This window comes from Hyphomonas oceanitis SCH89 (assembly GCF_000685295.1).
GTDB classification, from domain to species: domain Bacteria; phylum Pseudomonadota; class Alphaproteobacteria; order Caulobacterales; family Hyphomonadaceae; genus Hyphomonas; species Hyphomonas oceanitis.
This window is the reverse complement of sequence record NZ_ARYL01000011.1, coordinates 54,115-106,726: the sequence shown is the minus strand read 5'-3', so window position 1 is coordinate 106,726 and position 52,612 is coordinate 54,115. Positions and strand designations below refer to the sequence as shown.

General features: G+C 62.0%; 66 protein-coding genes and 1 riboswitch (1 of these 67 cut by a window edge). Of the genes, 38 read left to right on the top strand and 28 right to left on the bottom strand.

The window, feature by feature from the left end; genetic code table 11:
- The 4 genes from HOC_RS09040 to HOC_RS09025 all read left to right on the top strand — a co-directional run.
- Window positions 1-84, top strand: the 3' end of a protein-coding gene (locus HOC_RS09040) for a helix-turn-helix domain-containing protein (protein ID WP_035537713.1). Its footprint begins 156 nt before the window's first position; only the last 84 of its 240 coding nucleotides appear in the window; the start codon falls outside the window, past its left edge; it ends in the stop codon at window positions 82-84.
- 50 nt (window positions 85-134) lie between these two features.
- The gene (locus tag HOC_RS09035) at window positions 135-626 is read left to right on the top strand and encodes a CreA family protein (RefSeq protein ID WP_035537712.1); all 492 of its coding nucleotides are present in this window, start codon (window positions 135-137) and stop codon (window positions 624-626) included.
- Between the two features lie 78 nt (window positions 627-704).
- A complete protein-coding gene (locus HOC_RS09030) occupies window positions 705-1,493 on the top strand; it encodes a DODA-type extradiol aromatic ring-opening family dioxygenase (RefSeq protein ID WP_035537762.1) in 789 nt (262 codons plus the stop codon).
- A gap of 68 nt (window positions 1,494-1,561) precedes the next feature.
- Window positions 1,562-2,005, top strand: coding sequence for a group III truncated hemoglobin (locus HOC_RS09025; RefSeq protein WP_035537709.1), 444 nt, complete (start codon window positions 1,562-1,564; stop codon window positions 2,003-2,005).
- Here HOC_RS09025 and rph read toward each other — a convergent pair.
- Window positions 2,002-2,727 (bottom strand): ribonuclease PH, encoded by a 726-nt coding sequence (gene rph, locus HOC_RS09020; protein ID WP_035537707.1) that lies wholly within the window; start codon window positions 2,725-2,727, stop codon window positions 2,002-2,004. The two genes, HOC_RS09025 and rph, sit on opposite strands and share 4 nt — an antisense overlap.
- Before the next feature lie 91 nt (window positions 2,728-2,818).
- Between rph and HOC_RS09015 the strand changes: the two genes are divergently transcribed.
- The 4 genes from HOC_RS09015 (at window position 2,819) to HOC_RS09000 (ending at window position 6,928) form a co-directional block, all read left to right on the top strand.
- On the top strand, window positions 2,819-4,489 hold the full coding sequence (locus tag HOC_RS09015) for a formate--tetrahydrofolate ligase (protein ID WP_035537706.1): 1,671 nt from the start codon (window positions 2,819-2,821) through the stop codon (window positions 4,487-4,489).
- 91 nt (window positions 4,490-4,580) lie between these two features.
- Window positions 4,581-5,669, top strand: coding sequence for a heat-inducible transcriptional repressor HrcA (gene hrcA / locus HOC_RS09010; protein ID WP_051624678.1), 1,089 nt, complete (start codon window positions 4,581-4,583; stop codon window positions 5,667-5,669).
- Entirely contained in the window at window positions 5,669-6,301 is a 633-nt protein-coding gene (locus HOC_RS09005; RefSeq protein WP_035537704.1) for a nucleotide exchange factor GrpE, read from the top strand. Before hrcA ends, HOC_RS09005 begins: the two co-directional genes overlap by 1 nt.
- Before the next feature lie 60 nt (window positions 6,302-6,361).
- Window positions 6,362-6,928, top strand: coding sequence for a hypothetical protein (locus HOC_RS09000; RefSeq protein ID WP_035537703.1), 567 nt, complete (start codon window positions 6,362-6,364; stop codon window positions 6,926-6,928).
- Here the strand turns inward: HOC_RS09000 and HOC_RS21170 are convergent.
- The 3 genes from HOC_RS21170 to HOC_RS08985 form a co-directional block, all read right to left on the bottom strand.
- Window positions 6,903-7,745: an NHL repeat-containing protein gene (locus HOC_RS21170; protein ID WP_051624677.1), complete on the bottom strand. Its 843-nt coding sequence runs from the start codon at window positions 7,743-7,745 to the stop codon at window positions 6,903-6,905. The genes HOC_RS09000 and HOC_RS21170 overlap by 26 nt on opposite strands.
- Before the next feature lie 94 nt (window positions 7,746-7,839).
- Window positions 7,840-8,694 carry a protein phosphatase 2C domain-containing protein gene (locus tag HOC_RS08990; protein ID WP_084146229.1) on the bottom strand — a complete coding sequence of 285 codons (855 nt, stop codon included), beginning with the start codon at window positions 8,692-8,694 and terminating at the stop codon, window positions 7,840-7,842.
- Window positions 8,669-9,760: an aldo/keto reductase gene (locus HOC_RS08985; protein WP_035537698.1), complete on the bottom strand. Its 1,092-nt coding sequence runs from the start codon at window positions 9,758-9,760 to the stop codon at window positions 8,669-8,671. Before HOC_RS08985 ends, HOC_RS08990 begins: the two co-directional genes overlap by 26 nt.
- A gap of 346 nt (window positions 9,761-10,106) precedes the next feature.
- Here HOC_RS08985 and dnaK point away from each other — a divergent pair, with 346 nt between their 5' ends.
- Window positions 10,107-12,011, top strand: a complete 1,905-nt coding sequence (dnaK, locus tag HOC_RS08980; protein ID WP_035537695.1) for a molecular chaperone DnaK — start codon at window positions 10,107-10,109, stop codon at window positions 12,009-12,011.
- Between the two features lie 57 nt (window positions 12,012-12,068).
- Here dnaK and HOC_RS21165 read toward each other — a convergent pair whose 3' ends face one another.
- From HOC_RS21165 to HOC_RS08965, 3 genes are all read right to left on the bottom strand, one after another.
- Window positions 12,069-12,392, bottom strand: a complete 324-nt coding sequence (locus HOC_RS21165; protein ID WP_051624676.1) for a PilZ domain-containing protein — start codon at window positions 12,390-12,392, stop codon at window positions 12,069-12,071.
- Window positions 12,393-12,457: 65 nt separating this feature from the next.
- Entirely contained in the window at window positions 12,458-12,751 is a 294-nt protein-coding gene (locus HOC_RS08970) for a PilZ domain-containing protein (RefSeq protein ID WP_051624675.1), read from the bottom strand.
- Between the two features lie 112 nt (window positions 12,752-12,863).
- Window positions 12,864-13,856 carry an NADPH:quinone oxidoreductase family protein gene (locus HOC_RS08965; RefSeq protein WP_035537692.1) on the bottom strand — a complete coding sequence of 331 codons (993 nt, stop codon included), beginning with the start codon at window positions 13,854-13,856 and terminating at the stop codon, window positions 12,864-12,866.
- Between the two features lie 90 nt (window positions 13,857-13,946).
- Here HOC_RS08965 and HOC_RS08960 point away from each other — a divergent pair, with 90 nt between their 5' ends.
- From HOC_RS08960 to HOC_RS08950, 3 genes are read left to right on the top strand one after another with little or no spacing between them, the layout of a single operon-like run.
- Complete coding sequence (locus tag HOC_RS08960; RefSeq protein WP_035537690.1) at window positions 13,947-14,819, top strand: isoaspartyl peptidase/L-asparaginase family protein; 873 nt, start codon at window positions 13,947-13,949, stop codon at window positions 14,817-14,819.
- Between the two features lie 26 nt (window positions 14,820-14,845).
- Window positions 14,846-15,136, top strand: coding sequence for a hypothetical protein (locus tag HOC_RS08955; RefSeq protein ID WP_035537688.1), 291 nt, complete (start codon window positions 14,846-14,848; stop codon window positions 15,134-15,136).
- Window position 15,137: 1 nt separating this feature from the next.
- Complete coding sequence (locus tag HOC_RS08950; RefSeq protein ID WP_051624674.1) at window positions 15,138-15,650, top strand: RNA methyltransferase; 513 nt, start codon at window positions 15,138-15,140, stop codon at window positions 15,648-15,650.
- Here the strand turns inward: HOC_RS08950 and HOC_RS08945 are convergent, their stop codons facing one another.
- Both HOC_RS08945 and HOC_RS08940 read right to left on the bottom strand, forming a co-directional pair.
- Window positions 15,651-16,307, bottom strand: coding sequence for a ChrR family anti-sigma-E factor (locus tag HOC_RS08945; RefSeq protein WP_035537686.1), 657 nt, complete (start codon window positions 16,305-16,307; stop codon window positions 15,651-15,653). It abuts the gene before it with no gap.
- A 30-nt stretch (window positions 16,308-16,337) separates the two neighbouring features.
- A complete protein-coding gene (locus tag HOC_RS08940; protein WP_241766954.1) occupies window positions 16,338-16,919 on the bottom strand; it encodes a sigma-70 family RNA polymerase sigma factor in 582 nt (193 codons plus the stop codon).
- 249 nt (window positions 16,920-17,168) lie between these two features.
- On the opposite strand from HOC_RS08940, the gene HOC_RS08935 reads away from it, so the two are divergent.
- Window positions 17,169-17,609 (top strand): invasion associated locus B family protein, encoded by a 441-nt coding sequence (locus HOC_RS08935; RefSeq protein WP_156950434.1) that lies wholly within the window; start codon window positions 17,169-17,171, stop codon window positions 17,607-17,609.
- Here HOC_RS08935 and HOC_RS08930 read toward each other — a convergent pair.
- Window positions 17,606-18,256 (bottom strand): 1-acyl-sn-glycerol-3-phosphate acyltransferase, encoded by a 651-nt coding sequence (locus HOC_RS08930; protein ID WP_084146228.1) that lies wholly within the window; start codon window positions 18,254-18,256, stop codon window positions 17,606-17,608. The two genes, HOC_RS08935 and HOC_RS08930, sit on opposite strands and share 4 nt — an antisense overlap.
- Before the next feature lie 112 nt (window positions 18,257-18,368).
- Window positions 18,369-19,004, bottom strand: a complete 636-nt coding sequence (locus HOC_RS22815; protein WP_199285880.1) for a YiaD family glycine zipper/OmpA-like lipoprotein — start codon at window positions 19,002-19,004, stop codon at window positions 18,369-18,371.
- A gap of 184 nt (window positions 19,005-19,188) precedes the next feature.
- On the opposite strand from HOC_RS22815, the gene rlmN reads away from it, so the two are divergent.
- Window positions 19,189-20,358, top strand: a complete 1,170-nt coding sequence (gene rlmN, locus HOC_RS08920) for a dual-specificity RNA methyltransferase RlmN (RefSeq protein ID WP_035537682.1) — start codon at window positions 19,189-19,191, stop codon at window positions 20,356-20,358.
- 22 nt (window positions 20,359-20,380) lie between these two features.
- Window positions 20,381-20,788 carry a GFA family protein gene (locus tag HOC_RS21760; RefSeq protein WP_084146227.1) on the top strand — a complete coding sequence of 136 codons (408 nt, stop codon included), beginning with the start codon at window positions 20,381-20,383 and terminating at the stop codon, window positions 20,786-20,788.
- A 7-nt stretch (window positions 20,789-20,795) separates the two neighbouring features.
- On the opposite strand, the gene HOC_RS08915 is transcribed toward HOC_RS21760, so the two are convergent.
- Complete coding sequence (locus HOC_RS08915; protein WP_206741554.1) at window positions 20,796-22,145, bottom strand: serine hydrolase domain-containing protein; 1,350 nt, start codon at window positions 22,143-22,145, stop codon at window positions 20,796-20,798.
- A gap of 11 nt (window positions 22,146-22,156) precedes the next feature.
- Here HOC_RS08915 and HOC_RS08910 point away from each other — a divergent pair, with 11 nt between their 5' ends.
- Together HOC_RS08910 and HOC_RS08905 are read left to right on the top strand one after the other, a co-directional pair.
- Window positions 22,157-22,729 carry a histidine phosphatase family protein gene (locus HOC_RS08910; RefSeq protein WP_035537676.1) on the top strand — a complete coding sequence of 191 codons (573 nt, stop codon included), beginning with the start codon at window positions 22,157-22,159 and terminating at the stop codon, window positions 22,727-22,729.
- Window positions 22,730-22,803: 74 nt separating this feature from the next.
- Window positions 22,804-23,178 carry a hypothetical protein gene (locus HOC_RS08905; protein WP_035537674.1) on the top strand — a complete coding sequence of 125 codons (375 nt, stop codon included), beginning with the start codon at window positions 22,804-22,806 and terminating at the stop codon, window positions 23,176-23,178.
- Between the two features lie 10 nt (window positions 23,179-23,188).
- On the opposite strand, the gene HOC_RS08900 is transcribed toward HOC_RS08905, so the two are convergent.
- Complete coding sequence (locus HOC_RS08900; protein WP_035537671.1) at window positions 23,189-23,368, bottom strand: hypothetical protein; 180 nt, start codon at window positions 23,366-23,368, stop codon at window positions 23,189-23,191.
- A 162-nt stretch (window positions 23,369-23,530) separates the two neighbouring features.
- Here HOC_RS08900 and HOC_RS08895 point away from each other — a divergent pair, with 162 nt between their 5' ends.
- The 6 genes from HOC_RS08895 to HOC_RS08870 all read left to right on the top strand — a co-directional run bounded on the left by HOC_RS08895 (window position 23,531) and on the right by HOC_RS08870 (window position 27,579).
- A complete protein-coding gene (locus tag HOC_RS08895) occupies window positions 23,531-24,307 on the top strand; it encodes a phosphodiester glycosidase family protein (protein WP_084146226.1) in 777 nt (258 codons plus the stop codon).
- Window positions 24,308-24,366: 59 nt separating this feature from the next.
- Complete coding sequence (locus HOC_RS08890) at window positions 24,367-24,747, top strand: DUF2065 family protein (protein WP_035537669.1); 381 nt, start codon at window positions 24,367-24,369, stop codon at window positions 24,745-24,747.
- Between the two features lie 6 nt (window positions 24,748-24,753).
- On the top strand, window positions 24,754-25,155 hold the full coding sequence (locus HOC_RS08885; protein WP_035537665.1) for a hypothetical protein: 402 nt from the start codon (window positions 24,754-24,756) through the stop codon (window positions 25,153-25,155).
- A gap of 90 nt (window positions 25,156-25,245) precedes the next feature.
- Complete coding sequence (locus tag HOC_RS08880) at window positions 25,246-25,602, top strand: ArsC/Spx/MgsR family protein (RefSeq protein ID WP_035537664.1); 357 nt, start codon at window positions 25,246-25,248, stop codon at window positions 25,600-25,602.
- An 86-nt stretch (window positions 25,603-25,688) separates the two neighbouring features.
- Complete coding sequence (locus tag HOC_RS08875; protein WP_035537662.1) at window positions 25,689-26,549, top strand: hypothetical protein; 861 nt, start codon at window positions 25,689-25,691, stop codon at window positions 26,547-26,549.
- A 34-nt stretch (window positions 26,550-26,583) separates the two neighbouring features.
- A complete protein-coding gene (locus HOC_RS08870; protein ID WP_035537661.1) occupies window positions 26,584-27,579 on the top strand; it encodes a hypothetical protein in 996 nt (331 codons plus the stop codon).
- A gap of 9 nt (window positions 27,580-27,588) precedes the next feature.
- Here the strand turns inward: HOC_RS08870 and HOC_RS08865 are convergent, their stop codons facing one another.
- Window positions 27,589-28,014, bottom strand: coding sequence for a winged helix-turn-helix transcriptional regulator (locus HOC_RS08865; RefSeq protein WP_035537660.1), 426 nt, complete (start codon window positions 28,012-28,014; stop codon window positions 27,589-27,591).
- 108 nt (window positions 28,015-28,122) lie between these two features.
- Between HOC_RS08865 and HOC_RS08860 the strand changes: the two genes are divergently transcribed.
- The 3 genes from HOC_RS08860 to HOC_RS08850 all read left to right on the top strand — a co-directional run bounded on the left by HOC_RS08860 (window position 28,123) and on the right by HOC_RS08850 (window position 30,927).
- Window positions 28,123-28,881 carry an SDR family oxidoreductase gene (locus tag HOC_RS08860; RefSeq protein ID WP_035537659.1) on the top strand — a complete coding sequence of 253 codons (759 nt, stop codon included), beginning with the start codon at window positions 28,123-28,125 and terminating at the stop codon, window positions 28,879-28,881.
- A 91-nt stretch (window positions 28,882-28,972) separates the two neighbouring features.
- The gene (locus tag HOC_RS08855) at window positions 28,973-29,698 is read left to right on the top strand and encodes a hypothetical protein (RefSeq protein WP_051624671.1); all 726 of its coding nucleotides are present in this window, start codon (window positions 28,973-28,975) and stop codon (window positions 29,696-29,698) included.
- Window positions 29,699-29,799: 101 nt separating this feature from the next.
- Window positions 29,800-30,927 (top strand): acyltransferase family protein, encoded by a 1,128-nt coding sequence (locus HOC_RS08850; RefSeq protein WP_035537657.1) that lies wholly within the window; start codon window positions 29,800-29,802, stop codon window positions 30,925-30,927.
- A gap of 7 nt (window positions 30,928-30,934) precedes the next feature.
- On the opposite strand, the gene HOC_RS08845 is transcribed toward HOC_RS08850, so the two are convergent.
- Complete coding sequence (locus HOC_RS08845; RefSeq protein ID WP_035537655.1) at window positions 30,935-31,390, bottom strand: SRPBCC domain-containing protein; 456 nt, start codon at window positions 31,388-31,390, stop codon at window positions 30,935-30,937.
- Window positions 31,380-31,742: an ArsR/SmtB family transcription factor gene (locus HOC_RS08840; protein WP_035537652.1), complete on the bottom strand. Its 363-nt coding sequence runs from the start codon at window positions 31,740-31,742 to the stop codon at window positions 31,380-31,382. The genes HOC_RS08845 and HOC_RS08840 overlap by 11 nt, the downstream gene beginning before the upstream one ends.
- Window positions 31,743-31,846: 104 nt before the next feature.
- A riboswitch (TPP riboswitch) is annotated at window positions 31,847-31,945 on the top strand.
- Here HOC_RS08840 and HOC_RS08835 point away from each other — a divergent pair.
- The 7 genes from HOC_RS08835 (at window position 31,941) to HOC_RS08805 (ending at window position 39,006) form a co-directional block, all read left to right on the top strand.
- Entirely contained in the window at window positions 31,941-32,327 is a 387-nt protein-coding gene (locus HOC_RS08835; protein ID WP_035537651.1) for an MmcQ/YjbR family DNA-binding protein, read from the top strand. Its footprint overlaps the riboswitch before it by 5 nt.
- Entirely contained in the window at window positions 32,324-32,746 is a 423-nt protein-coding gene (locus tag HOC_RS08830; RefSeq protein WP_035537650.1) for a DUF1801 domain-containing protein, read from the top strand. The genes HOC_RS08835 and HOC_RS08830 overlap by 4 nt, the downstream gene beginning before the upstream one ends.
- Window positions 32,743-34,638: a phosphomethylpyrimidine synthase ThiC gene (thiC, locus tag HOC_RS08825; RefSeq protein WP_035537649.1), complete on the top strand. Its 1,896-nt coding sequence runs from the start codon at window positions 32,743-32,745 to the stop codon at window positions 34,636-34,638. Before HOC_RS08830 ends, thiC begins: the two co-directional genes overlap by 4 nt.
- Window positions 34,631-35,050, top strand: coding sequence for a hypothetical protein (locus HOC_RS08820; protein ID WP_035537648.1), 420 nt, complete (start codon window positions 34,631-34,633; stop codon window positions 35,048-35,050). Before thiC ends, HOC_RS08820 begins: the two co-directional genes overlap by 8 nt.
- Before the next feature lie 189 nt (window positions 35,051-35,239).
- On the top strand, window positions 35,240-35,911 hold the full coding sequence (locus tag HOC_RS08815; protein ID WP_035537647.1) for an AbiU2 domain-containing protein: 672 nt from the start codon (window positions 35,240-35,242) through the stop codon (window positions 35,909-35,911).
- A gap of 429 nt (window positions 35,912-36,340) precedes the next feature.
- Window positions 36,341-37,651, top strand: coding sequence for a JmjC domain-containing protein (locus tag HOC_RS08810; RefSeq protein ID WP_035537646.1), 1,311 nt, complete (start codon window positions 36,341-36,343; stop codon window positions 37,649-37,651).
- Window positions 37,652-37,839: 188 nt separating this feature from the next.
- Window positions 37,840-39,006: a protein kinase domain-containing protein gene (locus HOC_RS08805; protein WP_051624670.1), complete on the top strand. Its 1,167-nt coding sequence runs from the start codon at window positions 37,840-37,842 to the stop codon at window positions 39,004-39,006.
- Between the two features lie 475 nt (window positions 39,007-39,481).
- On the opposite strand, the gene HOC_RS08800 is transcribed toward HOC_RS08805, so the two are convergent.
- From HOC_RS08800 to HOC_RS22390, 3 genes are all read right to left on the bottom strand, one after another.
- On the bottom strand, window positions 39,482-39,769 hold the full coding sequence (locus HOC_RS08800) for a GIY-YIG nuclease family protein (protein ID WP_035537644.1): 288 nt from the start codon (window positions 39,767-39,769) through the stop codon (window positions 39,482-39,484).
- A gap of 9 nt (window positions 39,770-39,778) precedes the next feature.
- Window positions 39,779-40,150: a hypothetical protein gene (locus tag HOC_RS08795; protein ID WP_156950432.1), complete on the bottom strand. Its 372-nt coding sequence runs from the start codon at window positions 40,148-40,150 to the stop codon at window positions 39,779-39,781.
- A gap of 67 nt (window positions 40,151-40,217) precedes the next feature.
- Window positions 40,218-40,547 (bottom strand): YkgJ family cysteine cluster protein, encoded by a 330-nt coding sequence (locus tag HOC_RS22390; protein WP_035537641.1) that lies wholly within the window; start codon window positions 40,545-40,547, stop codon window positions 40,218-40,220.
- Between the two features lie 181 nt (window positions 40,548-40,728).
- Between HOC_RS22390 and HOC_RS08785 the strand changes: the two genes are divergently transcribed.
- The 5 genes from HOC_RS08785 (at window position 40,729) to HOC_RS08765 (ending at window position 43,389) form a co-directional block, all read left to right on the top strand.
- Window positions 40,729-41,073, top strand: coding sequence for a hypothetical protein (locus HOC_RS08785; RefSeq protein WP_035537638.1), 345 nt, complete (start codon window positions 40,729-40,731; stop codon window positions 41,071-41,073).
- Between the two features lie 141 nt (window positions 41,074-41,214).
- The gene (locus HOC_RS08780; protein ID WP_035537636.1) at window positions 41,215-41,631 is read left to right on the top strand and encodes a VOC family protein; all 417 of its coding nucleotides are present in this window, start codon (window positions 41,215-41,217) and stop codon (window positions 41,629-41,631) included.
- 73 nt (window positions 41,632-41,704) lie between these two features.
- Complete coding sequence (locus HOC_RS08775; RefSeq protein ID WP_035537634.1) at window positions 41,705-42,184, top strand: DUF4262 domain-containing protein; 480 nt, start codon at window positions 41,705-41,707, stop codon at window positions 42,182-42,184.
- A 42-nt stretch (window positions 42,185-42,226) separates the two neighbouring features.
- Complete coding sequence (locus HOC_RS08770) at window positions 42,227-42,838, top strand: glutathione S-transferase family protein (protein WP_035537632.1); 612 nt, start codon at window positions 42,227-42,229, stop codon at window positions 42,836-42,838.
- A gap of 53 nt (window positions 42,839-42,891) precedes the next feature.
- Window positions 42,892-43,389: a DUF2721 domain-containing protein gene (locus HOC_RS08765; RefSeq protein WP_051624669.1), complete on the top strand. Its 498-nt coding sequence runs from the start codon at window positions 42,892-42,894 to the stop codon at window positions 43,387-43,389.
- On the opposite strand, the gene HOC_RS08760 is transcribed toward HOC_RS08765, so the two are convergent.
- The 9 genes from HOC_RS08760 to HOC_RS08720 form a co-directional block, all read right to left on the bottom strand.
- Complete coding sequence (locus HOC_RS08760; RefSeq protein WP_035537630.1) at window positions 43,386-43,961, bottom strand: hypothetical protein; 576 nt, start codon at window positions 43,959-43,961, stop codon at window positions 43,386-43,388. The two genes, HOC_RS08765 and HOC_RS08760, sit on opposite strands and share 4 nt — an antisense overlap.
- Before the next feature lie 55 nt (window positions 43,962-44,016).
- The gene (ftsH, locus tag HOC_RS08755; protein ID WP_035537629.1) at window positions 44,017-45,939 is read right to left on the bottom strand and encodes an ATP-dependent zinc metalloprotease FtsH; all 1,923 of its coding nucleotides are present in this window, start codon (window positions 45,937-45,939) and stop codon (window positions 44,017-44,019) included.
- A 93-nt stretch (window positions 45,940-46,032) separates the two neighbouring features.
- A complete protein-coding gene (gene tilS / locus HOC_RS21160) occupies window positions 46,033-47,079 on the bottom strand; it encodes a tRNA lysidine(34) synthetase TilS (RefSeq protein WP_051624668.1) in 1,047 nt (348 codons plus the stop codon).
- Window positions 47,067-48,095 (bottom strand): tol-pal system protein YbgF, encoded by a 1,029-nt coding sequence (gene ybgF, locus HOC_RS08745; protein ID WP_035537628.1) that lies wholly within the window; start codon window positions 48,093-48,095, stop codon window positions 47,067-47,069. The genes tilS and ybgF overlap by 13 nt, the downstream gene beginning before the upstream one ends.
- 101 nt (window positions 48,096-48,196) lie before the next feature.
- Window positions 48,197-48,742 (bottom strand): peptidoglycan-associated lipoprotein Pal, encoded by a 546-nt coding sequence (gene pal / locus HOC_RS08740; protein ID WP_035537627.1) that lies wholly within the window; start codon window positions 48,740-48,742, stop codon window positions 48,197-48,199.
- A 221-nt stretch (window positions 48,743-48,963) separates the two neighbouring features.
- Complete coding sequence (gene tolB, locus HOC_RS08735) at window positions 48,964-50,319, bottom strand: Tol-Pal system beta propeller repeat protein TolB (RefSeq protein ID WP_035537626.1); 1,356 nt, start codon at window positions 50,317-50,319, stop codon at window positions 48,964-48,966.
- A gap of 32 nt (window positions 50,320-50,351) precedes the next feature.
- Window positions 50,352-51,311 carry a cell envelope integrity protein TolA gene (locus HOC_RS08730; RefSeq protein ID WP_035537625.1) on the bottom strand — a complete coding sequence of 320 codons (960 nt, stop codon included), beginning with the start codon at window positions 51,309-51,311 and terminating at the stop codon, window positions 50,352-50,354.
- 18 nt (window positions 51,312-51,329) lie between these two features.
- A complete protein-coding gene (locus HOC_RS08725) occupies window positions 51,330-51,767 on the bottom strand; it encodes an ExbD/TolR family protein (protein WP_035537624.1) in 438 nt (145 codons plus the stop codon).
- Window positions 51,768-51,770: 3 nt separating this feature from the next.
- Window positions 51,771-52,484: a MotA/TolQ/ExbB proton channel family protein gene (locus HOC_RS08720; protein WP_035537621.1), complete on the bottom strand. Its 714-nt coding sequence runs from the start codon at window positions 52,482-52,484 to the stop codon at window positions 51,771-51,773.
- Between the last annotated feature and the right edge of the window lie 128 nt (window positions 52,485-52,612).

Sequence of the window (52,612 nt, the reverse complement as noted above, 5' to 3'; positions counted from 1 at the left end):
CGTGAACTCGACTGCCAGCCGGGCGACCTGCTCGTGTTCGACGAAGAAGGCGAGGAAGACCGAAAACAGGTCGCCGCTGAATAGGCGGGCGATCCTTTGACGGAACAAGCGGCCCCGCCCCACGTAGAGGCCACATGAAAACTGCATCCATCGCTATCGCCGCTCTCTGCCTGCTCGCTGCTTGTGGCGGCAAGGACAATGAAGTCGGCGAGTTCAAGAATGACTGGGTCGGCAACGAGATCAAGATCAAGTCACTGACCGATCCGAAGATCGACGGCGTCATCTGCCACCTCTCCTATTTCGACCGCGGCTTCTGGGATCGCGTCGGCAAGGGCAACTGGTTCGAGAACCCGTCCAACTCTTCCATATCCTGCCTGCAGACCGGCCCTGTCACGGTCCACAATATCGATCTCGACAAGTCAGGCGAGGAAGTGTTCGACCAGAACCAGAGCCTGATCTTCAAGCAGCTCGCCGTGCGCCGCATCTATGATGTCGACAGCGACAGCCTGATGTATGTGTCCTTCAGCCGGAAGATCACAAATGGCTCGGCCAAGATGAGCCTGTCGACCGTGCCGCTTTATGGCCGCGAAGTGACCTGGGAACGCGGCAAGCCGACGGCGGAATAAGTCCTATTCGGCAGGGGCTGATTGTATGGCTTCGGACGCAAGGCCATATCCGATCAAGATAATAATCGGATGCCCGCCATGTCCCCCTTCCCCGCCCTTTTCATATCCCACGGCGCCCCGAGCATCGGCCTGGACCCAAGTCCCGCGCGGGACTTTCTTGCTGGCCTTGGCAATGCCTATGAGCGACCGCGCGCCATTCTGGTGATCTCGGCCCATTACGACGCACGGCGCCCCACGCTGACCTCCGGCGAACGGCCCGAGACGATCCATGATTTCGGCGGCTTCCCGGACGAGCTTTACCGCATGACCTATCCGGCACCGGGCGATCCGGTGCTTGCGGCAGAAATTGCCTCCTTGCTGCAAGCGGCTGGCTTTGAGGCTGGCGGTGACCCGGCGCGGGGGCTGGACCATGGCGCATGGGTGCCATTGCGGCTGATGTATCCGGACGCGGATATCCCGGTGATCCAGTTGTCGATCAACATGGCGGAGACACCCGACTGGCATTTCAGGCTGGGCGAGGCGCTCGCACCGCTGCGCGAGCGCGGCGTGCTGATTATCGGATCGGGCAGCCTGACACATAATCTGCGCGCCGTCTTTTCAGGGGGCTTCCAGATCGATAGTCCGCCGCCAGCCTGGGTGACAGACTTTGCCGACTGGATGGATACGCATCTCGAAACCGGCGACAAGGACAGCGTATTGCATGCTGTTGAACAGGCGCCGCATGGCTACGACAACCATCCGACCATGGACCATATCCTGCCGCTCTTCGTGGCCATGGGCGCTGGGGGCAGCACCGCGCGCCGCATCCACCACAGCACGACCTATGGCGCGCTGACGATGGATGCCTATGCGTTTGGAGGCATATAGGGCATCCCCCTTATTCTAATGGTGGTTCATCCCGGCTATAGGCTGGCACGCGCCTTGGGAGAGACAGCATGAACCATCTCTTGCGAACCGCCGAAGAACGCCGCCGCGAGATCCAGAGCAATGCCGATCGCATGGGCATAGATGACGCCTATATCTCAGAGCTCGTTGAGACCTTCTATGCCCGCGTGCGGGCTGACGCGGATCTGGGCCCGATCTTCGAGAAGGAGATTGGCGACAATTGGGCGCCGCACCTCGCCCGCATGAAAGACTTCTGGGCCTCGGTTGCCATGAATGCCGGGCGCTATACCGGCAAGCCGGTGCCCGCGCACACGAAGCTGACCGGCGTGGACGCAACCCATTTCCAGACATGGCTTGGCCTGTTCCAGCAGGTACTGGAAGACACTGCGCCCAGCCCCGAAGCCGTGCCCTATTTCATGGAACGGGCGCAGCGCATCGCCAAGAGCCTGCAGCTGGCCATGTTTGGCCTGCAGAACCTGCCGACGCGCAACTAGGCCAGCGCGGCCTTCTGCGCTTCGAAGAGATTGTTGCAGCCCATTTCAGCGAGGCGGAGCATTTCATCCAGCTCCTTGCGCGTCAGCGGGCGTTCCTCGCCTGTACCCTGCACTTCGATAAAGCCGCCATCGGAGCTCATGACGACGTTCATGTCGGCTTCGCCCTGGCTGTCTTCCGGGTAATCGACGTCGAGCACCGGATGGTTCTGGTAGACGCCGACGGAGATTGCTGCGGCCTGTTTCAGGATCGGATCCATCTTGATGACGCCTTCAGACTTCAGGTAGCGGCAGGCGAGCGCAAGGGCGACGAAGCCGCCCGTGATGGAGGCTGTGCGCGTGCCGCCATCGGCCTGCAGCACGTCGCAGTCGATCGTGACCTGGTTTTCGCCGAGCGCGGCAAGATCAACGACGGAGCGCAGGGAGCGGCCGATCAGACGCTGGATTTCCTGCGTGCGGCCGGACTGCTTGCCGGCAGCGGCTTCGCGGCGACCGCGCGTGTGCGTGGCGCGCGGCAGCATGCCGTATTCAGCCGTTACCCAGCCAGCGCCCTTGCCTTTCATCCAGCCCGGAACGCCCTTTTCCCAGCTTGCGGTGCAGAGGACATGCGTGTTGCCGAACTTCGCGAGGCACGATCCTTCGGCATACCTTGTCACGTTGGTCTCGAGAGTTATCTCGCGCAACTGATCGAAGGCGCGGCCCGAAGGGCGGATAAGGTCTGTCATGGCGAGGTCCTCTTTTCTGTGCCGCCTGATTGCGGGTTTTACCGCGCCTGTCTACACCGGAGCGGCACCAGAGATGACAAGAGGGGGCCACATGGCCAGTGATATCGAGATCGCCCGGGCGGCGACGAAGAAGCCTGTAACCGAAATCGGCGCCCGGCTCGGCATCCCGCCGGAAGACCTGATCCCCTATGGCCATGACAAGGCAAAGATCGCCGCGCATTATCTCTCCAACCTCGGCGCCCAGCCTGACGGCAAGCTGATTCTCGTCACCGCGATCAATCCGACGCCCGCCGGTGAAGGCAAGACGACGACCAGCGTGGGCCTCGCCGATGCGATGAACGGGATTGGCGCAAATACCCTGCTCTGCCTGCGTGAGCCCTCGCTCGGCCCCTGCTTCGGCATGAAGGGCGGCGCAGCGGGTGGCGGCCATGCGCAGGTCGTGCCGATGGAAGACATCAACCTCCACTTCACCGGCGATTTCCACGCCATCACCTCGGCGCACAATTTGCTCGCTGCGATGGTGGACAATCACATCCACTGGGGCGCCGCCAGCGGCCTTGAAGCCAGCCGCGTGACCTGGCGCCGCGTGCTGGACATGAATGACCGCAACCTGCGCAGCGTGGTCACCGGCCTTGGCGGCCCGGCCAATGGCGCGACGATGGAGAGCGGCTTCGACATTACGGTTGCCTCCGAGATCATGGCCATCCTCTGCCTCGCGACCGATGCCGCTGACCTTGAACGACGCCTTGACCGCATCATCGTCGGCTATCGCCGCGACCGCACGGCCGTCACCTGCGCCGACATCAAGGCAACCGGCGCGCTGATGGCGCTGCTGAAGGACGCGATCCTGCCAAATCTGGTGCAGACGCTGGAGAACAATCCCTGCCTGATCCATGGTGGCCCGTTCGCCAATATTGCCCATGGCTGCAACTCGGTGATCGCGACGCAATCGGCGCTGAAGATGGCGGATTATGTGGTGACCGAGGCGGGCTTTGGCGCAGACCTCGGCGCGGAGAAATTCTTCGACATCAAGTGTCGCCAGGCGGGCCTGAAACCGGATGCCGCCGTGCTGGTGGCCACCGTTAAGGCGCTGAAAATGCATGGCGGCCTCGCCAAGAGCGAGCTGGCAAGCGCCAGCTATGAGGCGCTGAATGACGGGCTCAGCAATCTCGGGCGCCATATCGAGAACCTGCAGCAATACGGCCTGCCGGTCGTGGTGGCGATCAACCGATTTACCAGCGATACCGAGGGCGAGATTGCCGCCGTGGAGGCTTATTGCGCCGAAGTGGGCGTGCCGGTCGCGCTGTGCACGCACTGGGCTGAAGGCGGCCGGGGCGCCGAAGCGCTCGCGCGCATCGTGACGGCAACGCTGGCCGAGAAACCCGCCAATTTCCAGACGCTCTACCCGGACGACATGCCCCTCTTCGACAAGATCGAGACCGTTGCCCGGCGCATCTACCGGGCCGATCATGTCGAGGCGCCCCGCGCCGTGCGCGACCAGCTCGCGCGCTGGGAGGCCGACGGGTTCGGCCACCTGCCGGTCTGCATCGCCAAGACGCAGTACAGCTTCTCGACAGACCCTTCGCGGGTCGGCGCGCCGGAAGGCCATACGGTGCGCCTGCGTGAAGTGCGGCTTTCGGCAGGGGCCGGCTTCATTGTCGCCATTTGCGGGGACATCATGACCATGCCGGGCCTGCCGCGCCACCCGGCCGCCGAGAGCATCCACCTGAACGATCAGGGACTGATCGAGGGCCTTTTCTAAGGCATCCGGCCTGTTTCGTCCGCAGGACAAGACGAGCCTCACTGTCTGACCCCCTATTGTACAGGGGCCCCCGGCCCCCTAATCAATAGACATGGTCCTGACCCCCGAAAGCCAATCCCTGATGCAGCGCCTTGACCAGCGCTCGCGCGACATCTTCAAGGAGATTGTCGAGGGCTACCTGTCGACGGGTGAGCCGGTGGGCTCGCGCACGCTCTCCAAGGGCGGCATTGCGCTCTCCCCGGCCTCGATCCGCAATGTCATGGCCGACCTGACGGACCTTGGCCTGCTCGACGCGCCGCATATTTCTGCCGGGCGCGCGCCGACGCACCGGGGCCTGCGCCTCTTCGTCGACGGCTTCCTCGAGATCGGCGAGCCTTCCGGCAGCGACAAGCGCGAGATCGAGGACCGGTTGCGCAGTGCAGGCAGCGACCTTGAAGCCGTGTTGGGCGAGGCCTCGGGTATTCTCTCGGGCCTGACCGGCGGGGCGGGCCTCGTTGCCTCCCCCACCCGCGATACGCCTGTGCGCCATGTCGAATTCGTGCCACTGGCGGGCCGCGATGCGCTCTGCGTGCTGGTGACAGAAGACGGCGATGTTGAAAACCGCCTTGTGCGCGTGCCTGAAGGCCTGCCCGCCACGACGCTGATCGAGGCGGGAAACTATCTCTCCACGCGCCTCAAGGGCCGCACACTGGCCGAGGCGGCCGTGGATGTACGCGAAGAAATCCGCTCGCACAGGGCTGCACTTGATGCGGCCGCGTCATCGCTCGTGGAGGAAGGGCTCGCCCAATGGAGCGGGGACTCGCCGGGCCGGGGCCGGTCGCTGATCATACGCGGGCGCGCCAACCTGCTGGAAGATGCCAAGGCCGCCGGCGACCTTGACCGTGTGCGCCAGCTGTTCAACGAGCTTGAACGGCAGCAGTCCCTGCTCGATATCCTCGATACGACACGCGAAGCCGATGGGGTTCGCCTGTTTATTGGCGCAGAGAACCAGCTTTTTCCGCTTTCGGGTTCAAGTGTCATCGTTGCCCCCTATATGGGAGGCGCAAAACATGTCATCGGCGCGCTGGGCGTCATCGGCCCCACAAGGCTGAACTATGCCCGCGTGATACCGATGGTGGATTATACCGCGAAGGTGATCGGCGAAATCCTCGCCGCCCGGCGCACGAAGGATGGGAAGTGATGAGCGACGAGACCAAGAACGGCGAAAGCGCCGACATCGATCCAAACGCCTCGAAGGCTGACCTCAAGGCGGCCGCTGATGCCATGCTGAAAAATGCACGAGCGCAGGCCGCTGAAACAATGGAAGCCGAAGCCGACGCAGAGATTTCGCCGGAACAGGAAGCCATGCGCCTGAAAATCGAGAAGGACGAACTGCGCGAACAGCTGCTGCGCACGCTCGCCGACCTCGACAATACGCGCAAGCGCGCCGAACGCCAGATTTCCGAAGCCCGCGTCTATGCCATCGAACGCTTTGCCGGCGACCTGCTCAGCGTGTCGGACAATCTCGCCCGCGCCCTCGCCGCCCTGCCCGATGAAGACCGCGCCAACCTTTCCGACGCCGGCAATAACCTGCTCAGCGGCATCGAGATGACGGCGAAGGAACTGGAAACCGCGCTCGGCCGTCATGGCGTCAAGCCGATCGACGCCGCCCCCGGCGCCGTGTTCGACCCGAACCTGCACCAGGCCGTCGCGCAAATCCCGTCAGACCAGCCTTCCGGCACGATCGCCTCAGTCTTCCAGCCCGGCTGGAAAATCGGCGAACGCACGCTCCGGGCCGCTATGGTGGCCGTCAGCGCTGGTGGGGCGAACTAAACTATCAACGTGACGTTGTGACATATAGGCTCGCTCTCAACCGGAGCGTAAACCTGAAGTATGTCCAATGACGACGAGACACCGCAAGCTGTGGAGCAGCCCGTTCGCGAGATACCGAGGCCGTTGTTGAATCGCGAGGCGGCAACGGCAAGGAGCCGCTCAGTTTCCGGACCATCACAATCGGACACTTTGCGAATTGCCGCGCCAGCCTATCCCAGAATATGGCTTGCCTGGCTCATGGCAGGGCCGTTGAACCCGACAATACTCATATGGGTCGTCTTCTTCATGATCGACGGGGAAGTCTCGCCGTGGACCGTATTTTGGTTCGTCTCATTTCCGAGTGCTATCGCAGCCTTACTGGGAACCGAACTCGCCCGTGGGCGGAGCGCTTATTCGTCCAAGTACTTGATTTTGCTATCGCTCAAGATGTGGCTGCTGGTGAGCGTATTTTTTATTGTCCTTGCGAGCCCGTTGGCATTCAGCACCGCGCCCGGCCTTCTAATCTTGTTTTTAGGTATTGCGATTGTTTTCGGATTGCCCGCAGCACTTGCCGGCGCAGTCGTTGCGCGCTTGATCGTGTTTCGTCGAAAACACCCTCTGACTAACGGACAACTTTCCACGCCGTAACTGTTCCCGGCGTCCAGTTCGGGACGATGACCACGTCGCCGAATTCGGTGAGGTCGCTCTGCTGGATGCCTTCTTCGCTCGTGTCGAGCAGCTTGGTCACCGCGCCGTCTTCGCCGACATAGTGGATCTGTCCGCTCCAGGATGAGACGAGGTAGCCGCCGCCCGGCACGATGCCGATGCCGTCGCCATTTGTCATGCCACTGGCGATCTCGGTGATCGCGCCCTCAGGCGTCACACTCAGCAGCGAGCCCGTTGTCATGGTCGACACAAGCATACGCTCGCCATCCCCGAGCACGCCATTGATGCCGGCCAGGCGCTCGTCTTCCAGCCAGACCGACGCGACGCCATCGCGGATGCGATAGATGCGGGCCTGACGGGAATCGGAGACATAGATGTCGCCCTGCCATGCCGTGATGTCGTTCAGGAAGGCCGCGCCTTCGACGGGGATCTTCTCGCCAAGCCCGCCCTTGTCGACATCGAACACCATGACCGCGTCAATGTCGGCTGTGTAGACCTTGCCATCCGCGACCACGATGCCTTTGGGGCCATTGAGCTTTGCGCCCCAATAGCGCTCGATAAGCTTTCCATCGGGCGAGATTTTCGAGATGAACCCGTCGCCATCCTTGGCGCCGCCTTCCCCCATGCCGACATTCGACACGAGATAATTGCCATCCGGCGCGAGAGCCACGCTCTCGGGCGCCGCGAAATTCTCTGCGACCCAGAGCTTTTCGAGCGTCGGCACAGCGGCGACCTCGGCGGTCGGCGTGGCGCAGGCAGCGAGAAGCGCGAAAGCGGGCAATGTCAGATAGCGCATCATGTGGAATCTCCCCCTGAAGTTTGTGGCCTGCCATCTTGCGGGCAGTCCGCTCACTATGCCGGTGTCGGGCGGGCGAGACCAGCCCCGCCGGGTCTCAGGCCTTGATCTCTACATAGACCCCGCAGGAATCATCGCGCGCCTTGAGGCGCGGCATGTCGCGGTCCGGTGTGCTCTCGAATGCCCGAAGGCTCGTGATCGCCGCGCCCAGACCGTCTTCCGCGACAAGCGCCATGAAGTCTTCCGGCGTGTGCGTCTGATAGGGCGAGACAAGCCGGTAGAGCCCGTCGCTCATCAGGCATATCCGGTCGCCCGCCTGCAGCGTCATCACCTGCGTCTGCAGGTTCGTCGCCGCGCGCGGATCAAGGCCGAAGCCCGTGGCCTGTTCATTCGATCGGCGCCGCGCCGCCTGCAAATGAGCCATCTTCGCCTCATGCGTGCCCGCCAGCAGCGTTCGCGCCACATCCGTCTCGTCATCCGCCTTGTCCGGCGAGCCGATCACGGTGACCACACTGCCACGCTGATGGAAGCCCATACAGTCACCCAGCCAAGCGAACGTGGCCGTGTCGCCCTCAAGGCGCATCCACATGCCCGACGCGATGGGCAGCGCCTCGCCCGGCAGGCTGTCGAGCGGCAGGCGCGTTTCCTTGATTGCGCGCTGACGCACATCCGTCAGGACATGCTCGAAATACGCCTCAACCGTCTCGCCTTCATGGGGCGCGATGATCAGCCGGTCACTCAGGGCCTGCGCCACCCATGCGGCGCCGCTTTCAGCCCGGTTGAACGGCCTCAGATCAGTCACGTCGGTGGCCCCGTCCAGGACCCACGCGGTGCCAGCGGACGCGTCGAAGCCCACCCGGTCGTCACCGGTTTTGCCCGGCGTGCCGGGATCATTGACGGTGTCGAGAATGGTGAGCTGCATGGCGCTACGAAACCTGGCTGCGGCGGTCATTGCCCTGCCGGTCCACCATCCAGCCCGGATATTCAGGCGTCAGCGCCGATATCTCGTCGAGCTTTGCCAGTTCTTCATCAGAGAATTTCACGTCGATACTCGCAAGGTTGTCGGTCAGCTGCTCGGCTGTGCGGGCGCCGATGATGACACTGGTAACGTGTTTCTGGTGCAGCAGCCAGGCGAGGGAGACCTGCGCCACGCTGACGCCGCGCGACTCCGCCATCGGGCGCATCACGTCAATAATGTCAAAGCCCTTGTCCTTGTCGACGGGCGGGAAGTCGAACACCGTGCGGCGCGCATCGTTGGGGCCGCCGCCATCACGGCTGAACTTGCCGGAGAGAAAACCGCCAGCCAGCGGGCTCCATGGCAGGATGGCCAGCTCCTGATCCTTCGCCAGCGGCACGACTTCGCGCTCAAGCTCGCGCCCGGCGATGGAATAATACATCTGGCAGCTCTCGAACCGGTGCAGGCCCTTCTCGCGGGCATAGGCAATCGCCTTCATGATCAGCCAGGCCGGCATGTTGCAGAGGCCCACATAGCGCACCTTGTTGTGGCGCACGAGCAGGTCCAGCGCCTCCACCGTCTCCTCGATGGGCGTCAGCGGATCGGTGCCATGCACCTGATAGAGATCGATATAGTCGAGCCCGAGCCGTTCAAGGCTCGCGTCCACGCTGTCCATGATATGCTTGCGCGACAGGCCTGAAATATTGCGCGCCTTGTTCTCGCGGCGCTCGGCCTCGGCCTTTTCAGCGTCCGAGGCGTCTTCCGGCACAACCATGGACACCCGGCCAAAAACTTTGGTGGCGACGACGATCTCGTCGCGCGGCAGGTTATTGTTGCGGATCGCCTGGCCCAGCATCCGTTCGGAGACGCCGGCGGAATAGACATCCGCCGTATCAAAGAAGTTCACGCCCGCGTCAAAGGCGGTCCGCACCAGCGCGTCGGCCTCGTCCTGCTGCTGCTTGCCGATGAACTTCCAGATCCCCCCTTCGCCGCCAAATGTCATCGTGCCGAGGCAAATGCGCGAGACGACAAGTCCCGTACGTCCGAGTTTCGAATAGATCATGGGGGCGTCTTTCCTGCTGATTTTACCTGCAAGACATGGGTTCCCCGGACCGGTGAGGCAACCATACGCACCTTCAGAGTTTGCGCGCCCTGCGTGTCAAATCGGTAATCCCCGCCAAATGGGCCTGCCCGGGGGTGTTGATACAGGTTAAACCGCGTGTAAAAGCGCGTCTTTACCCCTTGAGCGGGGATCGTGGCTCACCATATCGCACCTGAACAGGCGAACGGCTTTAAACTCCGGCCTCGCCACCTCATATGAACCCTTGAGAGCCACTGGCTTCCGGGGCTGCTGAGCAGACCGAACCCAAACACGGCCCGTGGCGGCTAACTGAAGAGAGACCTGAACTATGAGCAAGATTATCGGTATTGACCTTGGGACCACGAACTCCTGCGTCGCCGTCATGGAAGGTGGCACCGCGAAAGTCATCGAGAACGCTGAAGGCGCACGCACAACGCCCTCCGTTGTTGCCTTCACGGAAAGCGGCGAACGCCTGATCGGCCAGCCAGCCAAACGCCAGGCCGTCACCAACCCGGACTTCACCTATTACGCCATCAAGCGCCTGATCGGCCGCACCTATAACGACCCGACTGCCCAGAAGGACAAGGCCATGTCCCCCTTCGGCATCGTCGAGGGCAAGGCAGGTGACGCATGGGTCAAAGGCCGCGACCAGGACTATTCCCCGCAAGAAATCTCCGCCTTCATTCTCACCAAGATGAAGGAAACGGCCGAGGATTACCTTGGCTCGACCGTTACGCAGGCCGTGATCACCGTTCCGGCCTACTTCAACGACGCCCAGCGCCAGGCGACGAAAGATGCAGGCAAGATTGCCGGCCTCGAAGTGCTGCGCATCATCAACGAGCCAACCGCTGCTGCGCTCGCCTACGGTCTCGACAAGGGCGAGAACAAGACAATCGCCGTCTATGACCTTGGTGGTGGTACATTCGACGTCTCGCTGCTCGAAATCGGTGATGGCGTGTTTGAAGTGCTGTCGACCAATGGCGACACGTTCCTCGGTGGTGAAGACTTCGACCTTCGCATCGTCGACTTCCTCGCAACCGAGTTCAAGAAAGAACAGGGCATCGACCTGAAGGCCGACAAGCTGGCCCTCCAGCGTCTCAAGGAAGAAGCCGAGAAGGCCAAAAAGGAACTTTCGTCTGCCAGCCAGTACGAAGTGAACCTTCCCTTCATCACGGCCGACGCCACAGGCCCGAAACACCTCAACATCAAGCTGACACGCGCCAAGCTCGAAAGCCTTGTCGAAGACCTCGTCAAGCGCACGATCGACCCGTGCCAGAAAGCCCTGAAAGACGCTGGCAAGACAGCAGCCGACATTGACGAAGTCGTTCTCGTCGGCGGCATGACGCGTATGCCGGCCGTGCAGGAAGCGGTGAAGAAGTTCTTCAACCGCGAGCCGCACAAGGGCGTGAACCCGGACGAAGTCGTGGCGCTCGGCGCTGCGATCCAGGGCGGCGTGCTGCAAGGCGACGTGAAAGACGTTGTCCTGCTCGACGTGACCCCGCTTTCGCTCGGCATCGAAACGCTGGGCGGCGTGTTCACGCGTCTTATCGACCGCAACACGACGATCCCGACCAAGAAAAGCCAGGTCTTCTCGACCGCTGACGACAATCAGGGCGCTGTGACCATCAAGGTGGCTCAGGGCGAACGCGAAATGGCGGCTGACAACAAGCAGCTTGGCCAGTTCAACCTTGAAGGCATCCCGCCTGCCCCGCGCGGCCTGCCACAGATCGAGGTCACGTTCGACATCGACGCCAACGGCATCGTGTCCGTGTCCGCCAAGGACAAGGCCACCGGCAAGGAACAGCAGATCACCATCCAGGCGGATGGCGGCCTGACGGACGAGGACATCAAGAAAATGATGGCCGACGCCGAAGCCAATGCCGGCGCTGACAAAGCCCGCCGCGAACTGGTCGAAGCCAAGAACAATTCCGAAGCGCTGATCCACCAGACTGAAAAGCAGGTGGTCGAGCACGCGGACAAGGTCTCGGCTGACGTCAAAGCTGAAATCGAGAAAGCCATCGAAGAGCTGAAAGCCTCCCGTGAGGGCGACAATGTCGGCGACATCCAGGCCAAACATCAGGCCCTGATGACCGCTGCCATGAAGCTCGGCGAAGCGATCTATGCCAACCAGCAGGAAGCGGAAGCTACTGCGGATGCTGCGGCTGACTCGGCCGCTGACAGCGACGACGTAGTCGACGCTGACTTCGAAGAAGTCGACGGCAAGAACAGCTAAACCTGATTAGTCCTCCCAGAATGAAGAAACCCGCCGGAGCGATCCGGCGGGTTTTTCTTATCCGAGGTGGTCGGGTACGAGTTTGACCGGCAGGTCATCGCGTATGAATTTCACCCCAACGACCAGCGCCTTTTGCCACACGAGCTGGCAATGTGTACGCGACCGCCGCCCCGTGTTCGGGTTCAGGACGATCAGATCGAAATACTCGGGCAGCAGGTAAACGTCAGACATGACTAGTCGCGCGCCGGTTTGCGACATGTCACGGATCAGCACTTCAAATGTGCTGGTCAGCTCATTGATCGCAATACGCCCGGCTTTGAGCGTCCTTTGACGCGGCGCCCGGCGTTCAACGCGATGTTCGAAGGAATGATTCTGTATCATACCACATATACGGCATTAAATAGCCGTTGGATCACGCTATGCGTACGCCAAAGCAGGGCACAATCTCAGTCTGTAAAACGAACGCCGATTACAGTCCCCTTCTGCCATGCCGTAAGGCAGGCATGACGATCGGACTTGCCGGTATTTGGATTAAGTACGAGCAGGTCGAACTTTTCCGGCGCAATCCAGACAGCCTTTAGCACAAGGCGCGCGCCACGCTCCGACATGTCACGGATCATGCAATCGAACGTGCTCGCGTGCCCGTTCACCTCAATACGGCCTGCCTTCAGCGTGCGCTGGCGGCCTTCAGACCGCGCATCGGCGGTGGATGTCGTGGGGGTATTGAGCACATCAGTCATATACGGGCTATGCCCAGAGGGGGTATTATATTCCGTATAATATACAGTTTGGACTACACAGCAGCCGTGGCGGGCCGGGCAATCCATTTGCCCGGCCCTCGACTTGTGCGGCCTAGATCGTCACAACGACCTTGCCCATCGCCTTGCGGTCCATCAGCTCGCGGATCGCGTCAGCCGATTTTTCGAGCGGATAGCTGTTCGAAATGTGCGGGCGGATCTTGCCGTCGGCATAGAGTTTGAACATCTCGGCGCAGTTCTGCGCATGGGCTTTCGGATCGCGCGCGACCGCAGCACCCCAGAACACGCCGCGAATGTCGCAGCTTTTCAGCAGGGTCAGGTTCAGCGGGATTTTCGGGATGCCGGCCGGGAAGCCGATCACGAGATAGCGCCCTTCCCAGTTCATCGCCCGCACGCTTGGCTCGGCATAGTCGCCGCCGACCGCGTCATAGATGATATCCACGCCGCCGCCGCCCGCTTCCTTGATATCGTCGGAGAGCTGTTTCTGCTGCGCGCGGTCAAGATCGCCCGTCGGATAGACAATGCCCTTGTCGGCGCCCTTGGAGAGGCAGAAATCCACCTTTTCCTGCGTCGAACAGGCGGCGATCACGGTCAGGCCCATGGCCTTGCCAAGCTCGACCGCTGCAATGCCGACACCGCCAGCCGCGCCCAGCACGAGCAGGCTTTCGCCCTTTTTGGGGTCGGCGCGGTCCTTCAGGGCATAATAGCTGGTGCCATAGGTCATCAGGAAAGCGGCCGCTTCCTCGAACGGCATGCCATCTGGAATGGCCATCGTGCCGTGCGCCGAGGCGACGACATATTCAGCCATGCCGCCATTTCCGCATGATGCCAGAACCCGGTCCCCCGGTTTCACATGGGTCACGCCCTCGCCGACCGCCTTGACCACACCGGCAATCTCGCCGCCGGGGCTGAACGGACGCGGGGGTTTGAACTGGTACAGGTCCTGAATGATCAGCACATCGGGAAAGTTCACGCCACAGGCTTTCACCTCGATCAGGACCTGGTTCTTGCCGGCTTCCGGCATTGCCACATCCTCGATCACGAGTTTTTCGGGGCCACCCACTTCTTTCGACAGTACAGCCTTCATGTTCTGGCTTCCTTACCTTGTTGTTTCTGTTGCCAGACGGTAGCGGTGTGGCTGGCATAATCCAAGTGTGACGTAAGGGAGATGTCCGACATGACGACCAAATGGGCGCTCGTTCTGCATGGCGGTGCCGGGCCGATTTTCGGCCAGGATTACTCTGCGCAGGAAAAACACCTCGCCTCCCTGCTCAAGGATGGCGGCAAACGTCTCGCCGATGGCGAAGCTGCCGTGGACGTGGTCGAGGCCATGGTCGCCGCGATGGAGGCCTCCGGCCTTTATCTCGCCGGCAAGGGCGCCGCACCAAACCTGAACGGTGACTATGAGCTCGACGCCGCCATCATGGACGGCCGCACCCGCAATGCTGGCGCTGTCGGTGCGCTGCAGGGGGTGCGCAGCCCCATCGCCGCCGCCCGCATGGTCATGGACCGGACGCCGAATGTCCTCATCGTGGGCGAAAGCGCCCGCCGCCTCGCCGATGCGGCTGGCCTCGCCACGGTGAAAGACCCCGCCGCCTATTACGAGCCCGTGGATGAGCGCACCCGCCAGGTCGGCGCGCCTGAGATCGGCACGGTCGGCGCCGTCGCGCTGGACTCCTATGGCGACATGGCCGCTGCCACGTCCACCGCTGGCGTCATGAACAAGACACCCGGCCGCCTCGGCGACACGCCGGTGATCGGTGCCGGCACATGGGCGGACGAGCGCTGCGCGATTTCCTGCACAGGCCTTGGCGAATATTTCATCCGCGCCAATGCCGCCGCTGATGTCTCGGCCCGCATCCGCTATGGCGGCGACACGCTTGTGCCCGCTGTGCAGGGCGCGCTGGACGATGTGAAACGCCTCGGCGGCGAAGGCGGCATGATTGCCGTTTCGGCCGATGGCGAGATGGCGGCCTTCTTCAATTCCGGCGGCATGAAGCGGGCCATGGCCGATTCCAATGGCCGGTTCGAGGTCGCGACTTTCCTGTGATGATTGTTTTCTGGATATTGTTGGGAATGGCCATTTTCGCCTTTGCCCTTGCCGCACAGATGCGGATGATCATCTCGGTCGCGCTGCGCCGCGCACTGGCCGACAAGTTTGGCGGCCTCCCCACCGATGCCGCCTACCGGCTTGCCGTAGTCGAGGCAGCCAGCCCTGCCCAGGCCAGCGAGGCGGCCATTCACCTCGCCAAGACCTATCCCAATCCCCTCTCGCACCTGCGCCTTGCCCGGCGCGCATCCCTCATTGCCCCCGTCCTGATCCTGCTGATCCTGATCATGGGACGGTTTGCCCTTGGAGTGATCTGACATGCGCGGCTATTTCTCGATCGGTTCGGAACGCATCTCAAAGCCGATGAACCTCGGCGCCCTGATGCGCACGGCCAATGCCTTCGGCGCGAGCTACGTGTTCTCGATCGATGCCGAACATCGCCTGCGCGATGCCTATCAGGCCGACACGTCAAAATCGGCGGGACAAATCCCCTATTACCAATGGGATTCAGTCGACGAGATGCAAATGCCCCGGGGCTGCCAACTCGTTGGTATCGAACTGACCGACGACGCCGTCATGCTGCCAACCTTCCGCCATCCGCCGCAGGCCGCCTACATTCTCGGCCCCGAAAAGGGCAACCTGTCGGACGAAATCCTCGCCCGCTGCGCTCATGTCGTGAAAATCCCGACCAAGTTCTGCATCAATGTCAGCCTGGCTGGCGCGCTTGTCATGTATGACCGCCACCTCTCAATGGGCGGCTATGCCCCGCGGCCCATCATGCCGGGTGGCCTGGGCGGCGATGGCAGGCCCGCCGATCACGGGCGCGCCTGATCAGCGCCCCAGCAAGCGCTGAACGATCCCCATCGCACCGGTCAGGCGCAGGCCACCATGGATGATCAGCGCGTAGCAAACCTCGCCCTCGTCACCGACGGGCACATGCGTATCATCAGGGCCTTTCACAGCCAGATCGCCGGGACCATAGCTGCCCGTGGCATCGCTGTAGCCGCCTGCAAGAACGAGCGTATATTCCTGCGCGCCATGCGTATGCCGCGGCACCGTCGCGCCGGGCTGGATCCGATACAGTTCCACCCGGGCATCGCTGCCAATATCGAGATTCAACCGGCTGATGCCCCGTGCAGGCCGTTTCCATCCGCCGCGCGCAAAAGCGTCGCGGGCGAGCTTCACCACCGGCTCGGGCAGGCGTTCGATATCGTTGATCTCCGGCATGTCGGCAGCAGCGCGCTGAGGCGTTTTTGCAGCGCCCGCATCAATGGCGGCAAATACCCGGTCCAGTGCCCCTTCAGCCATGGGCGCAGCCTCTTCGGCTTCCAGCAGCATGCCGGCCGCCGCTTCGCTCACGGCCACGGACTGGCGCACGTCATCGCGCAGCGCGCCTTGCGTCTCGACCATCAGCGCATAGCCCGGATCGAGCGTACCAGCCGCATAGGCCGCATAGAGCTCGCTATATTGGGAAGCAGGATCAGTCATCAGGCAGCTCCACGCACTGTGAAAGACAAACTAGTTGGGCGCATCAAGACCTCCGCGCATCCTGGCAAAGGCCAAACGTATACGGCTCTTAACGGTCCCCAAGGGGATACCATAGACTTCCGCAATCTCGGAATGTGAGAGGCCATCATAAAATGCCGCTTGCAGCAATACCAACTGTTCTTCAGGCAGGTTTGCCATCTCTGCGCGCACTTTTTCTTCCATCTGGCCACGCGCGACAGCCACATCGGGCAGCTCAGTGGCAGCCGGTTGCAGCATTGGCTCGTCCGGTTCCAGCTCCGGGCGCGACGTTCGGCGCTGGGCGTCGATGCGGCGATTGCGCGCCACGCGGAAAATCCATGTCGAAACGGAGGCCTGCCGCGAGTCATACATCTCGGCCTTGCGCCAGACCGTGATCATCACGTCCTGCACAAGTTCCTCGGCCTCGGACGCATTGGCCCCCAGCCGCTGCATGTAGCTTTTCAGGCGGGGCGCAAAGAACTCGAACAGCTCCGCAAAAGCCTCGCGCGACTGGTCGCTCGCGATACGGCTCATGCAGGACGCATGGCGTTCGCGTTGCGCCAGGTCAGCCGTGCGGACCATTGTGGCTTTCAAATTCGCTCCCCTTGATAGGTTATTGATACAGTATCGACTGTGCGCCTCCGGCGTGCAACCACAGGCGACGGTTTTCGCGCTCTGCGGCACGTGTGCAACCCTGTCGTAGTTTGGCCTTAACTCTGTTGCCATAAGACTGAACCTCAATCATATCACGGGGATAATGTATCGAGTATGCAATATTTTATGGCACATTACAACCGAATCGCGAGTCTTGGACTTTTCCTCGCCTTTTTGGCGCCTTGCGCCATGGCCCAGCCAACGGCCATTGGCCGGTTCAATGACTGGTCGGTATTCACCGACACAAATGCTGGAGAAACAGTGTGTTACGCCGCAACAGCGGCGACGGACAAGGCGCCCGCATCCGCCGATCATGGCGAAGTCTGGTACTATGTCACCAATTGGAAGTCTGGCCGCGCGCGCAACCAGCCAAGCCTTAAAGTAGGCTTCAAATTGCGCGAAAGTTCCGGTGGAAAAGCCAGCGTCGGCCGGTCTTCATGGTCGCTTTTCTCTGTCGGACAGGAAGCCTTTGCCAGCGATTCCGACGACAAGCGCATCGTTGATGCCCTCAAAAAGGGCTCCGAACTGCGCGTGGAAGCCGTGTCCGAGCGCAATACGCAGGTCGCCTATCACTTTTCGCTGAAGGGCTCTTCCGCCGCCATCGACAAGGCCGCCGCCATCTGCCGCTAGTCTACGGCGTCCGGAAGGGTGAACTGGTCCGCATTGAGCCCCTTGGCGGTGCTGTAAGGGGCAAGAATGGCCGGAAGGTCAGCCGCGAAATCACCGCTTGTCTGCATCGGCCCTGCCAGGCGCACCGTGCGCGTGCCATAGTCGAGCTCCGACATCAGAAGCGGAACGCCGGCCGAATGAGCGATGTGATAATAGCCGCTCTTCCACTGGGTTGCCCGCTGGCGCGTGCCTTCTGGTGCCACGGCCAGGAACAGGCTGTCGGCTGCGGCAAACGCCGCCCGCATCTGGCCAACAATATCCGTTGACTGGCCCCGCTCGATGGGAATGCATCCCGTCCGCTTTACCAGCCAGCCAAAAGGCCCCGTCGTCAGCGATTTCTTGCCCATATAGCTCAGCTTGACGCGGTACCAGCCGGCCACCGCCAGCATGTTGATCCCGTCCCAGTTGGACGTATGCGGCGCGGCCAGGATCACCATTTTCGGATCGGCCGGCCAGTCATCGATCAGTCGCCACCCGCCAAGGCGCAAGTAAAATCCACACAGGTGATGGACGATTTCAGAACCGAAACCGCGATAGGCCGAGGGCCGTCCCAGCCGTCGGCCGGGTTCTGGAGGGGGGGCAGGCGCCAGCATCGCGCCACGTTTCATGTTTCGCCCCGCCTTGGCCAGCGCGAATTGAGGTCGATGGCCGAAAAAAGGAAACGCCCGCCAGCGCGAGGCTGACGGGCGTTTCGTAACTCTGGCCTTTTCAGGCTGCAAATCAGCTTTCGGTGATCGGCGTCAGGATGATCTCGACGCGGCGGTTGGCGCGGCGGCCAGCTTCGGTCGAGTTGTCGGCGATCGGCTGGGTTTCACCCATGCCATAGGCCTGAAGGCGAACCGGGGTCACGCCCTGATTGATCAGGTAGGATTTGACCGAATTGGCGCGGCGCTCGGACAGGGCCTGGTTATAGGCATCATCACCATCGGAGCTGGCATGGCCAACAATGTCGACAGCCGTCGACGGATAGTTGACGATCGTGTTCGAGACATCGTTGAGCGACTGGTAGAAGCCCGGCAGGATTTCTGCGCTGTTCACGTTGAACGTCACGTTCGATGGCATGGTCAGGGCAATCTGGTCGCCATTACGGGCCACTTCGATGCCGGTACCGGCCGTTGCGGCGCGCAGTTCGCGCTCCTGCTTGTCCATGTACGCGCCAGCGGCACCGCCGGCGATCGCGCCGACAACAGCGCCGATGGCTGCGTTACGGCCGTCATCACCGCCCGCCAGCGTGCCGAGGCCTGCGCCTGCAATGGCGCCAGCGCCGGAACCGATCAGGACACGGTTGCTTGGGCCGGTTTCACAAGCTGTAGGGATAAGGGCGAGCGCGACTGCGCCAAGAATGAGATGTCTCATGGAGATCCTCCAAATTGCGGGCAGGGTTTTTTTAACTCAGCCCCGTTGATAAGCGTTCAATACGCGTGAACCGGGCTTTCGGTTGCGCGTGTGGCAAATTAAAGGCTGCCACATTAACTTCCGTCCATAATGCCCTGCCGCCGACGGTTTCTGCGCCGGTCAGCCCATGCTATAGCGCGATTTCATGACAATCACACTCGATCTCTCTCGCAAGCCCGACCAGCCCCAGGGCCAACGTTCCCTGGCCGGAATGCCCCTGCCTGCGTTGAAGGCAGAGCTTGAGGCCATGGGGCTCGACCCCAAGAAGGCCTCCATGCGCGCCAAGCAGATTTCGCGCTGGAGCCAGTATTTCGGCGCCACCAGCTTCGAGGGCATGACCGATATCGGCAAGGAGCTGCGCGCAGAACTCGCCGCGCGCTTCACGCTCGACCGCCCGGAGATCGCCGATCATCAGGTCTCGAAGGATGGCACCCAGAAATGGCTGTCGCGCTTCCAGCCCGGCGTTGAAGGCGAAAGCGTCTACATTCCCAGTGTCGGCATGGATGGCGGGGCGCTCTGCGTCTCGTCCCAGGTCGGCTGCACACTGAACTGCACCTTCTGCCATACCGGCACGCAGGCCCTCGTGCGCAATCTCACCGCGCAGGAAATCACCGCGCAGGTCATGATTGCCCGCGACGCGCTCAATGAATGGCCCTCCTCCATCGAAGCACGCAACCTCACCAATATCGTCTTCATGGGCATGGGCGAGCCGCTCTATAATCTGGATAACGTCGCCGCCGCCATCGACACGATCTCGGACGGCGACGGCATTTCCATCGGCCGGCGCCGCATCACCGTCTCCACCGCCGGCGTCGCCCCGAAAATCCCCGAGCTGGGTGAGCGCACAAACGCCATGCTCGCCATCTCGCTGCACGCCACAAATGACGACCTGCGCAACGAGCTGGTGCCGATCAACCGCAAGTACGACCTGCAAATGCTGTTCGAGGCCATCCGCGCCTATCCGGGCAGTGGCAACTCGCGCCGCGTCACGTTCGAATATGTCATGCTGAAAGGCATCAATGACACGCAGGCCGAGGCGCGCGAGCTTGTCCGCCTGCTGAAGGGTGTGCCTGCCAAGATCAACCTGATCCCGTTCAACCCCTGGCCGGGCAGCCCCTATGAATGTTCCGACTGGGAAACCATCGAAGCCTTCGCCGAGATCGTGAACCGGGCCGGCTACGCCTCGCCCATCCGCACCCCGCGCGGCCGCGACATCGACGCCGCCTGCGGCCAGCTCCGCTCCGAAAGCGTCAAGAAATCCGCCGCCGAAAAACGCCGCGAAGCCCTGGAAGCGGCCGCCTCGCCGGAGGCGTGAGGGCGGCATTGGGAGAAGAGACATGGCTGTGACGGGTGGATGTTTGTGCGGAAACGTACGGTTCACGTATGATGGAGAAATCGGGCCTGCGGGCTATTGCCATTGCGCAGATTGTCGTCGCTGTACAGGAGCGGCTTACGCCCTTTCAGTCCGGTTCGTCGAAGCCCGGTTTGATTTGGAGCGGGGAACACTCGGCGAGTTCGCAAAAGTTGGTGAGAGCGGCCACGCACTGACGCGTCATTTCTGTGTCGCTTGTGGCTCACCGGTCTATACATCATCCGCGCGACACCCGGAGTTCATTTACGTGAAGGCGGGCGTCATCGACGATGCATCAATTGTTCACCCGACCCACCAAATATGGACACAATCACGCGTCTCATGGGCAGAAATTGCCGATGACATTGAGAGCTTTGAACGCAGCCGCACTTGATCGACTGTCACGTCGCCCCCGCTCGCCGCCGACCGAACCATATAAACGCCACCCCACCCGCGATAATCACCAGCGCGCCTGACGCAAATACGATCAGGATGCGGCGCAAGTCGAACAGTACGATTGTATCAAGCCCCACCTTCCCTGTCTGCCAGTGCACCCATTCGCCGCCGATCTCGCTGGCCAGCGTGGCATGGCCCGACGACAGCACGATCAAGCCATTGCCCGTTGCCGGGTCGAGGCGCGCGGTTGTGTTGATGGCCGGGAAGTTGCTGCCATCATGCCCGATGACAAAGCCGCCCGCCCCGTTCGGCGCATAGAGGGATTCGCCAAGGCCCCAGACCGGCAGGCTATAAACAAACGCCTCCGGCGCGGCCATCGCTGCCAACGTCTCCGGGCTCAGCACACCGCACCCCGGCGCCGCGCCCGGTGTCGCCACCTGCGCCTCCAGAAACCGTGTCATGTCAGCGACAGACGTATAGAGCGAGGCCGCTCCCGTGGCGGTAAACCTGTAATGCACTGCCTCTGATCCGTCCGCCGCATAGATCTCCGCAAGATGCTCCGGATCGGGATCAACAAACGTCGACGCGCTCATCCCCAGCGGCGAAAACACGGCGCGGCGCATGTAATCGTTGAATGCCTCGCCCGACACCTCCTCGATGACCAGTTGCAGGACAAGATACCCGCCGCCCGAATAGCGCCATGTCCCGTCCGCCCGCGCGCCGACGCGCACAACACCGCTCCGGCCCGGATAGGCGTCCACCGGATCGGTCAGCTCATCCACAATGGACGGCAGGTCCACATCCGGGCCAAAACCGAGAAAGCCGAGCCCATCCGTCAGGCCCGCGCTATGGCTCAGCAAGCGGCGCACCGTCACCTGATCATTGTCAAACGCGCCCGGCGGCAGCGTCCAGCGCGTCAGATAGCGCGAGACCGGCGCATCAAGGTCCACCCGCCCGTCCTCGACAAGCGTCATCACGCCCCACGCCGTCAGCCATTTGCTGACCGAAGCGACCTGAAACAGAGACTCCGCATTCACCGGGCGCCCCTGCGATGCGAACCAGCTGCCTGACGCCTGCCCGCCTTCCAGCAGAACGATGGCCATATTGCCCTCGGACTCCGCCGCATATCGCCCCTCAGCCCAGAGCAGGAACGCCTCTGCATCCCCCCGCTCCGCCACCATGGGTCGCCACCACCCCTCCCGCGCCCCGACAACCACCACCGTGGCCCAAAGCCCAAGCGCGACCATAACCGCCAGAATGATGCCCAAGACGCGTTTCATCCAGTCATTGCGACCATTTCCGCTCGCCCTAGTCAATCGCACGACGATCTGCTCATGGTGAGCCGACAAGGCCATAAAGGTAAATCATGATCTATCTCGTTCGCCATGGAGAAACCGAACTCAATCGGCAGAAAGTCTATCAGGGGCAAAAGGACTCAAACCTGACTGAGCGAGGAGAAGCGCAGGCCTTGTCGATGGGAGAGCGGCTACGGACGATATTAGCCGGCAGACCTTTTCAGTTCCACGCCAGCCCCCTCGGCCGTACGCGACAGACGGCCCAGATCATAAATCAGGAGATAGGGTGCCCTGAAATAGTATTCGACTGGAGGATTGCCGAGATCGACATAGGTGACTGGAGTGGTCTGACAGCTGACGAAATAACGGCAGCCTGCCCCGGAGCGTTTGATGGCCCGGGACAGTTCGATTGGGGCTTCAGAGCGCCAGGAGGCGAGAACAGGGCAGCGTTTCTCGGCAGGCTTCAGGACTGGCTGTCCAGCGTACAAGAACAAGGCGGCATCCATGTCGTCGTCTCGCACGGTTGGGCAGGCTTTGGCTTGCGGGCCTTGTGTACCGGGGTGACGATGGAGGCCGTTGGCCAAGTGACGCCGCCACAAGACGCGATATTCTGCCTCGACCGAGATCAAGCATGGAGAATGTGACCCGGTTTCAGCACAGGTCAAAAGCAGCCACATGATAAGTCTCTCAACGATCCGGCAGACAAAGTGAGATACGCATGAGAAAACAATATCACTTCAGGCCCAGCCGCAACGGTTCCTACGCCTGGGATGTTGATCGGCTGGTCACCTTGTCTGCCTCACTTGCACCGAAGGCCATTGCACTCGATCAGATTGCCGAGCTGGATGAAACCTACTGGTTTTCAGAGGGCGACACACCCTCCTGCCGAGCCATCGCCGAGCACTTCAAGCTAATGATGGCGGCAGACCTTCAATACCCCATCATCCTCTGCGCGGAGGGTCGACTCATGGATGGCATGCACAGAATCACGAAAGCCCTCGCCCACGGAGAGCAGACCATCCTGAGCGTGCGCTTTGACCAAACCCCGGAACCGGATTTCACAGACATCCAACCGCACGACCTGCCCTATTGAGCCGCCCCGCCTAGCGCAGTTTCGCAATCTTGAGCTTGTCCAGCTTCGCGCGCGTGTGGATCGATTCCTCGCTGCGCGTCATCGCCTTGCTGATGGCTTTGAGCCCCATGCCTTTCTTGGCCAGCGTGTGCAGCTTCTGCACCTCGTCGGTTGTCCATGGCTGGCGGTGGCGTTCGAATTTCTCGGCCATGGCGGCCTCCTTATGGCAGGGCCGCACCATTGGGGCGGGGCTGGCCGCAGCCTAGCCCACACCGTCCGCCAGCGCGACCCTTCCCCGGCATCCCAAACGCCCCACAGAATTCTGCGCTTCCCCTGTCTGGAATTTGCCACGAACGCCCGCTAGCGTCCGGGAATGGTCCACGAATACCCCCGGAAGCCCCTCGGAATACTCCTTGGCGCCCTCGCGCTGGCCCTTCTTGTCGCCTGCAAGCCCCCAGCCGCGCATGCCTGCAACCCGGTCACGTTCGATGCAACGCCCTACACGGTCTGCGCCTATGACGTCGCCACCACCGACATACGCCTCTTCCTCACCCATCCGGACGGGGCGCCCTATGCCCAGTTCGACCGGCTGCGCGACACGCTCCAGTCAGACGGATACGCCCTCGCCTTCGCCATGAATGGCGGCATGTATCATGACGACCGGCGCGCCGTCGGCCTCTATGTCGAAGACGGCGTGCAGCTGGCCCCGCTCGTCAAATCCGCCGGTCCCGGCAATTTTGGCATGCTGCCCAATGGCGTCTTCTGGATCGACGGCGGCGCAGCAGGCGTTACAGAAACCAATGCCTATGCCGCGCGCTTCGATGCCGCGCCGCCACGCTATGCCTCCCAGTCCGGCCCCATGCTCGTGCTGGACGGCCAACTGCATCCGGACTTCAACGAGAACGGCCCCAGCAAGAAACGCCGCAATGGCGTCGGCCTCAGCGCAGATGGAAAGACGCTCTACTTTGCCATCAGCGACACAGCCGTTAACTTCCACAGTTTCGCCCGCCTCTTCCGCGACCAGCTCGGCACGCCCAATGCGCTCTATCTCGACGGCGTCGTCTCGCGCCTCTACGCCGCCGACCTCCAGCGCGACGAACCCGGCCTCGACCTCGGCCCCATCGTCGCCGTTGTCACGGACGCGCCCTGACACAATTCGGCCCTGCGCCAGACCTATGCTAGGCTAAGGTCAATGCAGGAGCCTGCGCCATGATTGCCGACACGGTTTGCGTCATCTTTGGAATCTATGCCCTCGCCGCAGGAACCGGCATGGTGATCGAGCCTGCCCGCGCGGGCCGCCTGCTTGCCGCCTTCGAGAACAGCCCGGAAGTGGCTTACGTCACCGGCGCCTTCATGTTCTTCCTTGGCGCGGGCGTGCTCGCTTTCACTGACGGCTTCAGCACGGTCACGCAGGGCATCAGCACATTCATCGCCGCCGTGATGGTGGTGGAAAGCCTGCTCCTTCTCGCCTGGCCAAAGCCCATCCTCGCCCTCGGCCGCTGGATGATGCCGGAGGACGACCATGTGCGCGGCTTCGGCCTCGTCACCATGGCCTTCGGTTTGGTTATCGCCGTGCTCGGCACCATATAGGGACCCATGACGATCAGACATTTCACGAAAAACATGGCTCTCGTGCTTGGCGTCCTCGCCGGAGCGCTTCAGGCGACCGGTGAAGGCCAATGCAGCGATCAAAACGCATCCATAATCGAAAGTGCACTGGAATCCCGGCTTGAGGCCGAATCCAGTGCTGTTGTCTGGATGAGGAACAACAAGCAATTTGAGCTGAACAGCTGTCTCGCCTCGGGCGATGGCAATGAAGGCGAGGGCACGCTTTCGTTTACCGGAGCGGACGGCGCCGCGTATTGGGTCAAAGGGCGCGCCAGGCTCAACCCGGGCGGAAAAATCGTCTCAAACGAATTCATTGATGCCAGTAACAGCTTCAAAACCCTCGCCATCATGAAGGCGGGCGCGATGGCCGCCGGTGCCGGCGGGGGCTGATGGCGGGTGGAGCCGCGTCATCCTCCGCTTGCATTGCTTCCGGAATTCGCCTCTTTTTGCCCCTGAATATGCATAGAAAGACGCGTTGAAATGTCCAATCCGCCCCTGACGCTTTACGGCCTGAAGAATTGCGACTCCTGCAAGAAGGCCATGCAGGCGCTGACCGCCGCTGACCATGAGGTCGCCTTCGTCGATATCCGCGAAGAGGCAGACCTGGCCGAGCGCGTACCCACCTGGCTGAAAGCCGTCGGCGCCGAGGCGCTCGTCAACCGCCGCTCGACCACATGGCGCGGCCTCACCACCGACCAACAGGCCAAGGCCCTCGGCGACGGAGCCGCCGCCCTCCTCATCGAAAACCCGACCCTGATCAAGCGCCCCGTCATCGACACCGGCGCCGACATCCTCGTCGGCTGGACCAGCGGCACCGAGCAGGCCCTGCAGAACTGACGCTGCCCACGGCCTGCCATCCCCTCCAGGGGTCATGACGTCCGCCCGCGCCGTGGCTAGGATTGCGACAAGGAGAGCCATGACCCATGCTTCGTTTCACTTTTGCTGCCGCCCTGTTCGCGCTTGTCACCCACGCCCCAGCTAGCGCCGAAGAGGCCGCCGCCTGCCCGGCCCAGACCGAGCAGAACCTCTATAATCTCGGCTACCAGGTTAAGAGCGGCCTCGAACACGATACGGTCAAAGTATTTCAGTACGCCGCGGCAGCGGTAGACCAATGCTCAGACCGGACTGACGTGAATGGCCTCGCCGTTCCGCTGCTTGATGCGGTGGCAAAAGCATTCCCGCCAGGTGAATCCCAGCTGGTTGCCCTCTCCAAAGCCTATGAAGCCGTGATCAACAATGGCCGCGCCTGGCGAGTCGAGATTCCGAGCGTTACGATTACCCTCCCCGATGGCAGCGCGAGCCAGGTCGATACCTACAGCGCGGTCACCGACTATCATTACAAGTCGATCATACCCCAATTGCTGACGCTAGCCGATACCGGGACCGTCCACCCGATGTTCACGGGCGCGCCGCTCGCAGAATGCCCTTTCCCGCCAAGTGCTGAGGACCGTGTGCTGAAAGAGGCGAAAGCTCTGCGCGATGCGGCCGAGAACCGCTGGGATGGCGAGGTCACTTTCGCGACCAATCGCCTGCGGGCCCTGCGCGATGCCTGCGATTTCGTGCGTCCCCGGCTGACATATGAACTCGGTGAGCTTTATGCCCATGCCGCCACAGAGCAGCACACGATGACCCATAACGAAAAGGCGGTCGAACTCGCGGGACATGCGGTGACCGAACTCGAAGACTTCATGACCTATGCCGGTCTCGAGCCGCCCCTTGCAGACTGGAAATTTAACGTGCCGGCCGACATTGCAAACATGAAGAAACTTATCACTGACAACTGACCGCGCCGCCAACGCCGCCACCCCGGAACGCCCCATGACCCACCCACTGACCCGCACGCTTTTCTCACTTGGCCTCACGGCGCTGGCGACCTGCCTGCCAGCCGCCCATGCCGCGCCCGACAGCGCCTGCCCGGCCGATGCCGAACAGCGGCTCTACGACATGGAAACCGCGATCCGGCAGGGCACGCAGAAAGACCCCGTCGCGATTGTCACAATGGCAGAATGGGCGATCGAAACCTGCCCCGACCGGCCTGACGCGCAGGCGATCGCCGCCACGCTGATGAGCGCGGCCGTACGCACGACGAATGATCTGGATGTGCTGGACCGCTACATGACGGTGATGCTGACGGCGATCCGGCAGAGCGACTATGCCTGGAATACCAAGCAGGACCCCAGTGTCCTCAAACAAGCCGATGGCAGCGAAGCCAGTTACTTCGGCTATAGCACCGCCACCGGGGTACTGACCGGAACGGCCCTGCCCTATCTCACCGCCATGGCCGGATCGGGCCGTATCCACCCCGCCATTTCCGGTGAACCACTCGGCATATGTCCCTATGCCGACCATTCGGATAGCCGACTTGAGAGTGAAGTCAGCCTGTGGGACAAATCCATAAAGGGAAAAAATGGCGATCCCATTTTCACATGGGCCGAGAACCGCCTTACAGCGCTGCACGCCGCCTGCCCCACCCATCGGCACGACCTGGATTTCTACCTCGCCCGCCTCTATGGCCAGGAAGTCGAAACCCTCACCCACTGGAACCACAATTACATGGAGGCGATGAATTACGGCAGCGGGGGCTACTACTGGTCCAACGCCTTCGCCGGCGATCCCATCTTCAGTGAAGAAAAGATGCAGGTGAAGAAGGCCGAACTGGACGCCAAGGCCCGCCCGCTTGCGGAAAAAGCCAAGCCCTATCTCGCCGCATTTTTCTACACACAGCCCGGTGAGGACCGGACTTTCGACACAAAACTGGATGCAGCAAAGGTCTGGCGAGACGCAGTCGAAAAGCTGGACGCCGCGCCGGAGTAGAAGCCGCGCCTACTCCCGCGTATCAAACGCCTCGCGTGACGCCTCGATCTCTTCGAGATGGCGCTCGGCCCAGACCCAGACGCCGCAAAAGGCCGCGCCAAGGCTCTCGCCCAGCGCCGTCAGCGCATATTCCACCTTTGGCGGCACAACCGGATAGACCGTCCGCGTCACCAGCCCGTCGCGTTCCATCAGGCGCAGTGTCTGCGTCAGCATCTTCTGGCTGATGCCTTCAATCGCCCGCCCGATTTCGGAAAAGCGCATCACACCCTTTTCGTTCAGCTCCTCCAGGATCAGCATGGTCCACTTGTCGGCCACACGTCCGATCAGCTCATTGACCAGTCGGTCCACCTTGGGGTCGGTCTCCGGCGAGGGCGTATCGAGATGATGCTCCGCCTCGGCAATCTGCGCCGGTGTAAACGATGAAATGCCTGCCATGACGCATACTCTCTTTTTGGTAAGTATAATTCTTTCAGGTGCCTTCTTACGCAAAGAGAGCATGTCACCATATTCAGCTCAACACCGCTGAACACAAGGAGACATGCGATGAAAACCAAAGGCAACACGATCCTGATGACAGGCGGCGGGTCCGGCATTGGCCGCGAACTCGCCCGTGAACTCCACGCCCTTGGCAACACGGTCATCGTCGCCGGCCGCACGTCTGCCAGCCTCAATGAAACCATCAAGGATCGCGACGGCATGCACGCCCGCACGCTGGATGTGACCAATGCCGAAGACATTGCTCGCTTCGCCGCGGAACTGGTGAAGGAGTTCCCCGCCCTGAACACGCTGTTCAACAATGCCGGTATCATGGCCAAGGAAGACTGGCTGGCCGATCCGGTCGACCTCACCATCACCGAGAACACGATCACCACCAACCTCCTCGGCCCGATCCGCCTGACGGCTGCCCTCCTGCCCCACCTGCGCGCCCAGCCCGTCGCGCGGGTCGTGAACGTCACGTCAGGCCTCGCCTATGTGCCGCTGGCTCACACACCCGCCTACAGCGCCTCGAAGGCGGGCCTGCACGCCTGGACGCAATCGCTGCGCTACCTGCTGCAAGACACAAACGTCGAGCTGATCGAGCTCGCCCCGCCCGGCGTGCAGACCGATCTCACCCCCGGCCAGTCGACCCGCGAAGTCTACATGCCACTCAAGGATTTCATCGCCGAAACAATGGAAAGCTTCAGCATCGAGGACACACCCGATGAAGTTGCCGTCGAGCGCGCCAAGATGCTCCGAAGCGCCGAACGCGAAGGCCGCTTCGACCAGACCTTCAAGATGTTGAACGACAGCTACCAGGGCTGACCCATATGCGGCCGGGCGCGCCAAGAGGCCGCGCCCGGCCGCATTGACCCAGGCGCTCCGCTATGGCCCAAGGCGCCGGATCGGAGCGCCCATGTCAGATGCCATCAGCCTGTTCGTCTCTGCCCGTTTCAACGGGCCACCGGGCATGGGCAATGGCGGCTTCTCGGCCGGCCTTGCCGCGCAGCTGATTGATGGCCCGGCAGAGGTTTCTCTCCGCGCGTCTGTGCCGCTCGACACGCCGCTCAGTCTCGTGCCCACGCAAGGCGAGCACGCATACGAATGCCGACAGGGCGACCAGATTGTCATGACAGCCAGCCGTGCTGCGCCGCTTGCGCCCCTGCCGTCGCCGCCGCCCTCCCTCGCCATCGCCCGCAAGGGCCGCGACCATTATCCCCCGGTCGAAACGCATGCCTTCCCGGCCTGTTTCGTCTGCGGCCCTGCGCGCACAGACGATGGCCTCTGCATCTTCACGGGCAAGCCGGATGGCTTCGACGGCGTTGCCGACACATGGACGCCGTCTGAGGCCTTTGCAGACAAGACCGGCCAGATCAGGCGCGAAGTCCTCTGGGCCGCGCTGGACTGCCCCGGCGCCTTTGCCATTGGCTTTGAGGACAGGCCCATGGTGCTCGCCCGCATCATCGCCGAGATCCACGCGCGCCCCCGCGCCGGCGAGGAGGTCATCGTCGCCGCCTGGCACCTCTATGATGAAGGCCGCAAGCACGGCGCCGCCACGGGCCTGTTCTCCGCAGACGGCACACTGCTCGCCCAGTCCGAACAACTCTGGATCGACCTGAAGCCCCCGGTGACCGCCGCCTGAGCCCGCCCGGCTCCGCCTTTCACTCCGTCACAATTCACGCTAAGCGTCGCTGCGTCCGGGGCGCCCAAGCCCCTGAGCTGGAGGGCTCTCCGAGTTGCGCAATGACGATGCCTGAGCTCCACTCCACCCCGGCCAGACCAACGCTGGACAGCGTGCAGGCGCTAAGGGGGCTGGCCGCCGTGATGGTGGTCTTCTTCCACGCCCAGACCGCAGAACTCGCCCCGGGCATCTGGGCGCGCGGCTATGCCGGTGTCGACCTGTTCTTCGTCATATCCGGTTTCATTCTCACCTATGTCTCGCGCGACTATACCCGCGACCTGCCGACCGTCGCGCGCTTCCTCTATGCGCGCGCCACGCGGGTCTATCCCCTCTGGTGGGTCTTCGCATTGATCCTGCCGCTCTATTTTCTCGTCACCTATGGTGCGCCCCTGCCGCCCGATCAGTCCGCCCTGATCACCAACCCGCCCGCCTATATCCTGAAATCCCTGCTGCTCTGGCCGCAGTCGGAAATGCCGGTGCTGAAAGTCGGCTGGACACTCATCCACGAGCTATTCTTTTACATGATCTTCAGTCTCGCACTGCTGTTCAGGCGCTCGGCCCTGCCGGTCCTGCTCATCGTCTGGGCGGGCCTGACACTGCTCGGTTCCTGGCTGGTTCAGGGCGCAAACCTGGAGAGCCCGGTTCTGGCGCTCGCCACCTCGCACCTGACGCTGGAATTCATCGCCGGGGCCTTTGTCGCCCTTGCGGTGACGCACCGGCTTCACATCCAGCCACGCATCATCCTCCTGCTGGGATTGGCCGGACTTGTCGCTGCGCTGGTTCTCTACACGACTCCCACGCCAAGGTCGCTGCTATGGGGCCGGGTGGGCGTCTTCACCCTGCCCTGCTGCGCCCTGCTCTATGGAAGTGTCGTGATGGAGCAGAACCGGGGCCTGCGCATCCCCGGCTGGTGCGTCGCGCTCGGCAACTGGTCCTACGCGCTTTACCTCGTGCACACGATCATCATTCTCGGCCTGCAGCGTCTCTCGCGCGAAGCAGGCCTCAGGCTCCCGGAAGGCTGGAAAACCTGGCTCGTCTATTCAGAGCCGGGCATCGTCGGCAATCTGGTCTTCGTCCTCGCCATCTTCGCGCTCAGCATCCCCGCTGCTGCCTTGGCGCACATCTATATCGAACGCCCATTCCTGCGGCTCACACGGAAAGTCATGCAGCGCCCCGGCGCGGCCGCCTGAGCCCGCCTTACGCCACGAGCGTTCCCAGGCGAAGCAGCGCGCTCTCCCACCCTTCCTGCACCCCTGCGAGCAGGTCCGACCCGTCCACGGCCAGTGTCTGCAGCGTGAGGACCAGCCGTGTGCCCGGCCCGTCCGGCAGGAACTCCGCCGCGACAAGGCTGACACCTTCCAGCGCCTCAAGGCCCGCGATACTCTCTGTGTAGATGATCCGGCTGTTAGGCACGATGTCATGGTAGCGCGCCCGCACGATCGCGATCGCTTCCTCGCCCATCATGCAGCTGGTCACATCCTCTCCGTTCACGGAAAAATCTTCAGCGTCGATCCTGAGGTCGATCTCATCGGACGGCGAGCCCCAGATGCGACGCTTCTCCGGATCGGCCCAGGCGTCGAACACATGCGCCGGGCTGGTGGCATAGGTTCGCTCCATCGTGACGGTGTCGTGGCGGATCGTGTCATGGCTCATGTCTGCTTGCCTTCTTGTCAGGTGTGTCGAGAAAATTGCCCAGCCGGTCGAGGCGCGCGGCCCAGGCCTGCTGGTATTGCGTGATCCAGCCATCGAGTTCCGCCAGTCGCGCGGTCTCCAGACGGCACCGCCGCACCCGGCCCTGCTTGCGCGTCGACACGAGGCCGGCCGATTCCAGCACGCGCACATGCTGGAGAAAGCTCGGCAGCGCCATGTCATAAGGCTCGGCCAGTTCCGCGATGCTCGCCTCGCCAAGGCTCAGCTGCGCGATGACACCGCGCCGCGTGGCATCAGCGAGCGCCTGAAAGCCTCGGTCGAGGGCGATGGGGTCAGCGGATGAATACTTAGGCATACGCCTATCTATTCCGCGGCCCGACCGAGAGTCAAGTCACTTAGGCAAATGCCTAAGTTTAGACCACACCCCCTTTCAATTCCGGCGCAACCCGCCTATCATTTCAGCCATCCGAGGGGTGTCCGCGATGGTCGCGGGCTGAGAGTTACCCTTTGAACCTGATCCGGCTCATACCGGCGCGAGGGACGGAGGACAGACTTGACGCTCGACGAGTTCACAGCGCATTGCAAATCCCTCGCCCACTCGACCTATGTCTGCCAGTGGGGCGGCTCCCATGTCTGGAAGATCGGCGGCAAAGTCTACGCCATTGCGGGTGACGCGGACGGCGAGATCACCGGCGTCTCCTTCAAGGTCACGCCCATCGCCTTCCATATCCTGAAAGAGCAGCCCGGCTGCCGCGGCGCGCCGCATCTTGCCTCACGCGGCATGAAATGGATCCAGCGCACCGGCGACGAGACCATGTCCGACGCCGAACTCCTCACCTATATCCGCGACAGCTACCGCCTCGTCGCCGCCGGCCTCACCAAGAAACTCCAGAAAGAACTCGGCCTCTCGCCCGCCGTCCCGAAAGGGTTTCCGTCATGAGCAAAGCCGCGCTCGTCACGCCAAGTGTGGAAGCCGCCTTTGACGCTTTCCCAGCCCCTGCGCGCGCCTACCTCCTGAAGCTACGCGATCTCATCCGCGCCACCGCGCAGAAAACACAAGGCGTCGGCCCGCTCACCGAAACCCTGAAATGGGGTGAGCCCGCCTACCTCACCAATGCCACCAAAAGCGGCACCACCATCCGCCTCGGCTGGAAGCCCGCCGCGCCGAACACCGCCCAGCTCCTCGTCCATTGTTCCACCACGCTCGTGAACGAGTGGCGCGACCTCTACGCCGACACGCTCGCCTTCTCCGGCACCCGCGCCATCGACCTCGACATCACCGCGCCCCTGCCGCGCGCCGAACTCGCCCATTGCATCGCAATGGCCCTCACCTATCACGCAAGAAAGCCAGCCAAATGAACAAGCCCGCCGACCAGTCCGCCTTCGAAACGCCCACCGTCACCACGGGCCCCCTCCCCGCCAGCCGCAAGGTCTATTCCCATCCGCTGCCGGACCTCGCCGTCCCGCACCGCGAGATCGACCTTCACCCCAGCGCGAATGAGCCGCCCGTCGCCGTCTATGATACGTCCGGCCCCTATACCGACCCGTCCGTCACCATCGACGTGGAAAAAGGCCTCGCCCGCGATCGCCGCGACTGGGTGCTCGAGCGCGGCGGCGTCGAGGAATACGAAGGCCGCCATGTGAAGCCGGAAGACAATGGCGGCGCCAATGGCAAATACCTCGCCCGCGAATTCCCCGTCCGCCACCGGCCCCTGCGCGGTCTCGATGGCCACATGGTCACGCAATATGAATTCGCCAGGGCCGGCGTCATCACCAAGGAAATGGTCTATGTCGCCACCCGCGAAAACATGGGCCGCGCTGAGGCCCACGAAGACGCCGCCGCCACCATCGCCGACGGCCAAAGCTTCGGCGCCCATATCCCCGAATTCATCACGCCCGAATTTGTCCGCGACGAGATCGCCGCTGGCCGCGCCATCATCCCCTGCAACATCAACCATGCCGAGCTTGAGCCGCAGATCATCGGCCGCAACTTTCTTGTCAAGATCAACGCAAACATCGGCAACTCGGCCGTCACCTCATCGGTGGAAGAGGAAGTCGACAAGATGGTCTGGGCCATCCGTTGGGGCGCCGACAATGTGATGGACCTCTCGACAGGCCGTAACATCCACAACACGCGCGAATGGATCCTGCGCAACTCCCCTGTCCCCATCGGCACCGTGCCGATCTATCAGGCGCTGGAAAAGGTCGACGGCGTCGCTGAAAACCTTACCTGGGAAATCTATCGCGACACGCTGATCGAGCAGGCCGAACAGGGCGTCGACTATTTCACCATCCACGCAGGCGTGCGCCTCGCCTATATCCACCTCACCGCCAATCGCGTCACCGGCATCGTCTCGCGCGGCGGCTCGATCATGGCGAAATGGATGCTCGCCCACCATAAAGAGAGCTTCCTCTACACCCATTTCGAGGAAATCTGCGACATCATGCGCAAGTATGACGTCTCCTTCTCCCTCGGCGATGGCCTGCGCCCCGGCGCCACGGCCGACGCCAACGACGCCGCCCAGTTCGCCGAACTCGAAACCCTCGGGGAGCTGACAAAGGTCGCCTGGGCGAAAGGCTGCCAGGTCATGATCGAAGGGCCCGGCCACGTGCCGATGCACAAGATCAAGGTCAACATGGACAAGCAGCTGCGCGAATGCGGCGAGGCGCCCTTCTACACGCTCGGCCCCCTCACCACAGACATCGCGCCCGGCTATGACCATATCACGTCCGGCATCGGCGCCGCGATGATCGGCTGGTTCGGCACGGCCATGCTCTGCTATGTGACGCCCAAGGAGCATCTCGGCCTGCCCGACCGCGACGACGTCAAGGTCGGCGTCATCACCTACAAGCTCGCTGCCCACGCGGCAGATCTCGCCAAGGGCCACCCGACCGCCCACCTGCGCGACGATGCCGTCTCCCGCGCCCGCTTCGATTTCCGCTGGGAAGACCAGTTCAACCTGGCGCTGGACCCCGAAACCGCCCGCGACTTCCACGACCAGACCCTCCCCAAGGAGGCCCACAAGGTCGCCCACTTCTGCTCCATGTGCGGCCCCAAATTCTGCAGCATGAAGATCACGCAAGAGGTCCGCGACTACACCGCCGGCCTCTCCGACAACGAACGCGCCGACCTCGAAAAACAAGCCGCCGCCGCGAGAGCGGGCATGGCCGAGAAGTCAAAAGAGTTCATGGACAAGGGCGGGGAGATTTATTTGTCTGAAACCGGTGAAACACGGGAAGCCATTGATTAAACGAATCATCTCCCGCGCCTGCGCTCTGCTTGCCGCCGCTTTTATCAGCGGCGTCAATTTCGCACACGCGCAGGCATGTGTGTGTCCAGATCAGACCTTTGAGTTCGCACTCGCTGAGGCCGATTTTGCATTTCTTGGCAAAGCTCGGGGATCAGGCGATGTCTGTGACGGGACCATCCATCGTCCGGGTGACGCACCTTTCGCAACCATGTTCGATGTTATCGAAGTTCTCGGGGGCGAAGTCGATGAACGTTTCCTTGTCCGCCACGACAAGGCCGCAGCCTATTGCGGCAAAGTCTTTGAGCCTGGGACAGAGTATCTGGTTTTGGGTACGGTCAACGAAAAAGGCGCTGCTTTCACGAACGCCTGCTCAGCTCGGTCGGTAACATCGAAACTGGTAAAAGGGAAATAGGTGCCTAGCTCGGGAGAAAGACCGACCAGCCCCGCAAAGGCGTGGTGGAGAAGAGCAAGGAATTTATGGACAAGGGGGGCGAGATTTATTTGTCTGAGAGCGGTGAGGTGAGGGAGCCGATTGATTGATGTTTGGCTCTCTCTACGACTGAAATGTCGAGGCTGACAAAACTTCGAGGATTACAAAAATATGTCCGGCGCCAAATCGTTTGAAAATCTCAAGTCTGACAGTTCCAGAATCTTAAAGTCGCTGCGCTCAAACACTTCTGCTGGCATAACAAGCCTCGCCGTTTTCGAACAAGGGAATGGCGAAAACGAAGAGCACCGTAAAAGCTTGCACGATCTAGTAAGCCAACGACACGCAGGGATGACTTTTGATCATATTATGCGGTCAATGTTGAACCTTGCTGTCATGGACGTGTCGAGAATGACGGACAATCCAGGAACGGATAGACTTTCTTTAAGTCGATTGGTTCGATTGGTCGATGGACACAAGAGCGATTTCGAGAATGCAGCACTGCACTGGTATGATGATTTACTTGGTTTTCCCAATGCCCAAGCGGAGACGTCAGCAGCAAAAGTTGTTGAAGAATGGGATGTATTCCACGATAACTTGCAAATTCTACAGCGCTCGGGCGAATTAAAGCGTGTGCGCGCACTTCGCAACAACGAGCTCGCCCACAGCCTTGGGAAATCTTTTCAGCTTCCAGTAATTTTAGATATCAAGCAGGTGCTTCTAAAAATCGGGAATGTGGTCTCGTCGGCGAGCTTCGCTCTGGAGGGCCTGGAGTGGGGCGTTGACGATTACGTAGTCTCCAGAAATGAAAATGCTCGAACTTTTTGGGACTGCTTCGGTCAATAAGGGATGCGCTACGAGCAGACGTAGGATGGGTCAAGGGAGCGGCAGCCATAGTGAGCTCTCGCCACACACCCCTCTCCCCGTCCGCACACCCAACCCTCCCCCCGATGACCCCTGCGAAGGCAGGGGTCCATGGACTGGCGTTTGAGCCAAAGTGCGGGAGGAAAGTTCGGTCCATGGATACCTGCCTTCGCAGGTATCCTCGGGTGGCGAGAGGGTTTCGGGAATTGCGGGGCACTGTCTCGGCGCAGCGATCCCCACCGCTCGTCCGCGCCACACACATCGCTTAGTGGGTTACGCCTTCGGCTAGCCCAGCCCACGGATTCCCGGCTTGCCGCAGCCTCCCCCCACGCCCCCGCCTTGAGCCCCGCCCTGATACCGTTTACGTCTAGGCCTCGGCTCAACGTAAGGTAATCCGGCGGCGCATATCCCATGACCCAGACAGACTTCAACGCCCTGCTCGGCCCCGGCGCGCCTGACGCGGCCGCCCCGCCCGCGCCCCTCACCGGCCGCGAGCTGGAGGCCCTGCTCAGCCCCCTGACGCCCGAGGCCTTCGCCACTGACTATTTCGCCCGCCAGTCGCTCAATGTCGAAGGCCCCGAGACCAAGTTCGCCCACATCTTCAGCTGGGCGCGGCTGAAGCAGGCCCTCGCGCGCGGCGAGACCCTGCAGGACCGGCGCTTCAACCTCATGGCCTCCTTCGCGGGCGGCGAGGCCGATGGCAGCCGCCGCCCCATGTTCGAGGCGCAGATCCCCCAGGTCACCGAGCTGCTGACCGCCGGCGCGACCGTCTGCATCACCAATATCCACATGGCCGATCCCGCGCTTGCCCGCTGGGCGCAGGCCCTCCGTACCCAGCTCAACTTCTCCGGCACGGTGGGCGTCAATTGCTATGTCTCGCCCGATGGCGCGGGCCTGCCCATGCACTATGACCGGCGCGTCGCCACCACGCTCCAGATCGCGGGCAAAAAGCGCTGGACCTTCTCCACAGAGGCCGCGCGCCCCTGGCCCGACGCGAACGCCACGTATAAAGACGGCCAGATCGTCTCCGCCGCCGCAGACCCCGGCACGCCCCCCGCCAGCATGACCTTCCGCACCGTGGAGCTAAGCCCCGGAGACCTGCTCTGCCTGCCCGCCGGGGCGTGGCATTCGGCCCGCGGCATCGGCGTGTCGCTCGCCCTCAACGTCTACTTCGCCCCCCGCAACCTGTTCGACCAGCTCGCCCCCCTGCTGCTGGAATTTGCCAGTGCGAGTGACCAGTGGCGCGGCGGCCCGCCCGCCACGGTCGGCGCGATTGACGGCCGCATGCCGCCCCCCGTCGCCGCCTATATGCGCGCGCGGCTCGACGAGTTTTACACGCAGGCCCGCGCCATCATCGACAATCCGCAAGGCATGGCGCGCCCCTGGCTCGACGCCCTCACCGACGGCCCCTATACGGGCTGGACGCCAGACCCCGTCCAGCCCCTGCCCCGCGCCACGGCGGAAGACCGCTTCCGTGTCGCCCGCGCCGCGCCCCTGCGCTTCATCGAAACCGGCGACACGCTGGCCCTGCCCTGCGACGGCGGCCTGCTCACCTTCCCCGCCACGCTCGCCCCCATCCTCCGCCGCATGACGACCGAAACCGCCGGCTTCACCCTCCCGGACGTCATCACCTGGCCCGAAAGCGCCACCGCCCCGCCCCCCAAGGACATCATCCTCCACCTGCAAACCCTCTACAGGAACGGATTGCTGGAGATGGTGTAGGGGGTGGCTAATATCTTACTCAACAAAGAGTGCCGTCAACGTCCGCGCGGACGCGCGGAAAATCAAAAACTCATGCCGGGAGAGGCAGTACATATTCGTCAAAGGGGGGTGAACTGGTTTATCCATTCACTAGCGCCCCTGCTATCCGAATCGATCTACGATAAGTAGAATGCTACGTGAGCCTGATAATGAAAAGCCAACAGTTTAAACGCGAAATCGAATTCGATAGACCTAAAAAGTATCAGACCGTCCGTGTGCTGGGTCGAGGCGCATGCGGCGAAACCGTTCTTGTCCACGATGACGATATGAATGTTGATTTAGTTGTCAAAAAATACTGTCCAGTGGTCACTCAGGAGTCGAACCCTGAACTGTTTAAAAATCTCATGGATCGGTTTCGAGATGAGGCACGCATCCTTTTCCAGCTCAATCATCCGAACATAGTACGCGTTTTCAATTTCTTCGATTACCAGAAGCAAAAAACTTCTTACATTGTAATGGAGTTTGTTTCGGGCACAGACATAGAGACCTATATTGAACAAAATCCATTGAGCTTCGACGTAATATTCGAGAAGGTCATAAGTGGATTTGAGCATCTTGAGATCAAGGGAATTCTTCACAGAGATATTCGACCAACAAACCTAATGGTCACCGATAGCGGCGAGCCAAAGATTATCGACTTCGGATTTGGAAAAGCAATCGATCTTGATGCGGAAGATGAGGGCAAGAGTATAAGTTTAAACTGGTGGTGCGAAGTGCCGCCGGAATTTGCGAATTCAATATATGATTTTCAGACAGAGGTGTATTTCGTCGGGAAATTATTCGAACGCATTTTGTCTGATGCATCTCTAACTGGTACAAAGTATGCGAAGATGATCGCTAAAATGTGCGCTCCATCGCGGGGAACGCGTTTTGAGAGCTTTGGCCAAATCTTCACGGCACTCAATCAGGAGCTTTTTGAGACTATTGAGTTCAGCCCTCAGGAAATTATGTTGTATAGAAGTTTCGCGGATGAGCTATTTGGCGCTTTTTCCGAGATTGATCCTAATGCCACATATTCCCGAGATGCTTCGGCACTAATTGAAGAGTTGGAAGCCCTTCACAAGACGGTCATGCTTGAAGAGTTTTTGCCCGACCCTGCAGCGATCTGCAGAGTCTTCGTAAAAGGTGGATTCAAGTACTACAAAAATTTGCCCATTAATGTCGAATTGGTCGATCAGTTCTTGAGGCTGCTGAAAGGCTTAACGGGTAACAAGCGAGAAGTGGTGGTCGCCAATATCGGCAGCCGCTTGGACGCGATAAAAAGACCTGGGCCGAGGGTATTCACTCAAGATTTGGACGACCAGATACCATTCTAGCAAGCGTAGGGTGGGTTGAGCGCAGCGATACCCACCATTTGCTCGCCACACACCCCTCTCCCCATCCGCACACCCAACTCTCCCCCCGATGGCCCCTGCGAAGGCAGGGGTCCATGGACTGGCGTTTGAGCCAACGCGCATTGGCAAAGTTCAGGCCATGGATACCTGCCTGCGCAGGTATCCTCGGGGGGTGAGAGGATTTCTGGAATTGCAGGGTACGGTCACTGCGAAGCGATACCCACCATTTGCCTCACCACACACCCCTCTCCCCCTCCGCACACCCAGCCCTCCCCCCGATGGCCCCTGCGCAGGCAGGGGTCCATGAACTGGCGTTTGAGCCAAGGCGCATTGGCAAAGTTCAGGCCATGGATACGCCCGGCGCTTGCGCTTGGGCCTGCTCCGGGGCAATCGCAATGCGATTGCTGTTCCCTCCGCAGCTACGCAGGCATCCTCGGGTGGCGAGGGGGATTCGCGCTTACTGGTTCAGCGTGAAGTAGAGATCGCGCCAATCCGGGTTCGCCTCCTCGATCAGGCGGATTTTCCAGGCGCGCTTCCATTTCTTGATCTGGTATTCACGCGTCTTCGCGCTCTCGCGGCTCTCGTGCACCTCATACCAGACGAGGCGTTTGACACTGTGCTGCCGTGTAAAGGCCGCGCCGCGTCCTTCGCGATGGTTCCATGTACGATAGGCGATGTCATCGGTGTGCCCCGTATAGAGCGTACCAATCTTCTGGCTCGCCATGATGTACACGTAGAAGGCCATGCCCACCCCTTAAACAAACAACCCCGCCAGCCCCAGCCCTGTCACGAGGCTGAACATAGGGATGACCGGGAAGCGCAGGGGCGAGAGGCCGGATTTCACTGCCGTGAACAGCGCAACGCACACAAAGCCCGCCGCGCCCGCCGTCGCGATGGCGGCATAGTCGGCATGTTCCGGGTGCACCGCGCCTGCCGCAAAGCCGAGCGCGATGAAGAGGGTCGACACCGTGCCGAGGTGCCACATCAGGTAGGCCAGCCATTTGAGGCCCGGCTCCATTTCCACCGCGAGAAACGGCCGCACGAATTTCGCCCCGCCCAGGAAGACATGGATGAACACGGTCAGCGTCGCCACGCCCGCCGCTGCCCAGAAAAATACTGCCGTCATCGCCATGGCCTCCCCGCCGTTTTGCAGGAACGCTCTCACGAACACCCGTCATGGCGCAAGCGCCGTGTCAGGCCGCCTCGCCCTCAGGTGTGCGCACATTAGCCCCCAATATGCCGTTCGCGCGCCGGGCCTTGCCGCACTCGAAACTGCCCGCCCGGAAGGCGCGGCAGGCTTCGGGCCGGTCTTCATACACGCCGCATACGGCCTTTCCATCGGCCAGCTGCAGGTTCACGCAGCGCCCGCATTCAAACTTCACATAGGTCTGCCCGCCCTCGGCGAACAGGCTCTCGGCCGGCAGGCTGCGCGAGGCGTCATAGGGCAGCAAGGCAAGGTAGCGCGGGTGCCGGCTGAAACAGCAGGCACCGCAGGACACGCAGTCATAGGCCGGGTCGGTCATGGAATGTGCTTGAAAGCTCCGCCGCCCGTTTGTGCCCATTGCATCGGTCGGCGGCGGCGGATGTTTACGCCTGCGCTCTCCTGCGGACAAGCCCTCATGCACGCGCCGCCGCCTATGGCTTTGCGTGCGGGAGAGGCCGCCGTTCTCCGCACCCCCTCGCCGCGCGCCTATACTGCGCCCCATGACACCTGAAACCCGCGCCCGCCTCTTTGCTGCCGTGCCCCTCTATCTCTGGCCCTATCTGTGGCTGCAGCTATGGGGTCTCGAGCGCTGGATAAACGCAAACAAGCGCGACGTGCTCTTCTCGGTCTCGAACCGCACCGGCAAAGTCTACATTACCGCCATCTCCGACGCCCCGGCGCCGGAAGGCCGCTATGCCTACACGCCGCCGGAACAGTTCGCATGGGAACGGCTTGCCCTTCCCGTGGCTTCGGATGCGTCCGGGCACGCTCCGGGCATCGTTCGGGCTGTGTCCGGGCATTTTCCGGGCATCCTTCGGATACCGTTCAGCCCCGACACGTCCTGACGCCCGCCCCTCAACCGGAATTCACGCCTCCCCCGCCGCACGCCCCAAGGGCCTGTGGCCGCACGTGCTGGCAGTTGCGCTTCGCCCCGGCCGCCTTAAGAATACTGCCAGTCCCGCAGCCATTCCGAAGGCCCGCCGCCCATGCCCGTCGCCCCGTTCCACCTCGCCTTCCCCGTTGACGATCTCGCCGCCGCCCGCGCCTTCTATGGCGACCTGCTCGGCTGCCCGGAGGGGCGCAGCTCGCCAGACTGGATCGACTTCGATTTCCACGGCCACCAGATCGTCACCCATCTGGCGCCAGAGGAATGCCGCGCCGCCACCACCAATGCCGTCGACGGCCACGGGGTGCCCGTGCGCCATTTCGGCCTCGTGCTCCCGATGGAAGACTGGCAGGCCATGGCCCAGCGCCTTGAAGGCAAAGTGGAATTCCTGATTGCGCCCTATGTCCGCTTCAAGGGCCAGCCCGGCGAACAGGCCACCATGTTCTTCCACGATCCCGCCGGAAACGCGATCGAGCTGAAGGCCTTTGCCGATATCGGCCAGCTTTTCGCGAAGTAGGCCCAGCCTTAAATCTCGGACATGTAGGCTTACCGCGCTTGACCCCGCGCCCGGCACACGCCGTCATGCCCCCATGGACGCGCCAGACCTCACCGCCGCCGAACACCGCATCCTCTCGAACATCGAGACGCATGGCTGGCACAGCCTGCATGTGTTCGATCCCGAACTCTCAAAACCGAACTTCACCTATTCCATCGGCTTCAGCCACACGCTGAACGCGCCGGAATTCATCGTCTTCGGCCTCCACCGCGACGTGATGCACGGCATGCTCTGGGAAGTGTTCCGCCAGATAAAGGCCGGCCGCAAGGTGGAAGGCGAGCAGCACTGGCAAGGCCTCCTCGAAGACCATGACTGTGTCGGCAAGAAAGCCGGCCATCCCAAGCTGTTCACGGACTATGTGCCCTATGCCGACTGGTATTGGCAGCGCCTCGGCCATCGCGGCCATCCGGGCGTCGTCCAGCTCGTCTGGCCCGGCGACCTGGGCGGCCTCTACCCCTGGGATGATGAGTGCGCCGAAGCCGTGATCGACGCGCAGCCCCAGCTCTGGGTCTGACGCCCCTTCCCCGGCCTGCGTCGCGGGTCTACAGTCCTCCCCATGATCCTTTACGACAGCACCCGTGCCCCGAATCCGCGCCGCGTCCGCATCTATCTCGCCGAGAAGGGCCTCCACGTGCCTATCGAGCAGGTGGACATGATGGCCCGCCAGAACCGGCAGCCGGATTTCCTCGCCAAGAACCCTGTCGGCGGCCTGCCCGTGCTGGAGCTGGACGATGGCAGCTGCATTTCGGAAAGCGTTTCCATCTGCCGCTATTTCGAGGAATTGCACCCGACCCCGCCCCTCTTCGGCACCGGCGCCAAGGGCAAGGCCATCGTCGACATGTGGCTGCGCCGGGTCGAGCTGAACCTGATGTCGCCCATCGGCATGGTCTGGATCCATGGCCACCCGCTGACGGCAAAGCTCATCCGCCAGATTCCCGAAGCCGCCGCGCAGAACCGCGCCCGCACCGCCATCGGCTACAAATTGTTCGACGACCAGCTGGCGAAACACGCGTTCATCGCAGGCGACACCTATACCGTCGCCGATGCCGTCGCCCTCGCCACTTATGATTTTGGCGCCGGCCTTGTCGGCGTGCCCCCGGACGAGAGCCTTGTGCATCTCAAACGGTGGCATGCCGCCGTATCCGCCCGGCCCAGTGCAAAAGCCTAGGAGGCATAAGGCAATACTTGACGTGAGCGCGTGACAAGGCGAAGCCTTATGCCATGCCCATTTCCGTACCCGCCGATATTTCCCACATCATCCAGCTCGCCATCGCGCCGGTCTTCCTGCTTGCAGGCATCGGCGCTCTGCTCAATGTCATGGCCAACCGCCTTGGCCGCGTCGTTGACCGCTGGCGCAAGGTTGAAGGCTTCCTGGCCGATCTCGGCGAAGAGGCCCGTAAAGCCCACGTGCTGGAACTCGCCGCCATCGACCAGCGCATGATCCGCATCAACCGGGCCGTCACGCTGTCGACGCTCTCGGCCCTGCTGATCTGTCTCGTCATCGTCATCCTGTTTACCGGCCAGCTGATCCGCACCGACGTCTCAAACCTCGTCGCCGTACTCTTCGTCGCTTCGATGGGCGTACTGGTGGCCGGGCTAGTCTATTTCCTGATGGAGATTTCCATCGCCACGCGCACCCTGCGTGTCGCGCCGCACCTGATCACCACGGCGCGGGCAAGCGGCAGCCGGAAGAAAAGACTGCCGCATATTCTCGACTAGTCAGTCGCCTCAACCGGCTCCGGCGGCGTGACGGGCTTGGCCGTATCAAATTCAAGCCGAAAGAAACGCCCCGGCCGCTCCAGCTCATAGGCAAACAGCGTATGGGCCGGGCGCACTTCCACGGCCCAGATATTGGCCTTGGATTCCGGAATGCCCGCCTCATCGAACAGGGCCTTGGTCGCTTCATCCGCCGGGAAATTCTGCCGCGAGCCGCTGCTGTAATCCGCCGATGTCCCGCCATAGCCCGTCACCGCATCAAGGCTGCCATCGGCATGCCGGTGCTCATGATGCAGGGCCAGTCCATCGGCCCCGCGTGTCAGCACCCAGGTGCGTGACGTATCCTCCCCCACCGACAGCGGAATGCGTATCTCCGATTTCGAACAGTCGCGCACATGCATGACGATACGCTGGCTGCGCCAGTCATCGTCTGCCGCATCCTCGCTGACGATCTCCCCTTCAAAGGCTTCGCCACAGAGCGACGAGACGCGGCCCCAGAACTCCGCCTCGGGAGACGGGATGCAGGACGAAACGGAAAGGGCCGCAAGGCCGCCAAGACATGAGCGCAAAAGCATGGGGCGCAGCCTAGACTGGCTGCGCCCCATTTCAATTCCTAATATCTGGCAGACGTCAGGCCGGGTTCGGCTCGGTATCGCCAAGGCCGGCATCGCCCTTCGGCTTGCGGCGCTTGCCGGTGATCGGAACGGCAGAGGCCGGGCCGGAATCATCATCTGTCAGATCAGGACGCGTTGGCTTGTTGCCCTTCAGCAATTCCGCCATCTCGAAGCCCGACAGTGTCTCATACTCGAGCAGGCCTTCGGCAATGATCTCCCAGTCGCGACGCGTGTCGGTCATGATGCGGCGGGCTTCGTCCATACCGGTCTGGATCAGCTTGCGAACTTCTTCCTCGATCTTGCGCGATGTGTCTTCCGAAACATGCGAAGACTGCATCAGCTGCTGGCCAAGGAACACGTCGCCCTGGTCCGAGCCATAGTCCACCGGGCCGATATTGTCGGCAAAGCCCCAGCGCGTGACCATCGCCCGCGCAAGCCTTGTGGCCTGCTGGATATCGGAAGCGGCGCCAGCGGTGACATTATCATGGCCGAATTTCAGTTCCTCGGCGACACGTCCGCCCATCATGATGGCCAGGCGGCTGGTCATCTCGATCTTGGACATGGACAGCTTGTCGTCTTCCGGCAGCTGCATGACCATGCCGAGCGCACGTCCGCGCGGAATGATCGTCGCCTTGTGGACCGGATCGGCCGACGGCACTTTCATCGCCACGATGGCGTGACCGGCTTCGTGCCAGGCCGTCAGCTCTTTTTCTTTTTCAGACATCACCATAGAGCGGCGCTCAGGGCCCATCAGGACCTTGTCTTTTGCGTCCTCGAACTCGGCCATGGCAACAACACGCTTGCCGCGGCGAGCCGCCAGAAGGGCCGCCTCGTTGACCAGGTTCGCAAGGTCAGCACCCGAGAAGCCGGGTGTACCGCGCGCGATCGTCTTGGAGTCGACATCCTTGGCCAGTGGCACATTGCGCATGTGAACGCGCAGGATTTTCTCGCGGCCGATAATGTCAGGATTGCCGACAGTGATCTGGCGGTCGAAACGACCGGGACGCAGCAGCGCCGGGTCCAGCACGTCAGGCCGGTTGGTCGCGGCGACCAGGATGATGCCTTCATTGGCTTCGAAGCCGTCCATCTCGACGAGGAGCTGGTTCAGCGTCTGCTCGCGCTCGTCATTGCCGCCGCCAAGGCCTGCGCCACGCGAACGACCGACAGCGTCGATCTCGTCGATGAAGATGATGCACGGCGCGGAGCGCTTGGCCTGCTCGAACATGTCACGCACGCGGCTCGCGCCAACGCCGACAAACATTTCGACAAAGTCTGAACCGGAGATCGTGAAGAACGGCACACCAGCTTCACCTGCAACAGCGCGGGCGAGAAGTGTCTTACCTGTACCGGGAGGACCGACCAGCAGCGCGCCTTTCGGGATCTTGCCGCCGAGGCGCTGGAATTTCGAAGGGTCCTGCAGGAATTCAACAATCTCCTGCAGCTCTTCCTTGGCCTCATCGACACCGGCCACATCATCAAACGTGACGCGGCCATGCTTCTCGGTCAGAAGGCGGGCCCGCGATTTGCCGAAGCTCATCGCGCCGCGTCCGCCGCCGCCCTGCATCTGGCGCATCATGAAGAAGACAAAGCCGACGATCAGGAGGATTGGCAGGATCGAGAAGATCAGCGAGGCGACACCATTGCGGCCGCTATCAGCGTCAACCGAGAACGGGACACCTTCTTTGACCAGCACGCCTTGCGTTTCCATGTCGAGGCCGCGCAGCTCGCTGACGAGCGTCCGGTTGTCGGTCGTTTTCACGACGATCTGCTGGTCGCCAAGCGTGGCTTCCGTGATCTGGCCGGAATCGATCAGCTTGTAGATTTCAGACAGTTTGGCCTTGTCGGCATGGTCGGCTTCGGAAGATCCGCCCATCGCAACGGCCATGCCGATAACAAGCAGGGCAATCGCCCCCCAGATGGCAAGATTTCGCACGCTCATATCAGCTCTTTCCGTTTACAGGGATACTTGATCTTTAACATAGGAGCAGCATTACACAAAAACGACTCCTTTCGGCTTAACACGCAGCAATAGTCATGCGCTGGCTGCATAGAGGCTTCGTAAACTATCAATTCGCCGCGCCGTCAGCGTTTCCGGGCCATCCCGCCCCGCTTCAGGCATAAGGTGGACCCTCCCCTGCTTGCGGACAAGCTTTGCCCCGCCAAGTGTCGCACCCGCAAAAACCGTGTCCGCCATCAGACGCGCCGCCAGACTGACCAGATTCTCCCGTCGCGGCGGCGTCTCACGCCCCGTCACAGCCTGGATCAGCAGACCCAGCCCGCGCACAGCCGTATCCATGGACAGCCCTCCCAGGTCCGTTTCGATCCCACCTTCGTCCTCGCTGATAACAACGTGATCGCACAGCCAGCGCCCAAGGCGCCGATCCTCGATCGCGCGCAGGCCTGCCAGCTCCGCCATGCAGCGCCTCACCCGCGCCGCCGTCTCGGGCGACCCAGCGAGCAGCCGACGCATGCGCACCCGCTCATAGGCCAGGTTTTCATTGCTCGGATCCTCGATCCATACCTGCCCGCGTGCATGTAGCAGGCTGCGCAGATCTTCGCGGTTTTCAGAAAGAACAGGCCGCGCGATGCGTACACCCTCCCCTTCCGGCCACACAGGGGACATGGAAAGGGCCTGCATGCCCGCCAGACCGTACCATCCGGACCCCTGACGCGCCCGTATCAGGAACGTCTCTGCCTGGTCATTGGCCGTGTGTCCGGTCAGCAAATGCGTGCCACCTTGCGCCTTCAACGCCAACGCCAGCGCCGCATGCCGCGCCCGCCGCGCCGAGGACTGGCGGTTAACCGGATCGTCCCAGCGCAGGGTCTGGTGTGGAATATGCAGGTCGCGGCAGATCGTTGCGACCCGCGCCGCCTCGCCTGCGGCCGCCGTACGCAGCCTGTGGTCAAAGGTCAGCGCCGCCAGCTTGCGCCCGCGCGAACGGGCCCATTCATGGGCAATGAAGAGAAGCGCGAGGGAATCGCTGCCGCCCGAAATCGCAATCCCGACGGGACCGCGCGCATCGTGGCACAGCCGGTCAAACGCGGCGAGACGGGGCGCGAGCCCCTCTAGTTGTCGCACCCGGACTTGGTCCGCTCGACGGCAGACAGGTCGCGCGTCACGCCCGAAGCATTCGGATAGCGTTTCGGCAGCGTGTCCAGCGCGAGGCAGGCCTTCTCCTTGTCACCGATCAGGCGCATGTCCCGGGCGAGTTTGACCAGTGCATCAGGCGCACGCGGATCGTTCGGGAAGGAGCGGATCATGGTCGTATAGGCGGCGCCGCTGTCTGCATAAGCCTTCTGCTGGTAGAGCGTCTCGCCCAGCCAGTAATGGGCTTCGCCGGCCTGCGGGTCATTGCCGAAACGTTCGAGGAAGAGGCGGAAAGCCGCTTCGGCGCCGGCATAGTCAAACTGGATCAGCTTGGACTTGGCTGCCGCAAACAGCGGACCCGCCTCGCCCGGCAGGTCGCTGGCGGAAATCGTGCCCAGCGAGCCCGATGGCAGGCTGAGGCCATCCTCGGAAGGATTGTTCGATACGGAGGTCGGCGCCTCACGCACACCGGAGGCGCGATTGGCCACATCCGATACAGAATCGTCGGCATTCCGGTTGATCAGTTGCGTCGGTCCGGAGGCGAGGCCGCCAGCGCGGGGGGCAGCAGGCGAGGCCGCCGGATAATCGCTGCCTTGCGTTGCGCCGGGATAGCCAGCGGACGGGTCAGCGCTCGGATCGCTATACTCCGCGCCGCCAAGGCGGGCTTCAAGCGCGGCAAGCGTGCGCGACTGGGCCTCAAGCTGGCTGCGAAGTTCGCCGATACTGTCGGAAAGGGATTCATTGTCGCGTTGCAGGCCGTCATTCATGTCGCGCGATTGCGAGAGCTGGAATTCCATCGTCTCGACACGGCCCGTCAGGGTCATAATATCGCCAAGCAAATTATTGACCTGAACTTTCAGATCGGCGTTCTGCTGGCGCACGGTGGCAACCTGGCTGGAGAGGTCTGAACTGGTTACGCCCTGCGTTATCGGGGCGCCACGCTGCGCCATCGCGGGCGAGGCAGCAAGCATGAGACAGGCGAAGGCGACAGCCGGGGCTTTGAACATCAATGCAAATTCTCCACGCGTTTAGATGAGCACAATACAAAAACAGCCGGGGCCAAAATAAGGCACCCGGCTGCAAATTGTCGTAAAGTCAGCAGTCCGGATTAGCTGGTCGAGCCGGAAACGATCTGCGTGAAGCCGTTACGGTTGAGGGCCCAGGACTGCTCGTCGCTGCCAGCAGCGATCGGGCGTTCCTTGCCGTACGAGATCGTGTCGATGCGCGAAGGATCAACGCCAAGGCTGACGAGGTAATCTTTCACGACCGAAGCGCGACGCTCGCCGAGGGCGAGGTTGTATTCGCGTGTGCCACGCTCATCACAGTTGCCTGCAACGAGGATGCGGACCTTCGGGTAAGACGCGAGCCAAGCGGCCTGACGTTTCAGGATTTCCTGATCGTCGGTGTCGAGGCGGTAGCCGTCGAGATCGTAGTATACGCGCTCGCCGACGTTCACGCGGAAGTCGTCAAGCGAACCAGCCAGCGGGCCGGTAGGTGCAACAACGGTTTCTTCGACTGTCTCAGTTGGAGCAGGCGTTGTGTCAACGACTTCAACTGGCGCGGTTTCTTCTGCGACAGGCTTGGGTTTCGATGCGCATGCGCCGAGCGAAAGCAATACGGCGGCGGCAACGGTAAGTTTCAGTGAGGTTTGCATTGCTAAGACTCCCCTGGATGTCTTTAGAGCGATATAGGCGCCTTGCGGCGGGCGTTTGGTCAACGTGACGACGACTAGCGCGTGTCTGATTTCCATATGATTACGAAATCAGGCAATAATCGGGCGATGACTGAACCACGCCCCGTTTCGCACAATTTTATCCGTCTGTCTCCTGAAAGCAACGCCCCCGGGGCCTTTCCCGGGGGCTTTTGCTGCTTTTATTACTGCAGAAGCGGTGACCAGGCAGGGTCTGACGCATCTGTTTGCGTTTTGAGGCGCTGCTCATTGCGGCCAGACAGGTCAACTGACCAGAGTTGCGGGCCTGCACCGGGACGTGATTCGCGGAAATACACGATGACACGGCCGTTTGGCGACCAGTCCGGGCCCTCGTCGAGGTAGGCTTCGGTGAGCAGGCGCTCGCCTTTTCCGTCCACACCGATCACGCCGATATAGAACTTGCCGCCCGATTGTTTCGTGAAGGCAACGAGATCGCCACGCGGGCTCCAGACGGGCGTCGAATAGCTGCCCTTGCCGAAGGTAATACGGCAGGCCGCATCACGACCGCCCGACGGACAGGTCCGCGGGCTGCCATCGGCATTCATTATATATAGCTGCGGGCTGCCGCCACGGTCGGACGTAAACACGATCGCATCGCCATCAGGTGACATGGACGGCGATGTATCAATCGCAGGGTGATCCGTCAGACGGCGCGATTCCCGCGTTCGGAGGTTCATGATGTAGATGTCGGAATTGCCACGCTGGGCCTGCGTCAGCAGCACGCTCTGGCCATCACGCGAGAAACGGGGCGCAAAGGTCATGCCCGGGAAATTGCCGAGCAATTCCTGGCGTCCGGTCTCGATATTGAAGAGATAGACGCGCGGCTTGCCGCCCTCATAGGACATGTAGGTGATTTCCTGAGCCGACGGCGAAAAGCGCGGTGTCAGCACCGTGTTGCGACCGGGCGTCAGGTATTGCTGGTTGGCCCCATCGCTATCCATGATGGCGAGGCGCTTGACGCGCTCCAATTTCGGGCCGGTTTCGGCGATGTAGACGATGCGCGTATCGAAATACGGGTCTTCACCGGTCAGGCGCGTATAGATGGAGTCGGCAATCTTGTGCGCGATGCGGCGCCAGTTGTCAGGCGTCGTGGTCAGACGGCGACCCGGCTGGCCATTGATGCGCATCACTTCACCGGCATAGACGTCCCAGAGGCGGAACGAGACGGCGATCTTGCCATCGGGAAGCTCTTCATACTGCCCGACGACCAGGCCGTCCGTGTTGATGATCTTCCAGTCGGCAAACCGCGGCTGCACGTCCAGCGACAGGTCCTTCTGGATGAAGGAAGCCGGGTTCTGCATCTCGAACAGGCCGGTCGAGGTCAGGTCGGCGCGCACGACGTCGCTGATCTGCTTGGCCAGTTCGGCATTGGCGCCCGAGATCTGAAAATCCGGAATGGCCAGCGGCGTGGGGGTGAAGTTGCCGTCGGTCACACGGACCTGAAGCTGCGCCGCAGAGGGAAGCGCGAAACTTGTGGCGAACAGGAACGCTGTCGCCAGCGCCATCAGGATACGTTTCATTCGTTTGCCTCCTAGAATAATGGGATGGGCCGTCAATTTTCGGGCCCGATTGTCACGTCGATTTCTTTCCACTGGTCGTAATCGTCGGCCGGCAGCTTGTACGGGGCGCACTTGCGCACGGCCCTCAGCGCCAGGTCAACGGGGATACCGGCCCGGCCAATGGGGCGGGACTTGGGCAGCACAAGATCGGCCGAGTTGGACAGCGAGCCGTCGCGGGCGAGCTTCAGCCGCACCACGACATTGATCTGGTCTTCCTTCGGCAGGTCGTCGATGCCATTCCAGCAATAGCCGATCTGGCGGCGCACAGCGGCCTGCAGCGACGCGGTATTGCCGGTCCGGTCGCCCGCGCCCTTGCGGGGCTGCTGGGCATCGGCCAGCACGGGCTTCTCGATCCGTGGCGGCTCCTGCGCCGGCGGCGCCTTGCGCTCGTTCTGCGCCTTGGTCTTCAGCACGTCCTCGAAATCATTGAGGAAGTCGAGGTCGTCCGTCTCCGACTTTGGCTTTGTCTTCTGGACCAGCTTCTCTTCCTTCTTGGGCTCGGGCTTTTTCTTTTCCGGCTCCTTCACAGGCTCCGGTTCAGGCTCGGGCTCGGCCTTCTCATCTTCCACAACGAGGTCATCCTCGCTCGGTTCCTCGGCGCGTGTATCATTGGCGTCGACTTCCTCCGGCGTCAGGTCCGGCTGGTCGTCCGGGACCGCCTCTTCCTCGGGCGCCTCTTCAGGCACCGGCTCGGCCTCTTCCTGCACTTCGGCCTTCGGAATGGCGGACACATTGGTCACCAGTCCGATGTCGAGAAACTCGATGGGCACGTCGATGGCGCTCGCGCATTCCGGCAGCCGCATCAGGATATCGACAGGCCCGAGGCCCGGCTCATCCCGCTTCAGCTTCTCGATGGCCTTGTCGCACTCGGTTTTCTGCGTCGGCCACGACATCACGGCCAGCGCGATAACGCTCGCGTGGAGAAGGGCCGAAAGGGTGAAACCGCGCATCATGAGTGTGGAAAGGTCCTGCTATTTCTTCTGTTCGGTCACGAAGGCGAGCCGCGTATAGCCCGCTGCGCGCACTTCGGACGTCACTTCCATGATCCGGCCATAAGGGGTGGCCTCGTCGGCACGCAGATACATCTGCTGCTCATAGCCCTCGCCAATAATGGCCGCGAGCTTGGCGCCAAGCTCATCAACACTCACTTCCGTGTTCTGAATATAGATCGCGCCGTCCGCCTTGACGGTGATCGCCAGCGGCGCGTCATTCGGCTCGGTCTTGATCGGGCCAGACCGCGTCTTCGGCAAGGCAACGTCCTCGCCGCGCACCAGAAGCGGCGCCGTGATCATGAACACGATCAGCAGCACCAGCATGACGTCAACGAAAGGCGTGACGTTGATTTCAGCGTTCAGCGAGCGACGTCCGCGACGTCCGCCCTTGCCGCCGGATCCGAGGATCATGCCCATGGCTTAGTCCCTCCCGGGATCAGAGGCGCGGCGGGACAGGCGCACGAGCACATCCTGCGAGAACGTGTCGAGCTGGTCACCGAAGCTGGTAAGGTCGCCCGTGAACTTGTTGTAGAAAATGACCGCCGGAATGGCCGCAACCAGGCCCATGCCGGTGGCGAACAGGGCTTCCGCGATCGGGCCGGCAACCGTTCCGAGGCTCGTATCCTGTTGGGCGGCAATGTTGAGGAAGGCGTTCATGATGCCCCAGACCGTGCCGAAAAGGCCGATAAAGGGCGACGCAGACCCGATGGTCGCAAGCACGCCCAGCCCCTTGCCGGCCTTGCCGATCTCGCGATCAACCGTCGCCCGCATGGAGCGCTCTGCCCGGCTGACCAGTGCAGCGGCTTCAGCAGGCGCCGGCATGCCGCGCTTGGCGTCTGACCATTCGCGGGCCGCCGAAGCAAAGACGCGGCCGGCGGCGTCGCTGCCGACCTGGCCGGGGCGCATGTCGAAATCTTCCGTACGCCCGCCCCAGAAAGCGGCCTCGAACTGTTTCGCCTTGCGGCGTGCGCCACCCAGCGAGAACAGCTTCTCGACAATCACCATCCAGGACCAGATCGAGGCGCCGAGAAGGAAAAGGAGCACGAGCTTGACCACGGGGTCGGCGTCAAACACGAGAGAAAGCAGCGAGAAGTCAGTATTGCTGGCCGCCGTGCCAATCGCTTCGGATTCCATGAGATGTCCTGCTCCTTGAAGTCTGCGTGCGGGACGCGCACTGCATATGAGTCTGTGCCGATGGCGCGAAGCCTCGGCCTCTGCCCCTGTTTCAACACCAAATCTGGCGGAAACACGGCAGGGACGCC

What these genes read in the sequence shown, in the direction of transcription:
- HOC_RS09035 (WP_035537712.1), top strand. Translation starts at nt 135, where the DNA reads ATGAAAACTGCATCCATCGCTATCGCCGCTCTCTGCCTGCTCGCTGCT.
- HOC_RS09030 (WP_035537762.1), top strand. Translation starts at nt 705, where the DNA reads ATGTCCCCCTTCCCCGCCCTTTTCATATCCCACGGCGCCCCGAGCATC.
- HOC_RS09025 (WP_035537709.1), top strand. Translation starts at nt 1,562, where the DNA reads ATGAACCATCTCTTGCGAACCGCCGAAGAACGCCGCCGCGAGATCCAG.
- rph (WP_035537707.1), bottom strand. Translation starts at nt 2,727, where the DNA reads ATGACAGACCTTATCCGCCCTTCGGGCCGCGCCTTCGATCAGTTGCGC.
- HOC_RS09015 (WP_035537706.1), top strand. Translation starts at nt 2,819, where the DNA reads ATGGCCAGTGATATCGAGATCGCCCGGGCGGCGACGAAGAAGCCTGTA.
- hrcA (WP_051624678.1), top strand. Translation starts at nt 4,581, where the DNA reads ATGGTCCTGACCCCCGAAAGCCAATCCCTGATGCAGCGCCTTGACCAG.
- HOC_RS09005 (WP_035537704.1), top strand. Translation starts at nt 5,669, where the DNA reads ATGAGCGACGAGACCAAGAACGGCGAAAGCGCCGACATCGATCCAAAC.
- HOC_RS09000 (WP_035537703.1), top strand. Translation starts at nt 6,362, where the DNA reads ATGTCCAATGACGACGAGACACCGCAAGCTGTGGAGCAGCCCGTTCGC.
- HOC_RS21170 (WP_051624677.1), bottom strand. Translation starts at nt 7,745, where the DNA reads ATGATGCGCTATCTGACATTGCCCGCTTTCGCGCTTCTCGCTGCCTGC.
- HOC_RS08990 (WP_084146229.1), bottom strand. Translation starts at nt 8,694, where the DNA reads ATGACCGCCGCAGCCAGGTTTCGTAGCGCCATGCAGCTCACCATTCTC.
- HOC_RS08985 (WP_035537698.1), bottom strand. Translation starts at nt 9,760, where the DNA reads ATGATCTATTCGAAACTCGGACGTACGGGACTTGTCGTCTCGCGCATT.
- dnaK (WP_035537695.1), top strand. Translation starts at nt 10,107, where the DNA reads ATGAGCAAGATTATCGGTATTGACCTTGGGACCACGAACTCCTGCGTC.
- HOC_RS21165 (WP_051624676.1), bottom strand. Translation starts at nt 12,392, where the DNA reads ATGATACAGAATCATTCCTTCGAACATCGCGTTGAACGCCGGGCGCCG.
- HOC_RS08970 (WP_051624675.1), bottom strand. Translation starts at nt 12,751, where the DNA reads ATGACTGATGTGCTCAATACCCCCACGACATCCACCGCCGATGCGCGG.
- HOC_RS08965 (WP_035537692.1), bottom strand. Translation starts at nt 13,856, where the DNA reads ATGAAGGCTGTACTGTCGAAAGAAGTGGGTGGCCCCGAAAAACTCGTG.
- HOC_RS08960 (WP_035537690.1), top strand. Translation starts at nt 13,947, where the DNA reads ATGACGACCAAATGGGCGCTCGTTCTGCATGGCGGTGCCGGGCCGATT.
- HOC_RS08955 (WP_035537688.1), top strand. Translation starts at nt 14,846, where the DNA reads ATGGCCATTTTCGCCTTTGCCCTTGCCGCACAGATGCGGATGATCATC.
- HOC_RS08950 (WP_051624674.1), top strand. Translation starts at nt 15,138, where the DNA reads ATGCGCGGCTATTTCTCGATCGGTTCGGAACGCATCTCAAAGCCGATG.
- HOC_RS08945 (WP_035537686.1), bottom strand. Translation starts at nt 16,307, where the DNA reads ATGACTGATCCTGCTTCCCAATATAGCGAGCTCTATGCGGCCTATGCG.
- HOC_RS08935 (WP_156950434.1), top strand. Translation starts at nt 17,169, where the DNA reads ATGGCCCAGCCAACGGCCATTGGCCGGTTCAATGACTGGTCGGTATTC.
- HOC_RS08930 (WP_084146228.1), bottom strand. Translation starts at nt 18,256, where the DNA reads ATGAAACGTGGCGCGATGCTGGCGCCTGCCCCCCCTCCAGAACCCGGC.
- HOC_RS22815 (WP_199285880.1), bottom strand. Translation starts at nt 19,004, where the DNA reads ATGAGACATCTCATTCTTGGCGCAGTCGCGCTCGCCCTTATCCCTACA.
- rlmN (WP_035537682.1), top strand. Translation starts at nt 19,189, where the DNA reads ATGACAATCACACTCGATCTCTCTCGCAAGCCCGACCAGCCCCAGGGC.
- HOC_RS21760 (WP_084146227.1), top strand. Translation starts at nt 20,381, where the DNA reads ATGGCTGTGACGGGTGGATGTTTGTGCGGAAACGTACGGTTCACGTAT.
- HOC_RS08915 (WP_206741554.1), bottom strand. Translation starts at nt 22,145, where the DNA reads ATGGCCTTGTCGGCTCACCATGAGCAGATCGTCGTGCGATTGACTAGG.
- HOC_RS08910 (WP_035537676.1), top strand. Translation starts at nt 22,157, where the DNA reads ATGATCTATCTCGTTCGCCATGGAGAAACCGAACTCAATCGGCAGAAA.
- HOC_RS08905 (WP_035537674.1), top strand. Translation starts at nt 22,804, where the DNA reads ATGAGAAAACAATATCACTTCAGGCCCAGCCGCAACGGTTCCTACGCC.
- HOC_RS08900 (WP_035537671.1), bottom strand. Translation starts at nt 23,368, where the DNA reads ATGGCCGAGAAATTCGAACGCCACCGCCAGCCATGGACAACCGACGAG.
- HOC_RS08895 (WP_084146226.1), top strand. Translation starts at nt 23,531, where the DNA reads ATGGTCCACGAATACCCCCGGAAGCCCCTCGGAATACTCCTTGGCGCC.
- HOC_RS08890 (WP_035537669.1), top strand. Translation starts at nt 24,367, where the DNA reads ATGATTGCCGACACGGTTTGCGTCATCTTTGGAATCTATGCCCTCGCC.
- HOC_RS08885 (WP_035537665.1), top strand. Translation starts at nt 24,754, where the DNA reads ATGACGATCAGACATTTCACGAAAAACATGGCTCTCGTGCTTGGCGTC.
- HOC_RS08880 (WP_035537664.1), top strand. Translation starts at nt 25,246, where the DNA reads ATGTCCAATCCGCCCCTGACGCTTTACGGCCTGAAGAATTGCGACTCC.
- HOC_RS08875 (WP_035537662.1), top strand. Translation starts at nt 25,689, where the DNA reads ATGCTTCGTTTCACTTTTGCTGCCGCCCTGTTCGCGCTTGTCACCCAC.
- HOC_RS08870 (WP_035537661.1), top strand. Translation starts at nt 26,584, where the DNA reads ATGACCCACCCACTGACCCGCACGCTTTTCTCACTTGGCCTCACGGCG.
- HOC_RS08865 (WP_035537660.1), bottom strand. Translation starts at nt 28,014, where the DNA reads ATGGCAGGCATTTCATCGTTTACACCGGCGCAGATTGCCGAGGCGGAG.
- HOC_RS08860 (WP_035537659.1), top strand. Translation starts at nt 28,123, where the DNA reads ATGAAAACCAAAGGCAACACGATCCTGATGACAGGCGGCGGGTCCGGC.
- HOC_RS08855 (WP_051624671.1), top strand. Translation starts at nt 28,973, where the DNA reads ATGTCAGATGCCATCAGCCTGTTCGTCTCTGCCCGTTTCAACGGGCCA.
- HOC_RS08850 (WP_035537657.1), top strand. Translation starts at nt 29,800, where the DNA reads ATGACGATGCCTGAGCTCCACTCCACCCCGGCCAGACCAACGCTGGAC.
- HOC_RS08845 (WP_035537655.1), bottom strand. Translation starts at nt 31,390, where the DNA reads ATGAGCCATGACACGATCCGCCACGACACCGTCACGATGGAGCGAACC.
- HOC_RS08840 (WP_035537652.1), bottom strand. Translation starts at nt 31,742, where the DNA reads ATGCCTAAGTATTCATCCGCTGACCCCATCGCCCTCGACCGAGGCTTT.
- HOC_RS08830 (WP_035537650.1), top strand. Translation starts at nt 32,324, where the DNA reads ATGAGCAAAGCCGCGCTCGTCACGCCAAGTGTGGAAGCCGCCTTTGAC.
- thiC (WP_035537649.1), top strand. Translation starts at nt 32,743, where the DNA reads ATGAACAAGCCCGCCGACCAGTCCGCCTTCGAAACGCCCACCGTCACC.
- HOC_RS08815 (WP_035537647.1), top strand. Translation starts at nt 35,240, where the DNA reads ATGTCCGGCGCCAAATCGTTTGAAAATCTCAAGTCTGACAGTTCCAGA.
- HOC_RS08810 (WP_035537646.1), top strand. Translation starts at nt 36,341, where the DNA reads ATGACCCAGACAGACTTCAACGCCCTGCTCGGCCCCGGCGCGCCTGAC.
- HOC_RS08805 (WP_051624670.1), top strand. Translation starts at nt 37,840, where the DNA reads ATGAAAAGCCAACAGTTTAAACGCGAAATCGAATTCGATAGACCTAAA.
- HOC_RS08800 (WP_035537644.1), bottom strand. Translation starts at nt 39,769, where the DNA reads ATGGCCTTCTACGTGTACATCATGGCGAGCCAGAAGATTGGTACGCTC.
- HOC_RS08795 (WP_156950432.1), bottom strand. Translation starts at nt 40,150, where the DNA reads ATGACGGCAGTATTTTTCTGGGCAGCGGCGGGCGTGGCGACGCTGACC.
- HOC_RS22390 (WP_035537641.1), bottom strand. Translation starts at nt 40,547, where the DNA reads ATGACCGACCCGGCCTATGACTGCGTGTCCTGCGGTGCCTGCTGTTTC.
- HOC_RS08785 (WP_035537638.1), top strand. Translation starts at nt 40,729, where the DNA reads ATGACACCTGAAACCCGCGCCCGCCTCTTTGCTGCCGTGCCCCTCTAT.
- HOC_RS08780 (WP_035537636.1), top strand. Translation starts at nt 41,215, where the DNA reads ATGCCCGTCGCCCCGTTCCACCTCGCCTTCCCCGTTGACGATCTCGCC.
- HOC_RS08775 (WP_035537634.1), top strand. Translation starts at nt 41,705, where the DNA reads ATGGACGCGCCAGACCTCACCGCCGCCGAACACCGCATCCTCTCGAAC.
- HOC_RS08770 (WP_035537632.1), top strand. Translation starts at nt 42,227, where the DNA reads ATGATCCTTTACGACAGCACCCGTGCCCCGAATCCGCGCCGCGTCCGC.
- HOC_RS08765 (WP_051624669.1), top strand. Translation starts at nt 42,892, where the DNA reads ATGCCCATTTCCGTACCCGCCGATATTTCCCACATCATCCAGCTCGCC.
- HOC_RS08760 (WP_035537630.1), bottom strand. Translation starts at nt 43,961, where the DNA reads ATGCTTTTGCGCTCATGTCTTGGCGGCCTTGCGGCCCTTTCCGTTTCG.
- ftsH (WP_035537629.1), bottom strand. Translation starts at nt 45,939, where the DNA reads ATGAGCGTGCGAAATCTTGCCATCTGGGGGGCGATTGCCCTGCTTGTT.
- ybgF (WP_035537628.1), bottom strand. Translation starts at nt 48,095, where the DNA reads ATGTTCAAAGCCCCGGCTGTCGCCTTCGCCTGTCTCATGCTTGCTGCC.
- pal (WP_035537627.1), bottom strand. Translation starts at nt 48,742, where the DNA reads ATGCAAACCTCACTGAAACTTACCGTTGCCGCCGCCGTATTGCTTTCG.
- tolB (WP_035537626.1), bottom strand. Translation starts at nt 50,319, where the DNA reads ATGAAACGTATCCTGATGGCGCTGGCGACAGCGTTCCTGTTCGCCACA.
- HOC_RS08730 (WP_035537625.1), bottom strand. Translation starts at nt 51,311, where the DNA reads ATGATGCGCGGTTTCACCCTTTCGGCCCTTCTCCACGCGAGCGTTATC.
- HOC_RS08725 (WP_035537624.1), bottom strand. Translation starts at nt 51,767, where the DNA reads ATGGGCATGATCCTCGGATCCGGCGGCAAGGGCGGACGTCGCGGACGT.
- HOC_RS08720 (WP_035537621.1), bottom strand. Translation starts at nt 52,484, where the DNA reads ATGGAATCCGAAGCGATTGGCACGGCGGCCAGCAATACTGACTTCTCG.